This window comes from Candidatus Methanosphaera massiliense (assembly GCF_028890305.1).
GTDB classification, from domain to species: domain Archaea; phylum Methanobacteriota; class Methanobacteria; order Methanobacteriales; family Methanobacteriaceae; genus Methanosphaera; species Methanosphaera massiliense.
On record NZ_JARBXM010000002.1, the window covers coordinates 1 to 57,671 of the forward strand.

The 57,671-nt window shown below is 28.2% G+C and carries 56 protein-coding genes and 1 tRNA gene; 26 read left to right on the plus strand and 31 right to left on the minus strand.

Features of this window, described 5'->3' with window-relative positions:
• Positions 1 to 146 precede the first annotated feature (146 nt).
• Positions 147 to 527 (plus strand): hypothetical protein, encoded by a 381-nt coding sequence (locus OTK55_RS08080; protein ID WP_274871808.1) that lies wholly within the window; start codon positions 147 to 149, stop codon positions 525 to 527.
• Between the two features lie 114 nt (positions 528 to 641).
• On the opposite strand, the gene OTK55_RS08085 is transcribed toward OTK55_RS08080, so the two are convergent.
• Together OTK55_RS08085 and OTK55_RS08090 are read right to left on the minus strand one after the other, a co-directional pair.
• The gene (locus OTK55_RS08085) at positions 642 to 1,208 is read right to left on the minus strand and encodes a hypothetical protein (protein WP_274871810.1); all 567 of its coding nucleotides are present in this window, start codon (positions 1,206 to 1,208) and stop codon (positions 642 to 644) included.
• Between the two features lie 159 nt (positions 1,209 to 1,367).
• Positions 1,368 to 2,834 carry a sodium-dependent transporter gene (locus tag OTK55_RS08090; RefSeq protein WP_274871812.1) on the minus strand — a complete coding sequence of 489 codons (1,467 nt, stop codon included), beginning with the start codon at positions 2,832 to 2,834 and terminating at the stop codon, positions 1,368 to 1,370.
• Between the two features lie 487 nt (positions 2,835 to 3,321).
• Here OTK55_RS08090 and ybaK point away from each other — a divergent pair, with 487 nt between their 5' ends.
• On the plus strand, positions 3,322 to 3,801 hold the full coding sequence (gene ybaK, locus OTK55_RS08095) for a Cys-tRNA(Pro) deacylase (protein WP_274871814.1): 480 nt from the start codon (positions 3,322 to 3,324) through the stop codon (positions 3,799 to 3,801).
• A 143-nt stretch (positions 3,802 to 3,944) separates the two neighbouring features.
• Here the strand turns inward: ybaK and OTK55_RS08100 are convergent, their stop codons facing one another.
• Both OTK55_RS08100 and OTK55_RS08105 read right to left on the minus strand, forming a co-directional pair.
• Entirely contained in the window at positions 3,945 to 4,685 is a 741-nt protein-coding gene (locus OTK55_RS08100; protein ID WP_274871816.1) for an SDR family NAD(P)-dependent oxidoreductase, read from the minus strand.
• Positions 4,686 to 5,367: 682 nt separating this feature from the next.
• On the minus strand, positions 5,368 to 5,970 hold the full coding sequence (locus tag OTK55_RS08105) for a hypothetical protein (protein ID WP_274871817.1): 603 nt from the start codon (positions 5,968 to 5,970) through the stop codon (positions 5,368 to 5,370).
• 1,197 nt (positions 5,971 to 7,167) lie between these two features.
• Here OTK55_RS08105 and OTK55_RS08110 point away from each other — a divergent pair.
• The 4 genes from OTK55_RS08110 to OTK55_RS08125 all read left to right on the plus strand — a co-directional run bounded on the left by OTK55_RS08110 (position 7,168) and on the right by OTK55_RS08125 (position 12,176).
• Complete coding sequence (locus OTK55_RS08110; RefSeq protein ID WP_274871818.1) at positions 7,168 to 8,853, plus strand: nitrogenase component 1; 1,686 nt, start codon at positions 7,168 to 7,170, stop codon at positions 8,851 to 8,853.
• A gap of 18 nt (positions 8,854 to 8,871) precedes the next feature.
• Entirely contained in the window at positions 8,872 to 10,257 is a 1,386-nt protein-coding gene (locus OTK55_RS08115; RefSeq protein ID WP_274871819.1) for a nitrogenase component 1, read from the plus strand.
• Between the two features lie 25 nt (positions 10,258 to 10,282).
• Positions 10,283 to 11,161, plus strand: coding sequence for a nitrogenase iron protein NifH (locus OTK55_RS08120; protein ID WP_274871821.1), 879 nt, complete (start codon positions 10,283 to 10,285; stop codon positions 11,159 to 11,161).
• 148 nt (positions 11,162 to 11,309) lie between these two features.
• A complete protein-coding gene (locus tag OTK55_RS08125; protein ID WP_274871822.1) occupies positions 11,310 to 12,176 on the plus strand; it encodes a radical SAM protein in 867 nt (288 codons plus the stop codon).
• A gap of 114 nt (positions 12,177 to 12,290) precedes the next feature.
• Here OTK55_RS08125 and OTK55_RS08130 read toward each other — a convergent pair whose 3' ends face one another.
• From OTK55_RS08130 to dusB, 4 genes are all read right to left on the minus strand, one after another.
• Positions 12,291 to 12,758, minus strand: coding sequence for a flavodoxin (locus OTK55_RS08130; protein ID WP_274871823.1), 468 nt, complete (start codon positions 12,756 to 12,758; stop codon positions 12,291 to 12,293).
• 57 nt (positions 12,759 to 12,815) lie between these two features.
• Entirely contained in the window at positions 12,816 to 13,394 is a 579-nt protein-coding gene (locus tag OTK55_RS08135; RefSeq protein WP_274871825.1) for a DUF2284 domain-containing protein, read from the minus strand.
• Between the two features lie 1,003 nt (positions 13,395 to 14,397).
• Positions 14,398 to 15,585: an AAA family ATPase gene (locus OTK55_RS08140; RefSeq protein WP_274871827.1), complete on the minus strand. Its 1,188-nt coding sequence runs from the start codon at positions 15,583 to 15,585 to the stop codon at positions 14,398 to 14,400.
• 136 nt (positions 15,586 to 15,721) lie between these two features.
• Positions 15,722 to 16,711, minus strand: coding sequence for a tRNA dihydrouridine synthase DusB (gene dusB, locus OTK55_RS08145; RefSeq protein WP_274871829.1), 990 nt, complete (start codon positions 16,709 to 16,711; stop codon positions 15,722 to 15,724).
• A 612-nt stretch (positions 16,712 to 17,323) separates the two neighbouring features.
• On the opposite strand from dusB, the gene OTK55_RS08150 reads away from it, so the two are divergent.
• From OTK55_RS08150 to OTK55_RS08175, 6 genes are all read left to right on the plus strand, one after another.
• Positions 17,324 to 21,043, plus strand: a complete 3,720-nt coding sequence (locus OTK55_RS08150; protein ID WP_274871831.1) for a chitobiase/beta-hexosaminidase C-terminal domain-containing protein — start codon at positions 17,324 to 17,326, stop codon at positions 21,041 to 21,043.
• 45 nt (positions 21,044 to 21,088) lie between these two features.
• Positions 21,089 to 21,265: a hypothetical protein gene (locus OTK55_RS08155; protein ID WP_274871833.1), complete on the plus strand. Its 177-nt coding sequence runs from the start codon at positions 21,089 to 21,091 to the stop codon at positions 21,263 to 21,265.
• A 206-nt stretch (positions 21,266 to 21,471) separates the two neighbouring features.
• Entirely contained in the window at positions 21,472 to 21,732 is a 261-nt protein-coding gene (locus OTK55_RS08160; protein ID WP_274871835.1) for a hypothetical protein, read from the plus strand.
• Positions 21,725 to 22,429, plus strand: a complete 705-nt coding sequence (locus OTK55_RS08165) for a hypothetical protein (protein WP_274871836.1) — start codon at positions 21,725 to 21,727, stop codon at positions 22,427 to 22,429. The genes OTK55_RS08160 and OTK55_RS08165 overlap by 8 nt, the downstream gene beginning before the upstream one ends.
• Positions 22,430 to 22,881: 452 nt before the next feature.
• Positions 22,882 to 23,370: a helix-turn-helix domain-containing protein gene (locus tag OTK55_RS08170; RefSeq protein ID WP_274870716.1), complete on the plus strand. Its 489-nt coding sequence runs from the start codon at positions 22,882 to 22,884 to the stop codon at positions 23,368 to 23,370.
• Positions 23,371 to 23,546: 176 nt separating this feature from the next.
• Positions 23,547 to 24,197 (plus strand): transposase, encoded by a 651-nt coding sequence (locus OTK55_RS08175; RefSeq protein WP_274870718.1) that lies wholly within the window; start codon positions 23,547 to 23,549, stop codon positions 24,195 to 24,197.
• A gap of 776 nt (positions 24,198 to 24,973) precedes the next feature.
• Here the strand turns inward: OTK55_RS08175 and OTK55_RS08180 are convergent.
• The 5 genes from OTK55_RS08180 to OTK55_RS08200 all read right to left on the minus strand — a co-directional run bounded on the left by OTK55_RS08180 (position 24,974) and on the right by OTK55_RS08200 (position 30,647).
• Entirely contained in the window at positions 24,974 to 25,222 is a 249-nt protein-coding gene (locus OTK55_RS08180) for a DUF5654 family protein (protein WP_274871837.1), read from the minus strand.
• 501 nt (positions 25,223 to 25,723) lie between these two features.
• Positions 25,724 to 26,494 (minus strand): SDR family NAD(P)-dependent oxidoreductase, encoded by a 771-nt coding sequence (locus OTK55_RS08185; RefSeq protein WP_274871838.1) that lies wholly within the window; start codon positions 26,492 to 26,494, stop codon positions 25,724 to 25,726.
• Between the two features lie 691 nt (positions 26,495 to 27,185).
• Complete coding sequence (locus OTK55_RS08190; protein ID WP_274871839.1) at positions 27,186 to 27,929, minus strand: hypothetical protein; 744 nt, start codon at positions 27,927 to 27,929, stop codon at positions 27,186 to 27,188.
• A complete protein-coding gene (locus OTK55_RS08195) occupies positions 27,919 to 28,788 on the minus strand; it encodes a hypothetical protein (protein ID WP_274871840.1) in 870 nt (289 codons plus the stop codon). The genes OTK55_RS08190 and OTK55_RS08195 overlap by 11 nt, the downstream gene beginning before the upstream one ends.
• Positions 28,785 to 30,647 carry a hypothetical protein gene (locus OTK55_RS08200; RefSeq protein WP_274871841.1) on the minus strand — a complete coding sequence of 621 codons (1,863 nt, stop codon included), beginning with the start codon at positions 30,645 to 30,647 and terminating at the stop codon, positions 28,785 to 28,787. Before OTK55_RS08200 ends, OTK55_RS08195 begins: the two co-directional genes overlap by 4 nt.
• A 393-nt stretch (positions 30,648 to 31,040) precedes the next feature.
• On the opposite strand from OTK55_RS08200, the gene OTK55_RS08205 reads away from it, so the two are divergent.
• On the plus strand, positions 31,041 to 31,598 hold the full coding sequence (locus tag OTK55_RS08205; protein WP_274871842.1) for a Bsp6I family type II restriction endonuclease: 558 nt from the start codon (positions 31,041 to 31,043) through the stop codon (positions 31,596 to 31,598).
• A gap of 26 nt (positions 31,599 to 31,624) precedes the next feature.
• On the opposite strand, the gene OTK55_RS08210 is transcribed toward OTK55_RS08205, so the two are convergent.
• The 3 genes from OTK55_RS08210 to OTK55_RS08220 form a co-directional block, all read right to left on the minus strand.
• Positions 31,625 to 32,935: a DNA cytosine methyltransferase gene (locus tag OTK55_RS08210; RefSeq protein ID WP_274871843.1), complete on the minus strand. Its 1,311-nt coding sequence runs from the start codon at positions 32,933 to 32,935 to the stop codon at positions 31,625 to 31,627.
• Positions 32,928 to 33,134, minus strand: coding sequence for a CopG family transcriptional regulator (locus OTK55_RS08215; RefSeq protein WP_326520472.1), 207 nt, complete (start codon positions 33,132 to 33,134; stop codon positions 32,928 to 32,930). The genes OTK55_RS08210 and OTK55_RS08215 overlap by 8 nt, the downstream gene beginning before the upstream one ends.
• Before the next feature lie 326 nt (positions 33,135 to 33,460).
• Complete coding sequence (locus OTK55_RS08220) at positions 33,461 to 33,880, minus strand: very short patch repair endonuclease (protein WP_274871845.1); 420 nt, start codon at positions 33,878 to 33,880, stop codon at positions 33,461 to 33,463.
• A gap of 1,721 nt (positions 33,881 to 35,601) precedes the next feature.
• On the opposite strand from OTK55_RS08220, the gene OTK55_RS08225 reads away from it, so the two are divergent.
• The 4 genes from OTK55_RS08225 (at position 35,602) to OTK55_RS08240 (ending at position 38,346) form a co-directional block, all read left to right on the plus strand.
• Positions 35,602 to 35,784 carry a hypothetical protein gene (locus tag OTK55_RS08225; RefSeq protein WP_274871846.1) on the plus strand — a complete coding sequence of 61 codons (183 nt, stop codon included), beginning with the start codon at positions 35,602 to 35,604 and terminating at the stop codon, positions 35,782 to 35,784.
• Complete coding sequence (locus OTK55_RS08230; RefSeq protein WP_274871847.1) at positions 35,771 to 36,055, plus strand: MarR family winged helix-turn-helix transcriptional regulator; 285 nt, start codon at positions 35,771 to 35,773, stop codon at positions 36,053 to 36,055. The genes OTK55_RS08225 and OTK55_RS08230 overlap by 14 nt, the downstream gene beginning before the upstream one ends.
• A 199-nt stretch (positions 36,056 to 36,254) precedes the next feature.
• Positions 36,255 to 37,145: an aldo/keto reductase gene (locus OTK55_RS08235; RefSeq protein ID WP_274871848.1), complete on the plus strand. Its 891-nt coding sequence runs from the start codon at positions 36,255 to 36,257 to the stop codon at positions 37,143 to 37,145.
• Between the two features lie 334 nt (positions 37,146 to 37,479).
• A complete protein-coding gene (locus OTK55_RS08240) occupies positions 37,480 to 38,346 on the plus strand; it encodes an aldo/keto reductase (RefSeq protein ID WP_274871850.1) in 867 nt (288 codons plus the stop codon).
• 150 nt (positions 38,347 to 38,496) lie between these two features.
• Here OTK55_RS08240 and OTK55_RS08245 read toward each other — a convergent pair whose 3' ends face one another.
• Positions 38,497 to 39,474, minus strand: coding sequence for a transposase (locus tag OTK55_RS08245; RefSeq protein ID WP_274870513.1), 978 nt, complete (start codon positions 39,472 to 39,474; stop codon positions 38,497 to 38,499).
• Between the two features lie 226 nt (positions 39,475 to 39,700).
• Positions 39,701 to 40,354: a hypothetical protein gene (locus OTK55_RS08250; RefSeq protein WP_274871851.1), complete on the minus strand. Its 654-nt coding sequence runs from the start codon at positions 40,352 to 40,354 to the stop codon at positions 39,701 to 39,703.
• 136 nt (positions 40,355 to 40,490) lie between these two features.
• Between OTK55_RS08250 and OTK55_RS08255 the strand changes: the two genes are divergently transcribed.
• Both OTK55_RS08255 and OTK55_RS08260 read left to right on the plus strand, forming a co-directional pair.
• Positions 40,491 to 40,685, plus strand: a complete 195-nt coding sequence (locus OTK55_RS08255) for a hypothetical protein (RefSeq protein ID WP_274871852.1) — start codon at positions 40,491 to 40,493, stop codon at positions 40,683 to 40,685.
• A gap of 28 nt (positions 40,686 to 40,713) precedes the next feature.
• Positions 40,714 to 41,133 (plus strand): DUF3795 domain-containing protein, encoded by a 420-nt coding sequence (locus tag OTK55_RS08260; protein WP_274871853.1) that lies wholly within the window; start codon positions 40,714 to 40,716, stop codon positions 41,131 to 41,133.
• Here OTK55_RS08260 and OTK55_RS08265 read toward each other — a convergent pair.
• The 11 genes from OTK55_RS08265 to OTK55_RS08315 all read right to left on the minus strand — a co-directional run bounded on the left by OTK55_RS08265 (position 41,130) and on the right by OTK55_RS08315 (position 51,422).
• Positions 41,130 to 41,837: a (Fe-S)-binding protein gene (locus OTK55_RS08265; protein WP_274871855.1), complete on the minus strand. Its 708-nt coding sequence runs from the start codon at positions 41,835 to 41,837 to the stop codon at positions 41,130 to 41,132. The two genes, OTK55_RS08260 and OTK55_RS08265, sit on opposite strands and share 4 nt — an antisense overlap.
• Positions 41,838 to 41,865: 28 nt before the next feature.
• The gene (locus OTK55_RS08270) at positions 41,866 to 42,243 is read right to left on the minus strand and encodes a hypothetical protein (protein WP_274871856.1); all 378 of its coding nucleotides are present in this window, start codon (positions 42,241 to 42,243) and stop codon (positions 41,866 to 41,868) included.
• Between the two features lie 161 nt (positions 42,244 to 42,404).
• Entirely contained in the window at positions 42,405 to 44,681 is a 2,277-nt protein-coding gene (locus tag OTK55_RS08275) for an ABC transporter permease (RefSeq protein WP_274871857.1), read from the minus strand.
• Positions 44,641 to 45,387, minus strand: a complete 747-nt coding sequence (locus tag OTK55_RS08280) for an ABC transporter ATP-binding protein (RefSeq protein WP_274871859.1) — start codon at positions 45,385 to 45,387, stop codon at positions 44,641 to 44,643. The genes OTK55_RS08275 and OTK55_RS08280 overlap by 41 nt, the downstream gene beginning before the upstream one ends.
• A 950-nt stretch (positions 45,388 to 46,337) precedes the next feature.
• Positions 46,338 to 47,057, minus strand: a complete 720-nt coding sequence (locus OTK55_RS08285) for a CPBP family intramembrane glutamic endopeptidase (RefSeq protein ID WP_274871860.1) — start codon at positions 47,055 to 47,057, stop codon at positions 46,338 to 46,340.
• Positions 47,058 to 47,220: 163 nt separating this feature from the next.
• On the minus strand, positions 47,221 to 47,607 hold the full coding sequence (locus tag OTK55_RS08290) for a flagellar protein, FliL (protein WP_274871862.1): 387 nt from the start codon (positions 47,605 to 47,607) through the stop codon (positions 47,221 to 47,223).
• A gap of 105 nt (positions 47,608 to 47,712) precedes the next feature.
• A tRNA-Asn gene (locus OTK55_RS08295) sits at positions 47,713 to 47,785 on the minus strand.
• Between the two features lie 114 nt (positions 47,786 to 47,899).
• Positions 47,900 to 49,123 carry a hypothetical protein gene (locus OTK55_RS08300; protein ID WP_274871863.1) on the minus strand — a complete coding sequence of 408 codons (1,224 nt, stop codon included), beginning with the start codon at positions 49,121 to 49,123 and terminating at the stop codon, positions 47,900 to 47,902.
• A 149-nt stretch (positions 49,124 to 49,272) separates the two neighbouring features.
• A complete protein-coding gene (locus OTK55_RS08305) occupies positions 49,273 to 50,175 on the minus strand; it encodes a DUF389 domain-containing protein (RefSeq protein WP_274871864.1) in 903 nt (300 codons plus the stop codon).
• A 173-nt stretch (positions 50,176 to 50,348) separates the two neighbouring features.
• Complete coding sequence (locus tag OTK55_RS08310; protein WP_274871865.1) at positions 50,349 to 50,660, minus strand: heavy metal-binding domain-containing protein; 312 nt, start codon at positions 50,658 to 50,660, stop codon at positions 50,349 to 50,351.
• Between the two features lie 114 nt (positions 50,661 to 50,774).
• Positions 50,775 to 51,422, minus strand: a complete 648-nt coding sequence (locus tag OTK55_RS08315) for an HAD family hydrolase (protein ID WP_274871866.1) — start codon at positions 51,420 to 51,422, stop codon at positions 50,775 to 50,777.
• 119 nt (positions 51,423 to 51,541) lie between these two features.
• Here OTK55_RS08315 and OTK55_RS08320 point away from each other — a divergent pair, with 119 nt between their 5' ends.
• The 5 genes from OTK55_RS08320 to OTK55_RS08340 all read left to right on the plus strand — a co-directional run bounded on the left by OTK55_RS08320 (position 51,542) and on the right by OTK55_RS08340 (position 53,981).
• A complete protein-coding gene (locus OTK55_RS08320; RefSeq protein WP_274871867.1) occupies positions 51,542 to 51,883 on the plus strand; it encodes a hypothetical protein in 342 nt (113 codons plus the stop codon).
• 156 nt (positions 51,884 to 52,039) lie between these two features.
• A complete protein-coding gene (locus OTK55_RS08325) occupies positions 52,040 to 52,276 on the plus strand; it encodes a FeoA family protein (protein WP_274871868.1) in 237 nt (78 codons plus the stop codon).
• A gap of 288 nt (positions 52,277 to 52,564) precedes the next feature.
• Positions 52,565 to 53,182 (plus strand): GNAT family N-acetyltransferase, encoded by a 618-nt coding sequence (locus OTK55_RS08330; RefSeq protein ID WP_274871869.1) that lies wholly within the window; start codon positions 52,565 to 52,567, stop codon positions 53,180 to 53,182.
• Between the two features lie 79 nt (positions 53,183 to 53,261).
• Positions 53,262 to 53,612 carry a hypothetical protein gene (locus tag OTK55_RS08335; RefSeq protein ID WP_274871870.1) on the plus strand — a complete coding sequence of 117 codons (351 nt, stop codon included), beginning with the start codon at positions 53,262 to 53,264 and terminating at the stop codon, positions 53,610 to 53,612.
• Positions 53,613 to 53,816: 204 nt separating this feature from the next.
• Positions 53,817 to 53,981, plus strand: a complete 165-nt coding sequence (locus tag OTK55_RS08340; protein WP_274871871.1) for a hypothetical protein — start codon at positions 53,817 to 53,819, stop codon at positions 53,979 to 53,981.
• 19 nt (positions 53,982 to 54,000) lie between these two features.
• Here the strand turns inward: OTK55_RS08340 and OTK55_RS08345 are convergent, their stop codons facing one another.
• Both OTK55_RS08345 and comB read right to left on the minus strand, forming a co-directional pair.
• A complete protein-coding gene (locus OTK55_RS08345) occupies positions 54,001 to 54,636 on the minus strand; it encodes an HD domain-containing protein (protein WP_274871872.1) in 636 nt (211 codons plus the stop codon).
• 38 nt (positions 54,637 to 54,674) lie between these two features.
• A complete protein-coding gene (comB, locus tag OTK55_RS08350; protein WP_274871874.1) occupies positions 54,675 to 55,376 on the minus strand; it encodes a 2-phosphosulfolactate phosphatase in 702 nt (233 codons plus the stop codon).
• A 259-nt stretch (positions 55,377 to 55,635) separates the two neighbouring features.
• On the opposite strand from comB, the gene OTK55_RS08355 reads away from it, so the two are divergent.
• Positions 55,636 to 56,691, plus strand: a complete 1,056-nt coding sequence (locus OTK55_RS08355) for a stage II sporulation protein M (protein ID WP_274871875.1) — start codon at positions 55,636 to 55,638, stop codon at positions 56,689 to 56,691.
• A gap of 147 nt (positions 56,692 to 56,838) precedes the next feature.
• On the plus strand, positions 56,839 to 57,627 hold the full coding sequence (locus tag OTK55_RS08360) for a TatD family hydrolase (RefSeq protein WP_326520474.1): 789 nt from the start codon (positions 56,839 to 56,841) through the stop codon (positions 57,625 to 57,627).
• The last annotated feature ends 44 nt before the right edge of the window (positions 57,628 to 57,671 follow it).

Sequence of the window (57,671 nt, forward strand, 5' to 3'; positions counted from 1 at the left end):
ATTTTCTATTATAATTTAATTTTAAAAGATCTGATAATGTTTTCATAAAGATTTTTATTATAAAATTATATGTTTTCTACAAAGCCATAAAATTAATAAAAAATAAAAAATAAAACCAACAAATATCAAAATAAAGCTTGAATACTATGGAAAATAAAAATTTGATAATTATCTGTATAACTATTATCATCTGCGTAGTAGCAATATGTGGAACATTAATCTACGTTACAGGAAATCACATAGAAAACCAGACAAACAATACTACAACAAACAACACTACTATAAATACAACAGCAAATAACACAACAGACAACACAACAAACAGTACTACAACAACCACTAAAAAAACAACATCCCAACATAAAAGCTCAAACAGTGGCAGTTCGGATAGACCAGCTGTAGATTCCTCCGGAATTACACGTGAACAAGCAGATTACTTCGGATACAGATATACAACAGCTCATGGAGGACATTACATTGGCTCAAATGACCATTGGGACGAACAGGCACAATGTTACCATGATTAAAAACCAACATGACCCCCTCTTTTTTTTAATAATATTAATACTAGAAATGATATTTTATAAAAATAATTACTGAAAAATTAGAATTAAAAAAAAAAAAGATAATAAAAAGGATTTTTAAGCATATCTGGGAGTACATGTCTGTGAACCAGAATAAGTACCAAGATCATAGTATGATGAGAGTCTGTTACCATCCCCTGGTTCTATTTGTATTTCCGCTACATCAGGATATTTTGGCATAGGTGTGTTATCAGTTATTTTAACTGTACCATCTTGTCCAATAGTTACGGTTTGGAATTCATAACCATCATTTAGTGATTGATCATCTCTAGAATAGAATATTCTTACTTTGATTGTTTTTCCAGCAGCATTAGTTCCAAAGTTTAATGTGGCTGTTTCACCAGTATTTGGATTACCATCCGAATAAAATGTTACTGATGAAGGATATCCTGGACCAATATCAGATGATGAAGTTGACTGTGTACTTGAACTACTGGATGAACTTGCAGAATTACCTCCTGAATTTGAGCTACTATTGTTGTTAGTTACTGTTGCCTGTGTAGTGTTCTGGTTTGTATTATTATTTTCATCATGGTTGTCAAGTACAATAATTGCTGTTGCTGCTATTATTACAGTACAAATAATTATACAGATACATATTATTAACACTGAATTGTCCCTCATTAATTCACCTCCCACTATAAATTATCGTTAATAGTCCAGATTTAATTATAAGTAATTAGACTAGTTATTATCTAATTATTTGTAAAATATAGTAGTTATAATTTTTAATTCTAATCTAAAAAAAAATAGTAGGTGTGGTGGTGAGTTTTCATCTTTTTTTTAGTAATCCTCTGTTTTTGCTGGTAGTTTTGTTATTATTAGTGGTAATATGAATAGTACTCCGAATAGTATTAGTTCTACTGTTGTTGTTAGTGTATCTGATGTTAACATGTTAGATATGATTCCTGTTATCCATATTATAAATACTACTACTGGCAGTATGTATTTTATTAGTGTTATCCATGTTTTTCCTAGTTTTAGGAATGTTGCATTCTTGTTAATATTAGCTAGTATGTCATCAATTCCATATATCCAGGCTATGAGTATTATTTCAATGATTACATTTAGAACTACTCCGAAGTTGTTGGCGAATGTGTCAAATATTCCCAGTAGTGTTGATCCCATGGATGTTCCAAACATTAGTGATATTAGTATTCCTAGTATACATGTTATTGTTACACTTTTTGACCTGTTGAAGTTAAATTTCTCACTTAATGCTAGTGCTATTGGTTCTATTACTGATATATTTGATGTTAATCCTGCAAATAGTAGACATAAGAAGAATAATGGTCCTATTATATATCCGAATATTCCCATTGCATTGAAGATTTGTGGAAATACTATGAATGCTAGTCCTGTTCCCTGTGTCACTAGTTGGTCTAGTGGTATGTTATTTGTTGTACTCATAAATCCTAGTATACTGAATACTCCTATTGCTGTGAATAATTCAAATGAACAATTACTTATTGCTACTATCAGAGCATTTTTTGGTATGTTTGTCTCTTCCGGCAGGTAGCTTGCATATGCTATACTGATACACATTCCCACACTTAATGAGAACAGTATTTGTCCAAATGCAGATAGCCATATGTTTACATTGGTAAGTGTGCTTGGCTGTGGTGTTAGCAGTGTCATTATACCAATACTTGCTCCCGGTAGAGTTACTGCGAATAATACTATAATTATCATCATTACAAACAGTAATGGGATAAATATCTTATTAAATCGTCCTACTCCATCATTTAGGTTACGATGTGATATAAACCACATTATAAACCATATGATTAGCATTGCTATCATTACATAGACTGCTATGTGGAATATTCCTCCCGGATTTGATGCTTCTAGCACTACATTGTTAAAGAATGCATTTGTATCTGTTCCCCAACCCTTAAAGAAGCTTAGAGGTATGTATATTGCATCCCAGGCTACTACTGTACAATAGTAGGATAGTATGAGAAATGTTGATGTTAACATAAACCATCCGAAGTATTCATATTTCTTATTTATTTTTCGAACTATTCTGTTTATTCCTGCCTTGAATGTGTATCCACTTCCATATTCAAAGAATAGTAATGGAATACCCATACATATGATTGAAATTATGTATGGAACTAGGAATGCTCCTCCTCCATTAGTATATGCTACGTAAGGATAACGCCATATATTACCTAATCCTACAGCTGATCCAATCATTGCAAGCAGAAAATTTAGATTACTTGACCATTTTTGTTTATCTGCTGACATAAAAAAATAATAATCTCCCTTTTTTAGTATATTTTATAATAAATCATGAAAAATTTAGAAAAAATATGTGAAAAAATATATTAGTTAATAGTTATATTTTGTTAAAACTAGATAATATAATTATACATGAATCTTCCATATATGAATAACCGAATATGAAACATTGCTGTGATATTGAAGTTATTAAAAGTAAAATATTGAATTATCATATTTAATCAAGATTATTATTAATATTTCTTTTAATGTATCTTTAAAATAATTCACCTATTTTTAATCATTAAATTATTATTAAAGCTGTCACAAACTAGTATTATGGTAATGTTTTCCTGTTTTTTCTTTTTTTTAAAAAAGATAAGTCTGTAGTATTCTTTTTATTAAATCTATTTTTATGGAAATTTTCCAGATAACCTTCTTTAAATATTATATTAAAAAAGGATTAATTGGTAAATATTAATAATAATATAAATTCTATTAGAAGATGATATAATTGAAACACCATGAAGATAAGACAAATGTTATGAGGTTATTAGAGCAGAGAAATATTCCATATAAAAGTCATTATTATAAGGATAGTGGATTAATAAGTGGAGTTGATGTAATTAATTATCTGCATGAAAACCCTAATAGTGCATATAAAACACTAGTAACAAGAAGTAAGACTGATGAAAATTACGTTTTTTTAGTACCTGTGAGTAAAGAATTAGATTTAAAATTAGCAGCAGAGGCTGTTGGTGAAAAGAAGATAAAAATGGTGAAATCAAAGGAATTATTATCATTAACAGGGTATACTCATGGTGGATGTTCTCCAATAGGAATGAAACACACTTATCCAACTATTATAGATGATAGTTCTAAGCAGTTTGAAACAATATATTTTAGTGGTGGAAAGATTGGTTATCAAGTAGAACTTAGATTAGAGGATCTTAGAAAGATTATTAATTTCAAGTTAAAACATATAACTAAATAAAAAAATTTTATCTTATGCTCATTTTGTATTTTGTTTTTTTTTATTCCTTCTTTTATTGTAGGGTATATTTATTGGAATATCTAAAAATTAGTGATAAATATAAATAAAAAAAAGGGAGGTGTTGAAAGAATAATTCTCTATTTTTATTGTAATACAAAACCACCGTTAGGTGAGATTACCTGACCCGTGAGGTAAGGTGCTTGTAAAATATATTCCAGTGCTCCTGCTATATCAGAAACATCACCTATACGACCTATAGGTATTGTTGCTGCAAGTGCATTTAATTCATCCTGGTTTACTCCACGAAGCATGTCAGTCATAATCATTCCAGGTGCAATTGCATTTACACGTACTTTACGTCCTGCAAATTCTAGTGCTAATGCCCGTACTAATCCTATTACTCCTGTTTTTGCTGCACAGTAATCAGCCTGATTTATTACTCCTGTCATACCTCCTACTGATGCTGTACATACTATTGCTGTTTCACGATCTACCATGTATGGTAATGTTAAGTGACACATGTGCATCATACTTACGAGGTTTGTGTTTATTACTCTTTCATAATCTTCTGGTTGTAAATCTATGAAATTACAGTTGTTTGTTATTCCTGCATTGTTAACTAGTGCATCTATTTTATCTCCAAATGTATCTACTACTGTTTCCACTAGTTTTTTACAGTCTTCGAATTTACTTACATCTGCTTGTATTGCTATTCCTTCTACTCCATATTTTGTTTTGATTTCTTCTATTATCTCTTCTGTTTTTTCTTTGGATGAATCACTTCTGTAGTTGATTGCTACATTATAGCCCAGTTCTCCTAATTTGAGAGCCATTGCTTTTCCTATTCCTCTTGATCCACCGGTTATTATTGCATTTTTTGACATTTTTTATTTCCTCTTAAATAGTGTTTTACTACACTTCAATATTTAGTTTTATTGTTATTATACTTTTTGATAATTTATTATGATTAATCATTATAGAAATATCAGAGTATATCTTAAAAAAGATAATTAATAAGATAATAACAGAGAACAGGCCATGAATCAAAAAAAGAAAACACTATAAACAAAAAAGAGAAATAAACTAAAATAAAATTCAATAAATACAAAAAATATAGAGAATAAAAAAAATATAACACCATATTAAAAAAGAATAATATAAAAAAAGTATTATGAATTATTAATTATTTATACAGAAAATAATTAGTCTTTGATTAATTGATTTTTAAGTTTAAGCATACTTTTTTATTTCAAAAAGTCTTTTTAACTTATATTAAAGCATATCATTTCGAAAGTATTACTTAAAATCATTTCATAATACTTAAATCTATTTCTATTTCTATAACCTACTCTTATTAATTTTAAAGTATAAAAGAAGTCTGTCTGAATTTTGCCAGGTGATTCAAGTCATATCTTATCTTTTAATAATAATTCATGATTATGTTTAAGTATGAAATTTACATCATTTTAATAGGGCTATAATTATAGTGTCTATATAAAAAAGATAAAATAGTAAAAAAAGAAGATTATTTTTTAAAAAAATAATAATAATAATAATAGTAAAAAATTATACACTACTATTATTTGTCTCTTCTGGTGGTTGTACTTCGTTAGCAAATGCTCCTCCACTGATTACTCCAGTATATGCATTTATCTCATATTCACCTACTGTTTCACCATGATATACTATTACATATAAATAGCATATATTATCACCAGATCCTATTGTTGAATGGTATACTGCTGTTGCACCATCATAGTCACCGCCACGTAGAGAATTTTCTGCTATTTGTTTTGCTTTTGCTTTAGATATGAGTTTATTATTTGGTGTGCTGTTATTTGCATTGTTTATCACTGGCTTATTTGCATTGTTTTGATTATTAGTGTTTACCGTTGTTGGCTGTGATTGACTGTTAGGATTACTACTAGTTGATACTGCCTGAGCACTGCTACTGTTTGATGATGGATTCTGGGAATTTCCACTAGTTGCAACTGTATCATTAGCTACTCCTTCTTCACCAGATGATAACAGATCTATTGTATTTGTTGAACCATCATTAACTGAAGCTAATGGATTAAATAATTTTCCAGCATCGTTAATATTATATGTTGCAGCTACCACTCCTATTAGTGCTACAATTAATATTGCTAATACTACTTTTTTATCCAATATTTTTCACCCCAATTTATTTTAGTTTGTATAGTATACTTTTAATCTCTTTACATATATATTTTATTGAATAACAGATTCAGAAACGAAAAATCAAGATTATTAGAATTTTTATAAAGTTAAATCTATCATAGTAACTTATATGCTGTTATCTTTTAGTGTTAGTTACAGTTTATATTCCTCTGATTAATTTATGTATTTCTTATTTTATGATTCTACTATACAATAAGTACACTTCTTATATGATAATATTAATCCATAATTATGTAGTTTTTTCATTATATAATTATTATTATATAACTAATTTCTTTTTTGTATATAAAACTATACTGTATACTCAAAAATAACTTAAAATATGAAACTAAATATAATAAGTTAAAAGTAATACAATAAGAAGAGGTATTTATTTAATGAGTAATAATAACAATAGAAAAATTAAAAGGGTCAACAAAAATTACAGAGCAGATTAAGACTAAAAACAATACATCAGTACACAAGAATTCCGAAATTTTTTCATTACTATAGACACCTAACCTTTAAATAGTAGGTAATACTAACATTGTAGTAAGATAACTTTGTTATGTTTGTTATCTTTTAAAAAAAATGTAGGATGAAATATATTTAACTCGTCAAAATTAGTTACATAGCTAAGTAATATCTTAGCTATATAAGTACTAGTAACACTTCTTGTCCTCAACAAGAATAATAATCTTTGAGAATACTATTTTTTGACAGCCTTTGACTAATTAAAATTATATCTTACGATGATAATCTTTACAGTTAAATGCTGTAAATTATTTAATTTGAATGGGATACTTTGTATGTATTATGAAAGATTCATGGTATATGCGTTGTATTTTTTGATTCTGATTTGACATGATACTTTCATCGTGTTTAATAAAAAGTATAACTTTTTAGCAGTATCATGTATTATTGGATAATGTTTGTAGTTTAAGTTAAATAATTTGTATTTATTAGAAATTTAGGTAGGAATGTTTTATTAAATTATATTCTTACTTAACATTGTTAATTAAATTTAATCAAACCATTATTAATATACCATATTCATAAAATATTAAACAATATTTAATATAACATTGTTAACTTAAATAATATACCAAATACAACAACAATTTAATAAAAAAAAGATTATGATCAAAAAAACATAAACACAATATCAATAAGGAGATTGAATATATGAGTCCAAAAGGAGATCATAAAAAAAATCACCCACATAAAACAGAACAAGGAACCTACAAAATAGGAAAATGTAAAAGAAGAAAAATAAAAGAAATACTAGGAATCGACCTAGAAAACAAACCGGAAGTACAGGACATAAACCTCAACACAATAACAAGCCCCAACAGAGAACAAAGAGCACACGGAACCAACATATACTATGGAAAAGCATCAAAACTACTGGATGACGCTGTAAACTCAAACATACAGATACAAGAAAGAAAATTCCAACAATCAGGAGGATGTGTACTAAACTTCTATCTAGCAGTGAGAATAAGCACAATAAGAGATGCAGTAGTAATATACAACGCACCAGTAGGATGTTCCGCCTCAGCACTAGGATACAGAGAACTATTCAGAGGAGTACCAGAAGAATTAGGAAGACCCCACAGCTACAAACTAAACTGGATGACAACAAACCTTCAACAAAATGATGTAATCTACGGAGCAGGAGAAAAACTAAGAAAAACAATACTTGAAGCAGAGGAAAGATACCATCCGAAAGCAATATTCATACTAACCTCATGTACAACAGGAATCATAGGAGAAGACATAGAAGGTACAGTAGAAGACGTACAACCAGAAGTAGAAGCTACAATAGTACCAGTACACTGTGAAGGAGTAAGAAGCAGACTGGTACAAACAGGATACGATGCATTCTGGCACGCAGTACTAAAATACCTAGTAAAAAAACCAGAGAAAAAACAAAAAGACCTGGTAAACGTGGCAAGTATGCTATCATATACATGGCAAGACAGACTAGAAATAAAAAGACTACTAGGAAAACTAGGATTAAGAGTAAACTTCATACCAGAATTTGCAACAGTAGAACAATTCGAAAGACTAGGAGAAGCAGCTGTAACAGCACCAATATGTCCGACATACACAGACTACCTTTCACGAGGATTAGAACAAAAATTCGGAGTACCATACTTTTTATATCCAGTGCCAACAGGATTTAAAAACACTGATGAATGGCTAAGACAAATAGGAAAATACACAGACAAAGAAGAAGAAGAAGTAGAAGAACTAATCAAAGAAGAACATGCAAAATGGGAACCAAAACTAAATGCAATCAAACAACAATTCATAAAAATATCCAATGAACGTAAAAATGGAGAAAAAATAAAAGTACTAGGAGCACTAGGACAAGGAAGACTAGTATCACAAATGCCATATTTCGATGAATTAGGCCTGGAAGCACCAGCAGCAATGGCACAGGACTTTGATGAACTACTAATAGATGAATTAGCAGATATCATTGAAAGAAAAGGTGACTTTGACATAATGGTTAATACATTCCAAGCAGCAGAGCAAGCAAATGTAACATCAAATATAAAACCAGATTTAACATTAACTTGTCCATTCCAAGGAGGAAGCTGGAAAAGAGATACACAAGTAACAAGAATTCACTCATTACGAGGAGATCCGGCACCAGAAAGTGCTCAGTCAGCATATTCCGGAGCAGTAGCATATGGAGAATTTTTATTACGTGCATTTATCAATAAAGCATATCAGAAAACATTATCTGAAAAAACAGAGCCAGCATATAAAGACTGGTGGTATGAACAAGAAGATCCATTATACTTTGTTGAAAACAGAGATAATACTAAAAACAATGAAGAAGAAGTATATGGTAAATAAGCAAGAGGAGCTGTTAAATTGGCAAAAAATTCAGAAGAAATCAAGAAGGAAATTAATCAGAGTAAATACCACTTAGATCCTAAAACAACTGACATTGAAAGAGAATCCGTAGAAGCTCCAAGGTACGGCTGTGCATTATCTGGAGTATATGCAACAACTCTCGGCTTAAACAATGCTATTCCTATCCTACACTCAGGAGCAGGATGTGGTGTAGCACATCTATTTGGAACACTATATCCTGGAGGACAATCCTGTGGACAAAATAAGGGAGGAACAGCAACTCCATGTTCATGTCTAGTAGAAGAACATGTGATTCTTGGTGGAGAAGAAAAATTAGATAACCTCATAGATTCCACAATAAAAATATCTAACTCTAACTTCTACGTTGTAATCTCAGGATGTGTACCATCACTAATAGGAGATGATGTAGATAGTGTAGTTGAGAATTACCAGTTCAATCATGATATTATACATGTAAATGCACCTGGATTTAAAGCACACTCCTTCGAGGGATATAATCTATTCTGGGATTCTCTTATTGAAAGTGATATATTACAGAAACAGGAAGTTGAAAAGAATACTATTAACATATTAGGAGTGCTACCTTATAATAATGTTTTCTGGAAAGGAGATTTATATGAAATAAAACAATTATTCGCAGCACTTGGTGTTAATGCAAATGTTATTTTCGGATATGGTGATGGATTAACAAATCTTAAAAATGTGCCAAAAGCAGCACTTAATGTGGTTGTAAACCCATGGTTAGGTGTAAGAGCAGCAAAAAAACTTAAAGAAAAATTTGGAACTCCTTACATAACTTTTCCAGGTATACCTATAGGTGCTAAACAAACATCATCATTTATTGATAGAGTAGGTAGAACTTTAAATATTGATGAAGTAAAATTATCTAATTTCATAAAATCAAAAGAAAAAAATTATTACCACATATTTGAAGCACCAGGGGATGCTATAATATTAAGTCGTCCTAACCAGTACTTTGCAGTTGTTGCAGATAGTGCATATGCAATTGGATATACGAAGTTTTTAACTAATGAATTAGGATATCTTCCGGATATTGTGCAGATAACAGATAATCCGCCAGTAGAGGTAAGAGAGAAGATTATTAAGGAAATCAATAATTCATTAGAATCCACAATTACTCCTGATGTAATATTTGAAGCAGATACTTATCGTATTCGAGAAAATTTAAAGGATAGACCATTTACATTCCTACTTAGTAGTTCATTAGAAGCTCCGACAGCTTCAGAGGATTTTGGTGCATGTCATGTAAGTGCAGCATTCCCTATATTAAGTAGTGCTGTTCTTGTAAATCATTATGGTGGATATTATGGTGGATTAACATTATTCGAAGATCTGGTTTCAACATTTGTAGGACCATTATAGGAAAAATAATAAGGAAGGTGATTAAATGACAAAAAGAAAACAAATAGCAATATACGGAAAAGGTGGAATAGGAAAATCAACAACAACATCAAACCTATCTGCAGCATTATCAGACCTAGGATACAGTGTAATGCAAGTAGGATGTGACCCAAAAAATGATTCAACCACAACACTCAGAGGTGGAAAAACCATACCCACAGTACTAGACACCATACGAGAAAGAAAAAACAACCTAGACAACATAGTATATGACGGATACAATGGAATATACTGTGTAGAAGCAGGAGGACCTGAACCAGGAGTAGGATGTGCAGGTCGAGGAATCATAGCAGCAATAGAATTACTAGATTCAAATGGAATAATAGAAGACTATGATCCAGACATAATCATTTATGACGTACTAGGAGACGTAGTATGTGGAGGATTTGCAATGCCGATTCGTAAAGGAGTAGCAGAACAAGTATACACTGTAACATCCTCTGACTACATGGCAATATATGCTGTAAACAACCTATTTAAAGGAATACTTAAATATGCAAACAAGGGAGGAGCTTTAGTTGGTGGAATTATTGGAAACTCCATAAAAAACTCCACACAGGAAGCAATGATAGAGGACTTCAGTAACCATACTGGAACAAATGTAATAAACTATGTGCCAAGGTCATCAACAGTAACAAGATGTGAATTAGATGGAGTTACAACAATAGAAGGAGCACCGGATTCAGAACAAGCAGAAGTATATAGAAATCTAGCAAGAAATGTTATAGAAAATAAGGATAAAATAAAACCAAAACCATTCTATGGAGACGATTTATCAGAATGGGGATCCACATGGATAACAGAACTACTCCAAGCAGAAAAAGTTGAAAGAGATAATATTCAATCAGAAGGTTCAGGAATATAATAGTGATAATTTACCCCAATAATCATGAAATTTCCCCATAAAATCCTAAACCTTCTTTTTTTTAAAAACAAAGCATATCCTCAATATTTCTCCACTAAAAAAATAGAATGTAAAACGTTAACATAATCATAAAAAGGAGTGAAAAACCATGAGTAAAGAAGATACAAGCTTTTCACATATAACAAAAGTACATCCCTGCTTTAATGAAAAGATACATGATAAAGTAGGAAGAATACACATACCAATAGCACCAAAATGTAACATACAATGTGGATTCTGTACAAGATCAATAAACAAAACAGAAAACAGGCCAGGAGTATCCTCAGAAATAATGACCGTGAATAAAGCAATAGAACACATAAGAAAAGTAACAAGTACAGACCAGCCCATAAATGTAGTAGGAGTAGCAGGTCCTGGAGACTCATTATACAATGAGAACACACTTAAATTATTCAAGAAAATAGGAGAAGAATTTCCAGAAATGATTCTATGTATGAGTACAAACGGATTACTAGTACCTGATTATGCAGAGGAAATACAAACAGCAGGAGTAAAAACCGTGACAATAACAATCAACGCCATAGACCCAGAAATAGGTGTTCAAATATATGATAACATACACTACCACGGAAAAACATACCATGGAAGAGAAGGATTTGAATTACTCCTGAAAAATCAATTAAAGGGAATAGAACTACTATCACAGAAAGGAATAATAGTAAAAGTAAATAGTGTACTAATACCAGGACTCAACGATGAACATATAATTGACATAGCACGAGAAGTGAAATTCCGTGGAGCATCAATAATGAATATAATACCATTAATACCTTTAAATAAATTCAAAGGATATTCACGTCCTGGTTGTGGCGAATTAAGTAAAGTACGAGATGAAGTAGAACAAATAATACCAGTATTTAGAGCATGTACGCAATGCAGAGCTGATGCCTTCGGAATACCTGGAAAACAAGATCAAGACTTCGCATTAGGCTTAACCCCTGCTAGTCACTACTAATTCCAAATATATAAATCACACTACTACTACTTTTTTTTATTTTAATATACAACAGGTATTATTCTTCTCAAAAAAAGAATAATAATAAAAATGTGGAGGGGATTGTGTTAGAATTTATTGGTTAATAAATTCCTTTAATTCTTCCTGTGATTCACTGTCTGTTAATCTTTTTCCTTGTTTCCAGCTGATTTCAGGGTATGCTTTTTCTAAGTCATTAACTGGTCCTGTTACTCCTGTTCCACCAGATGTTACGAATGTGATTATTGATTTATCACTGAAATCCGTGCTTTCTAGGAATGTGCTTATTATGTTTGGATATGTATACCACCATACTGGGAATCCCAGTACTATTGTATCATATTCTGATACATCTATCGTGTTTTTTATTGCTGGTCTTATTGATTTATCCTCTTTTTCATTTGTTGTTCTGCTGTTCTGGTCCTGCCAGTCTAGATCAGCATCTGTATATGCTGTCTCGGGCGTTATTTCAAACAGGTCATCATCATCTATTTTTGACAGTTTTTCAGCAGCGTTCTTTGTTACTCCGCTAGCTGAGAAGTATGCTATTAATTTTTTTGTCATATTTTATCAACTCTTATACTATATTATATAATATAGATATAGATATATTTAACTATATCAATACAGTAGTGCTGTCAGCAGTGTAAGATACTCAGGAAACCTGCCATTTTCAAAGTCTATGCTTTCTAATTCAAAGCCGAAGACATCGGTAAGCGTTTTATTAACCAGTGTGCCTATGGATTCTATTGAATGTCTGACCTTGTCAGGGAATCTGCATGGTTCATCATTTATTCTGCTGCATTCCTCACAGATATCACAGAAACCGGCAGATAATACCAGACCATCAGCTTCAGCCTCTTTAGCCATTAACTCTGACAGTATCCTACTTTTTTCCTTGAAAAGTGTCATGTCAACAATATCAATTATCTCATCAATATTGAAGCTTTTCTGTCTAAATTCATCAGTGAAATTTAATTTCAGAGCTATTAACTTTATATTGTCATACCTTGTCCAGTATTCACTGACATCCTCCCTGAATTCAGGACATCCCCAATTGTTATTGTACATGTTACATTCCCTGCATAATTTTCCAGTGTATTCCAGGTCCACAAAGTTCTCATAGAATTCACTGGTGGGAACTGTTTTCACAATACGTTCCACTGTATACACGTCATCTAGATTAAGATTATCAATCATTGTTATCACCACAGCCTTAATAATCATTATCTGTCTTTAAGTATAAATCATTATAGGTATAAAAATACAACCTTACTAAAACATGGAATATAGATGAAGTGATATAGGGTTCGTAGTGTATTTATGGTATTCTCTTGATGTTCAATATTGAAGGGTAAACAAATTTATTTAAACATGGATAATCATATAAGTTTATAAGAAAAAAATAGTAGTAAGACATAAGATATTGTCACCTATAAAATATAATAGATATTACCCATATTAAACAGGACAAAACCAATAGGATAATAGACATGACTATCAACATAGGATTGGGTTGGCTAGTAATTGGCAGTACTGCTAGTTTTTTTATGATATTACCAGTTTCTCTTTTAATTCGTAAGTTTCTCTTAAGTGATTATTTCTATAATAAGACAGGTTATAAAACGTATTATGTTAATGATAATGGTTCACGGAATTTCATAGACCCTGTAAATTATTCAGTTTGTTTTATTTTTTTGTGCTTGTTGGTTGGATGACTTATTCAATATCTTTCTTTACAGAAAATTATTTCTTCTTTCATCTCGGATTAGTTTTATGTGGTTTACTTACATACTGTTCTGTTATCACATTTCTTCGTAAGAAAATCTTTTATTATGATGGAGACAAATACGCAAGTGAGAAAAGATATTTTGGAACTTACCCGTCATGCAGTTTAGCCTGGGAATATCTCATATCATGTTTAACACATTAATTCTATCAATGTATCTGGTATCCCATAAAACATCCATCATCTACGGTTTAATAATACTATTAGTAATATTACATGTATTCTTATTGCCTGATTATATGAATAAAGTGTTACCCTGGGAAGTCAGAACAGAAAAAGGGGTTTTTGTGGAGAGTGTCATTATAATACAGGTAGTCTTCTATACAGTTTTATATCTAACATTCGTTTATTAAAGAGATACAAATGATAATATCTCCTCTTCTCCTCTTTTTCTTTTATTGTTAAAACATGATTTTATGGTGTTCTGTAAGGATAAACCTGGTATTTATCATAATAATCTTCTAGCCAGAGCTTTAATATCGGATCTGCAATCATGTACTCTTTATTGTCTAATTCTATTAGGATGAGATTCTGAAGTTTTTTAAGGGGTTTGCTTATTGACCCTGATGTGACATTTAATTTCTCAGCCAGGTCTTTTCTTTTCAGAGGTTTTTTTATCAGGGATGTTATGATTTTCTGTTCCTGATTGGTTAGTTCATACCATAGGTTAATGTAATGCATTGCTAGAAGAGGAAGGATATGTTTAAATTCTTCCTTTAATGTATCCTTATCAAGTAACTTATCAGGGGGCAGGCACTTTGCAAATGTGTTGATATATGTCGGAATACCTCGGGTATAGGTATAGAATTGTTTTAAGCCGTCTTCAGTGAATGTCAAGTGGTCTGCTTTTTCCTTAAGATAGGACCTGGTAGTTTCATATGAAAACGGCTTTATTTCAAGGGTAAGTATTCTGCCGCCGAATGCTCCGTTACTTCCGGCAACCTGTTCTATGAATTCATCTTTTAAACTCATACTGCCAGTCAACACGTAAGCCACATTTTTCTGGTCCTGTATGCTGCTTCTCAGAAACCATAAAAAGCTGTCCAGTTGCTGATTCAGTTCTTTCAGTAATTGGAATTCATCAAAGAATATGAAGACTCCTTTTATTTCCTTTTCATATTCATGGTAGATTTCCTGTGGAAGGTTTATTACAAAGTTGGCCAGCTTGGTGTAGTTTTCATTTATTTCAGGTACTGGTATTGGTAGATTGTTGTAGTTAATGATTTTATCAATGCTTATATCATTGGTTTTGAATATTTTTTTAATTTTCTTGTCAAATGTCTTTAATCCTTTTTTCTCGCATTCCTTTATTATGCAGTCATATAATAACCTGATTACAGATTCCCTGTCGAATCTATTGTCCTGGTATGCGTCTGACTTGGATAGGTCTGCATAGATTACCAGAAATTCCTCATCGAATTGCCGTTTTATTTTTCTGATAAGTGCTGTTTTTCCAACACCTCTGATGCCTGTGAGAAATAGTGTGGGTGTGGAGCCCTGTGTGCTGCTGTATAGCAGATTGCTTATCATGTTAATGTCATCTACTCTGTTATAGAATTGTGAGTCTGTTAATTCGTTATCTGTACCCCATGCTATTGTCATAATTAATACACCTTATTGTTTTTTTACAATATATAATGTATTTTGCAATACATATAAATGTTATTGTTATTTACAATACATAATGTGTTCAGCAATATAAACTATACTTATTGTAATCTGCAATACATCCAGAGTTTCAGCTGTTATCTATTATATACTCCTTATAATATTCATCGAGAAGATTAAACAGTTCATCCCTTGTACTGACTCTGAAAATTTTTTCTTTGATTACATGATTTCTGGGAAAATACTTAACATAATATGAGAGAGGGTTTCTAATTTTTTTAAAAGTCCTTTTTTCATCATTATCCTCCAGAAACAAATCCACATGCCTCTTTATCAGATTAATTCTCTCCTCGATAGTTATTTCTCCGGGTCTGATTCCATAATCAAGGTAATCAACACATTCCTTAATCAGCCATGGATTTCCGAGCACTCCCCTTCCGATCATCACAGCTTCGCAGCCTGTCTCATCTATCATTCTCTCGGCATCAAAACATGAATTGATATCACCATTACCTATGACCGGTACGGATGCCTGTTCCTTGACTTCTCTGATAATGGACCAGTCTGCCTTGCCGGAGTATCCCTGGGTTTTAGTACGTGGATGAACAGTAATTCCCGATGCACCCGCATCTTCAACAACTCCAGCAATCTCAACGGCATTAACACTTTTTTTATCCCATCCACTTCTGATTTTAACTGTTACAGGAATTTTGACAGTGTCTGTGACTGCTTCTACAATACTATATGCCCTTTCCGGGTCCTTTAGTAAAGAACTACCTGCATTGGAGTGTACAGCCACCTTCTTTACAGGGCAGCCCATGTTTATATCTATAATATCGGGCCTTACTTTGTCATATACATATCTTGATGCTATCCTGAATGAATCGGAATCCTGTCCGAACAATTGTACTGATATAGGTCTTTCAGAGTCAGTCATGCGGAGCATTTTATCTGTTTTCTTACTTCCATATTTGACTGCATTGGTGGATATCATTTCACTGGAGACAAGGCCGCAGCCCATTGATTTGACAATAGTCCTGAAAGATGAATCACATACTCCTGACATTGGGGCTAATATGACCTGGTTATCTATCTTTACATCTTTAATTTTCCATTTCATAAAATCATGCGCTGAATTTTTTTATTATTTGGTTTTGTATAAGATCTATATTTGTATAATAAAATTCATTAAAAAAATATTAAATCATTCCAAAATCTTGAAACTTTAATATACTACCATGAAATTCAATATTACACTTAACTTAAAAAATCAAGGAATAGTGGTAAGTTAAATAGTGATATAAGAATAATAAATATCTATTTAAATATTAGGAATAGGTATGAGTATATTAATAAAAGAAATCTGTTCTACAAATAATTATCTGAAATCCGGACAAATTAAACTTTCCGATTTTAGAATTTAAACACCAGAAAAACATGATTTATAAAGTTATTAAAAAAATAGAAAAAGTAATTTAACATTTTATTCTGTTTTTGTATTGTTTGGTGTAGGGTTTGTGATGTATTCTTGGATATTTTATGGATATTTATATTAAACTGAAAAATAATTCATTATTTTAGTAAAAAAAAAGGTAAATACATACTTAAATAGAAATCAGACCCATAAAATTTATATAATTTATTAAATATATATAGTAATAATTAGTTTATAAATATACTAATTATTATAAATTATTTTAATAAAAAATAAAGGAGTGAAAATAGACAAATTATGAAAATAAAGTACAAAATATTAATACTACTTACAATAATATTACTCTCTGTTTCCGTAGTTAATGCAGCAAATATAGAAAATAACTATACAAATCAAACCAATCAAAAAACATATACATATGAACATTCAATAGTACAACAAAACACTACACATAGCAATAAATATACAAAATATCAAGACAATAATAAAAACAACAGTAAACTAGATGATAATATTAAAAATAAAACAATAAAAAAGAAACAAATTAATTTTAACAAAAATAAAACATTACTACGTTCAACCACAGTAAACAGCTATTCTTATAATGGTATACTTAGTGGAGCTAATAGAACAACCAATTTTATTAATAATAACCATAGATTACCTGCTGTTGTTGGTATTGATGGTAAAAATGTTAATATGAATGATTTTTTATACTTATTATGTAAATCACTTAATAGCACATCATCAACAACGCTGACAAATTATTCACATGTATCCAGTACTACAGGAACAAACTGTAACAATGTGAAAATATATAAAAAAGATTATCTAACCCTCTCAAATGAAATAATAAAATGTTACGATATTAATAAACGTAATCCTAAAGACATCTCATTATACAGTAATACTATCAGTTATGATGATGCAATCTACTTTTATGCAAGAGCAGTAGCATGGAAATACAACCATAAAGGAACGTTACCCAATTATGGGACAGTAATCGCACTTTACAATAATGACTATTCGACAGAAGAGGATGCACTGATAATAAATACAACCACACCATTCACAATAAACTCTACAACAAAACAATTAAGTAACGGAAAATACAATCTGACACTGAAATCCTCTGAAAACTGTACAATTTATTATACAACTGATGGAACCACGCCAACGAACAACAGTACGAAATATGCCCGTACGCTGACAATATCAAATGATACAGTAATAAAATATTATGGAATCAATAAAAACAAACAAAAAACACCAGTGCTTACCTATGGAATATATCAACCATCAACACCATATATAACAAACAAACCACAGTTAGAACAAAATGGATATGAAAATAAGGTAAACATAGCAACATCACAGAAAAGCACAATATACTACACAATAAATGGAACCAAACCAACAACTCAAAGCACAATATACACACAACCCTTAACAATACATAATAATACATTATTACAATACTTCACCATAACAGAAAAAGGAAAGAAAAGTCCAACCTATTACTACAAACTACAAAATCCCACACCCTATGTAACAATCTTAAACAACACAGAAGTAGACCATAACTACCAAAATATTAAAATAATAGCAAACAAACCTGGAACAATATACTACACCCGAAATGGAACATTACCGACCAACAAAAGCAATAAATATAATGCTAGCAGCCAACTAAACATATCAATAAAAACACAGATAAACGCGATACTCCAAGACAAACAAGCAAAAAAATCAGAAAACAAATTCTACCAGGCGCCACAAATAATAACACTACCAATAGTAACAGTAAATGTATATTCTTACCATTATCAAATTAGTAAAACACAGCGAATATATTTCAGAATGGATGAAAACCAGGAAACATATTATACAACAGATAATACCAATCCTAAAAACAGTAGCACGAGAAAAATAATGAAATATTCACCAAAAATACAAAATATGTGTTTCAACATTACAAATAACACAATAGTCAAATATTATACAAAAGATACAAAATTAAATATCACTTCAAACATATATACATATAAACCTTTGAAAAATCAAAGCGAAGAAATAACCATAACAATATTAAACACAACTCCACTATACACAAAAGGAGCAATAAACACAAAAAAAGAAGAAAAAGTGAAAATAGCAGTGAATGGATTAAATTTTCTAGTTAATGTCGCACAAGATGATACTGATAATTGGAACAGTTTATACGATAAAGAAGAGTATACATTAAATAATACAAGTAAAATAATAATAGAAACTCCATATATGACAAAAATAAAAGAATATACTTTAAAAAATGGACTAAGAACAAGAATGAACTACACATACACAATGAAAATACCATATCAAAAAATAAAATTCACAATAAATAATACTACAATATTAAATCTAAATAATAAAACAATGGAAAACAAAATAAAAAATGGAAGTTATCTATTATACGATTATAGTACTAAAACATGCAAAACAACATCCTCTGGAAATCTAACAAAACAGGGAATTCTAATTAATATAGCTAACAATACCATTATCATAAAAACATATGACTATACTTATGGTGATGTAAATCAAGTAAGTATAACAAAAGAATGGGTGAACTACAATACCATAAAAGTATCCTCTATAAATAATGGCATGAAAAAAGAAATAGGAACATTATACATGCCCTCCCTAGATTATATTGATTGTTATTTTATAAGTAATAATTTTTATAAATCAGATTATATTCATGATTATTTAAGTTCAACAAAAATAAATAATAATCGAACATTAGAATCCGTTGAAACGTATATTTTAACAAATCAGAAAATAACATATGACACCTTGAAAAACTGGACACAAAAATATTCATTATATAATAAAAGTGTTTATAAATCATGTTATGGAACATTCTTAACAGGATTAACACATTTATTTTTACATAATGCTATGATGACTGTTATTGATCATGAACTTAACATAACATCCAAAGCATTCTACAATACACAAATGCGTGTAGCTATAACATGTAGTGGTCATACAAGTGTAGATATAGACGATGGATCTCATGGAACTATTATAAATAGTAATAATGAATCAAATTTCAAAATTCATAACTTCCTAAATGGTTATGTATGTTCCTATTTAGAAGATTTGGTTTTATATATGGCAGGGGATAACAATAGTGGGTCTGCTTATACATACTTTGTAAATGACGTTTTTAATTATAAAACTATTAATTTTACTTATGATAATAATACAGGTCAAATGAAAATACATACACAAGGTAATAATGACTATTATATTATAATATACGCTGATGGTTCAACAGAATGGGCAATATCTAATCATAGAGATGAAATCAAAACATTAAAAATGACATCTCGTTACAATAAGTCTACAGATAATGATACGTTTATAGATAATGAATTAAATGGAGGTAGTGGAACACCAGGTTATGGTTATAATTATGAATCAACTGCAACAGATATACTTTCTGAATCCATTTCTAGTTTAGATAATATATTAAGTTGGGGATCAAAAAATTTAAATTTATCCGATGCTCAATGGGAAACTTTTAATTTTGCTGAGGACCAAGCTGGTTCAATATTGATTGGTACTGGTATTTGTTTGATTTGTGCAAGTGGCGTTGGAGCAATACCTATAGCACTCATAGCTGGCGGATGTGCATTATGTTATTTTTCAACAGGCGTTAATGAAGTAGATGATTTTTTTAATCCCTACTATTATATTAAAGGAGCGTGGAGTATTTCTGCAGCAGTTGTTACTGGGTGTGTGGGTGGTCCCGTTACAGAAGAATTTGCAAAAATAACCGCTACTACTATAACAAAAGAAATAGATAAAGAAATAATAACAGCATCAATTCGTGAAGCATTAGCTAGAAATAATTTAAACGATACTGAGAAAATTCCTAGATTTTGTATGGATGCTATTGAAGATAAATTTCAGGATTGGGGAATAGATTATGTTTTAAATAATACCGAACGAATTGTTCCATCATAATATTCGGAAAAGAATATATAAAAGATTTAATAAGGAGGGAAAGTAATGGAAATAGAAAATATATCTTATAAAAGATTGAAAATATTATTAATAATAGGACTTATTATTTTAATATTAGGAATAATTATAAATGAAAGACATATCTTAGGAATAGGTATTGGATTTACTTTAATGGATATTATTTTATTAATTTATAAAAGGAAGGATAAAAAAGAAAATTAATCCTCTTTTTATCTTTTTATCCTTGAATAAAGAGAAGATATTACTTAAATAAATTAAATGTTAAAAAATAGAAATGAAAGGAGCTAATTTTAATGGTTGATTTGAAATATAAATTAATGTTTTTAGTTGGACTCATATTTTTTGTAATTGGCTTATTTAACTTAAATAATGAATATCATGTTATTCTATGGTTAGGTTGTATTATTATGGCACTATCTTTTATTTCATATAACGGGTCTACTGATGAGATGAAAAGGATTAGTGAAAATTATGCAAGAAATGTAAGAAAATCTACATGGAGTAAAGCTTATATTGTAGCTAAATTAATATTATGTATAGTTATGTGCATATGTGCTGTATTATTTTCTGATAAGCATAGGTGGTTGGGTATAATTGGTCTTTTATTGAGTATTTATGTTATTCCTGACACTTATATAACTTATGTTAAAAGACGTGAAGATGACTAAACCTTATTTAAGTAGTATATTTTTTGGTGATATTGTGTATGAACTTATAGTTTCTGTGTTTTCTATATTTATAGGCTTTTTTATCAGTATTATCTGGAGTTATTATGTTTTACGTCCTTATTATGTTTATTTAAGTAGTAAAATGGATGAACCTTTTTATGATGGTGTTTCTATGGTTACTTCAGCTGAAACATTTCGTGGAAAATATTTCCTTTTTAATGGTTTATTAATATTTGCTCCTTTTGTATTTGTAGCTTCAGTAGTTCCTGATCTTTTGTTTCATAATATTTTTTATTATATGAGTTCTGTTATTTTTTGTAGTATTATCCTGGTTGGATTTATTATAGATTTAAGGGAGGATATTTTTGTTCATCCACGATTTGTGAAGCATGGTGAAATCAGTATTTTAGAACATTTTAGTCCTGATGGGTATTGTTACACTGCTTATTATATGTTATGTATGATTATTATTGTTATGTTAGTCATTTTTGGAGTATTTTATTATTTATTTATTCCTAATACGGATAGTATTATCATGATAATTATCGGTTTTATTTCTTTGGTTTTTACAGTATTTCCTGATCTAATTGACAAAGTTACGCCTTTTGATATGAAGACAAGTACGGGATTTATTATATATGCTATATTTATTATTATATTATTATTTATAATATCATTAAATGTATTAGTGATGTAGTATTGTCCTTTAATGTGATATTTATAGAATAAATGGTAATTTATTCTATTGAATATTGATAATAATATTTTTTTTTATATTCTTTTTTTTTAGTTAGGTTTTTTGTCTGTTTTTTGATTGTTTGATGTAGGGTTCGTGGTATATTTTCGGGTATTCTGGCATAGTTGATTAGGTGTGTTTATGTAGATCTGTTTTTTATAATTAGTGTTCTCTTTTTTGTATGATTTGAATATTTTTTTTTGTTCATGTATTGAATTTCAGCTATTTTTTTTTATTTCAGTATAGACATAAATCTTCCACCAGAACTGAGAAAAAAAGCAAGAAGGTCACGATAAAAAATCAATATTCACAGGCTAGAAAAAGAATTAATAGACGGAATATAAATAAAAAGAAGTTACATATTATAGTTTTTTACTAAAAGTTTATACCTAATGGATTATAAATGTATATTCATGGAAAAATTTAATAATAAAATTGAAAAACATTTAGAACTTTCAGAAATTTCAGACATGCTGAAAGAGTACAAGGAATATTACACTGTTTATAGGCGTCTTTTGTTAATTAACATGGTTGCAAATGGTGAAAGTATTGCTAAAGCCTCAAAAAACATTAATATTTCAAGAAAAACAGGCGAACGTTGGGTCAAACAATATAATGAAAATGGCGTTGATGGTTTATTTTCAAATTATTCCAATTGTGGAAGAAAATCATATTTAACTGATCAACAATTAAAAGAATTGAATGAAATCATAACTGGAAATGAAGAGAAATATAATTTAAAAGATGTACGAAACTTAATTAAAGAAAAATATGGTATAACATATAGTGAGAAGCAAGTATGGGTTATTACAAGACAAAAATTAAATTTAAACTATGGAAAACCATTCATTAAATACAACACACGTCCTAAGAATCCTGAAGAAGATCTTAAAAAAAACTAAAGACAACAGACATACAAACAGAATATTTTGCTTTTTTAGATGAAACATCTTGTCAAAATGTTCCAAATGTTACAAGAATATTATATGCTCCTGGAGAAAAAAATATACAAACAAAACATCCAGTAAAATTTGGAATAAATGTAACTGGATTTCAAGGAATCAATTGCAACTCATATATGGAGGTAAATACAAAAAACAATGCATTTCACTTTGTAATTACCTTATGCCATTACCGTATTGAAAACATGACTAATAGATTAGGTAAACAATTAATCAAAGATGCAATAAACAATGAAAACTTATCTGATGAAAAAATAAAAAAATATCTATCCTCTAAATCACTAAATGAAATGGATTTGATAAATAAAATCAATGATGAACTATATAATGACAATTCCAAACAAATTTCCATAGAAAAAATTCAAAAGATTTGCAGGAAAGAAGACAACAACAATTCAAGAAAAATAGGGTATGAAAAAAGATTAAGATTACTGAATAACCTATCAAATCCAAAAATAATGGAAATAAACTCAAAAGAAAAAAGAATAAATATTATTTTAGATAACGCAAGAATACATCATGCTAAAATTGTTGAAAAAGCCTGTGAAATATTGAACATAAATTTAATCTTTTTAAAACCATATTGCCCTGATTTAAATCCAATTGAAGATGTATGGCGTAAAATTAAATCTAAAATATATAAATCAATGTATGAAAATTTAAACAAATTAATAGAAATATTTGAACGTGAATTCTATAAAATAGTTGATTTAACATCATTTTACACAAATTGGGTTAATGAATATTTAGGTATAAACATTTGGTAAAATACTATAATTTCAATGTAAAAACAATATTTTTTTTTCTGTATGATTATCTGTATTTTTTTTATTTTGGATTCTTTTTATTACAAGAGTTCCATTACAGATAATTCATAAAATGATAAATAATTATCCCTTATATCAATTTTCTGAACATTTTAAGTAAACATCAAATGAATAACGGAATATGTCCTAAAAAGATATAAACTCTCTGCTCTTATATTGACAGAGAAACCATTTAAGTGTCTTAAAGACAATCTTCAATAGATTCATAGTGGTATGTAAAGATCATCTCTAAAAATAATTCATCATAAGATCAATTATCTTTTTTTTATCACCATGTATAATGTTTTTTTACCTTTTTATATCCTCATAAAAAAATATCAAGCTTAACAAAGTTAAATGTTATTATTTGGTTTATCAATTCAAGTATATATAATTACCTGATTTCATTTGTTTACTGAAAGTGGTGCATTTTGATCATATGTTCATATTTTTTTAGTGTAATATAATGTGTAATTCATATTACCCTTTTTTTTAGTTATTCATATAAATCACGTTGTAATTGGATATGTAATTTAATTCTAAATAAAATATATTCTAAAAACATATACTTAAAATAAAAATTATAGTATAATTGTAATGTTTTCTTATTAAATTGTAATAAGAATTAAATAAAAATAACTATTAAATTTGTTTAATCCAAAAAAAATCTTAATAAATCATGAAAAATATTGTAAAATTAAGTAATTAAATTTAAAAAAAATAAAATGATGAAAAAGTTATTCATCTTCAATGTCAATTCCTACTTTACCCATTAATCTACCAATGAATAATGTTACAATAACAGCAATAATAGTTACAACAACAGCATAAATTAACATACCTATTAATGCTGATCCTTGTTCTAAAAATTCATTTAATAATGCTTGGATAGCCTCATTCCATGCTGAACCTGCTACAAATGCGAAAGCTGTTGTCATAAGGATGGAAATAGTTTTTAACATTTCTTTTTGGATATTATCTGCCATAAAATACACCTCCTACTTAAATAATCATGTATTATACATACTTGTTAATAATATTATAATTATTATAATATTTAAAATTAAGTTAGATGTTTTAGAAGAATATTTTCAGAAAAGAGTAGTTTTTTATTTTTAATATTTTACCTTATTATATTATTAATTAAACAGCTTGTAGAAAACCTATCTTTTTATAACAAAATTTCATAGGAAACCTCGTTAAATCTTTTAAAAGTAATTTATTATAAAAAATTAATAGTAGAATCAAAAATTTACTTAAAACAAATTTAAATTTTAAAAACAAAGAATAATGATAAGTTAAAAAGTAATACTATAATAAGAAATATTCCTTTGAAGATAAAATATGTTAAAAAAAATTGATTTTTACATGAAAAAAGAAGTAATATGCATTTCGTTCCATATAATATTTAATAGAAATAACAAAGAACAGGTATATTGAAAAATAGAATATATAATTTATTTAAAAAAAAGGTGATTAAGTTGGACTTATATTGCTGTCCATCCACCATCAATACATATTAATTGACCAGTACAATAACTAGATGCATCACTTGCTAGGTAAATTACTATACCATCTAATTCTCCTTCTTTTCCAAGACGACCCATTGGACAATATGCTTTAATTAAATCCATAAAACCTTCCATTTCCACTGTATTATGAGTTAATTCTGTATCAAATACTGCTGGACCTATTGCATTACATGTTATATTATATTTAGCCCATTCTACTGCTAGATTTTTTGTTAAGTTCATTACTGCTCCTTTTGCTGAGGAATATGCACTTATTCCTCCACCAGGGAAGATTACTCTGGAGTGTATTGAACCAATATTAATTATTTTACCATAGTTTTGTTTAATCATTATTTTTCCTACTTCTTTACAACAGTAGTATACTCCACTAAGATCTACTTTTATGTGTTGATCCCATTCTTCTGTTGGTTGGTCCATCACTGGTTTATTGTTTCCCATACCTGCTGCGTTGATTAGTATATCTATTCTTCCATAATGATCCACTACTTTTTTCACAGATTCTTGAATGTTAGGTACATTAGTTACATCTGTTACTGCATACATTACCTCAGTACCGAACTCATCCTCAATATTTTTCTTGTTCTCCTGTAATCTTTCCTCTCTTCTAGCAAATAATGCTAATTTTACACCCTGACTTGCTAATGCTTTAGCCATTTGTAAACCTAATCCTGAAGAAGCTCCTGTTACTACGGCTACTTTATCTTTTATATCAAAATAATTTTTCATAATGATTTCCTCCAATAATTTCTAATAATGAGCTATTATACATCATCAATAGAATAATTTAAAGTTTTTTAACTCTTATTTTTTAATTTATAATGATTAATATATATAGTTATCTACTATTTATCATGATTAATTATTAAGAATTTATTCGACATAAAGACACATATATCCCCAAAAAGACATAAAAGAAAAAATACAACCCCAAAAAAATAATACAAAAACAATGAAAACACAACAAACAATAAAAACACCCAAAAATAAAAGCAAAAAAACAACAAAACCCCAAAAACAAAACTACAAAAAAAACAACCCCTAAAACACGAAAATAAAAATCAACAAAAATTAAATAAAAAAATAATAACAATCCACGCATAAACAACAAAAACAAAAACAAAAAACCAGTATCTCAGCTTTTTAAAGATGCAAATAAAAAAAAAGAAAAAAAAAACATATAACAGTACACCAAAACCTACCAAAATTATAGGAAATTTAGAAAACATGTCGACATCAACTTAGGATACTCGAGTCAATATCAAACATGCTAAAAAATGATATCAGAACATAAAACATAAATTCAAGAAACTCATATGATAAAAACTAATAATTTATAATACCTTCATATTAAAGTTAACAATGAGAATATATCCATTATTTGTAATTCTTTTCAATAAAATAATATTTTTACAGGGAACTAAGAATATTCCTCAATAAAATCTACTACACATGTTTTAAGTGTATCCTTATCCATTAGGGGATATAATTTAATAGGATAATTTTGTCTAAACTCATATAACATAGCAGTAGCTATTTCTTTTTCTCTACCATTATGATAGATCCTCTCAGTCATTGCTAAATTTTCTTCATCAATTATATCTAACATATTTATGATAAAGTTCTTATTTCTTAATATAGGATAAGTTAACATAGTAGTATACGTAAATCCATTATTTGCAATCAGACGATAATATCTATCTTGTTCTTTTATTTTTTCTTTTTCATCTTCTATATCCTGTGTTTTTGTTTCAACTGCTTGAACTCCTAAGACATATTTATAAACATAATTTTCTCTATTAAATGCTTTAACTACTATATTTTTAAAACTATTATGACTATCCATTATTTGAGGATAGTTTTCTATTATAAAGTTTACCTTTTTCGTACAGAACAAGGAGTGCCAAAATGATTCTCTAAACCATGTTTCTTTTGGTAATTCTCTCATGTAACTTTTTGATAATGTGTAAAAAGCTTCTAGAAATTCTGACTCTCGTTCTTTTTTCTTTTGTGTTTTTATATATATTGGAAAGTCTGGTGCTTGATCCAGGTAAATATAGTCTTCTCCGAAATAATCATTATTTTCCTTAATTTTATCTTCTAAAAAATCATAATAGAATTGTTTATTAGTTTTATATCCATTCTTTAATAACTTAATTTTCATATGTACACACATCCCTTACAGCTTTTGAGTAATCTTTCAACATGTTATGAGTAATTAATGTAATTACATAATCTATATTGTCAAAATTTAATAAATTAACTCCATTTTTTTTCATCAGATGATGTAGTTTTACATCTAATTTATCATCAGGAACTTCCATTTCCTGTATATATACTTCTTCTGTATCTTCTTTAGAGTATGTGTTTATAAATCGTAGAAGTGCTTTTTGAAGTCCTGCATAATAATAAACATTATTCAAGTTTTCATCACCTAAATCATTGAACAACATTTCTTTATATTTACTTGAAATAACTATTTTTTCAGAACTTAATACATACTGAATACTGCTTTTTTGTGTATTATCCAATCTTTTTTCAAATAGTTGTTCAGGATCCGTATCAAATCCATCAAAACGAATTACGTTAGAATATCCCAATAACGTATATCTTGGAAGAATTATGTTTTTCTTGTATGAATTATAAAAGAAATCTAAATCATTATTGTTTTCAAAAGAAATAATATCATTAGATACTATAAATAGTTGAAATTGACTTTTATCAACTAAACTTATTTTATCCTTATGAATTAATATCTCTTTTTGAGAAGGATAATTTAAAGTTATGTTTTCATCATCTTTTGTGTGTATTATACATGTTAAAAATGCTTTATTTATCTTTAATAATTTCTTAAGATATTCTGAAGGAATTTTATATGTTATTAAAAAGTTATAATATTCTCCATCTTCTTTAATTTCATCTTTTATGTCTAGAATATCAAATATAAAATCATTATCTTTATAACTTTCAGACTTACGTGTTAATACAGGATAAGGAAAATGTGCGTCACTATCATAAATCATTGTTTTACCTCTAAGTAATATAATAATTTCATTGAATGATTGTATTCTTCTTTAAGATTAATATTTAATAGAGCTATTCTATTTTTAACTGTTATATCTTTAATTTTATTGTTTATAATTTTACATTTATTTTTAGATAATTCATCAGTAACTATTGAATAATTATTATCTATATTAAAGTCAATATCCTCCTCTTCACCATTTCCTATTTGAATTTTTATGCTTAAATCTACTTTTTTAATGTTTTTTAATTCGGGCATGTTTGAAAAATCAAATAGAACATGTTCATGGTCGCGAATAATTTGACGTTTAACCTGTGTGGGATTTGCATAAAAATTCTCAATTTCTATATTTTCTGAATCATCTTCTTTTAATGATTCTTTTCTAGATGTATTATTATTGTTATCACCATCTACGTTATTCTGACGTGTTTTCTTTTTATGAATTCTGGGAGTAGTAGTTTTTTTCTCTGTTCCTTCAGTTTTCACTAGATTAAGTAATGTCTTTCTACTTTTTTCGTCTAATTGCCTACTAAGATGTACATTATATGAGAATATATGACTACTTGTATCTATATCTCCCTCTGTAGGGTTTTTCTGTTCTTCTATTTTATCCATTATTTTCTTAATTACATTAGAAATATTGTTAATGAATTTTTTTCCTGATGGTTGTAATGAGTCATCCAATTCTGCTTCATTGATTTCCGTGTGTGCTATGTTTTCAAGGGATTTTAATCTAGCATCGCCTTCTGATGTTTGAGGAAGTAATATACCGTTAAAGGGTTTGAAGCTATGATTAGTTATTGTTTTATCCTCTATTTTCATACCTATTGTTCTTATTATTGCTATTCTTGCTTTTTTTATTTTTTTATCATATTTTAAATACAGATTAAATGGATATTCCTGTTCAAGATCTTTTATAATTATTTCCCGTGGTTTTTCATCTTGGTATGTTTGATAATATAATGGTGTGAATTCTTTTCTGATTTCTGTAGGATTTTGTGTATAATACTTTGAATCTAGTATGTATTTTTTAATATTCTTCTTATTAATTTCTATTTCATCTACAAATACAATTAACTCATTTCTAATAATTGCTAAGAAAAAACTATCACAAATACTTTTAATAATTTCTTTAGTATTAGCATATCCTTTTCTAAGGAAAGGAATTATTATTTTTAATCCGGGAGTATCTTTCATAAATAATCCGTCATATGTATTTTCATATGGAATAAAATCATGAGGTATCTTTTTAGCAAAATACCCCGTACTTTTATAGAACTTTGACTTATATTCATGTTCAATAAGATGTACAGTACCCCCTAATTGTTTATTACCTTTAAGATCACAATTAGCAAAATACATTATATGAAGAGAGGAGGATGCATTAGATGCTATTTTACCTACACCATGTGAACCGCCTCTTTGCTTCTCAAATTCACGGTCAGTATCCTTAGTATGTCCCCCCATTGTAAAAGCATAATCAGAATATCTCTCTTTTGAAAGACCTCTTGTATTACAATCTTCAAATGATATATAGTCTACTATTTCCTGCTGGATATCTTTTTGCATAGTCTTAATAGTTTTAAGAGTATAATCACTGATATTTGGAGGAGTGTGTAAACAATTAATTCTTTCTTTAAATTCTTCATTAATTCCAGGTAAATCTTTAGTGTTTATTTGTCCAGTTTTTATTCTGACTATTACTGGCTTATCCTCTTTTTGTGTACTTGCATCTAGAGAATTCTGTATGTTTTCTCTTACAAGTCCACTAATTCCATTTTTATAAAAATCTTTCAAATGGCCATTGAATTCAAGAGTATCTAAATAATCTTCTTCAGAAAAACTCCACTTATTCATATAATACCTCAAATATTATTTTTTTGTAAATTCTCGTCTCCATGTTTAACTTCCATTAAAGATAAGCAATAGAAAAAGTAACATAAAAAAATCATATTATATTCATTAATAAAATATAAATCTCTGAATATATCAAATAAATTTTAATATAATTACTTATTTTTATTTATTTTGATATAATTTAGTTTATTATTAATTATATTTAAAATTTATCATCTATTTTACTTTATTATTCACAAATAAACTTGTAAATATTACTTTATTTTTAAAAATATTAATTATTAAATATGTAAAAGGGAATTTAAGAGTAAAAAATAACTTTAAAATAAAACATTTTGATAAAACTAGAAAATAAATATATCTTTAAATATAATTTCAAAAATATAGTTACATATGTTGCATGAAGAAAGAACATTAATTATTGAAGATAAAGAATATACATCTACTGTAGATATAGTTGAAGCCAAAGACAAAGATATTATCATTGATATTTACAATCAATGGAGAGACGTTTCTAGTAAACTATCCTATTTAGGCTGTAGACGATTAAATTTCCCCGAAATAAGCGAATTAATTTTTTGCAAATTATTTGATTGCTGGAGGACTAACAATATAGACATAAATCATAGTTCTTTTGACTGTTACAATCCCAAAACAAATAAAAGAATACAAATTAAAGCAGCAAGTTCAAAAAACGAATTGACAAGTTTTGGACCAAAATCAGTGTGGGATGAGCTATATTATATGGAATTTTATAAAGATGAAACATATGACGGTACATTTGATATTTATTTAATACCTAATGAACTAATATACAATAATAAACAAAATGAAAACGAAACATTTGTAGATCAACAAAAAGATGGAAAAAGACCACGTCTCCATATAAGAGAACTAATCAAAGATAATAATATAAAACCAATTGGAACATACAATATCAATGACATATGATTAAATTTTAAAAAAAAAGTAAGAAGTTATAGATTATCATCTATTAACTTCAATATATCAGTCACCACTTTTTCTATCCAATAACTAGCAAGTGGAGGTACTGCTTCACCTATTTGTGCACGGACTTCCGCTGTATTTCCATTAAACAAATAATTATCAGGAAACGTCTGTATTCTTGCTCTTTCTCTATTTGTTAATGCTTGTCTATCATATTCATAATGATAACCACCAGTTCCACCACCACCGTATGCTATTATAGTAGGTGATGGTTTTAATGGATGTAATCTTCTATAAATATTACTCATTAATCCTTTAACTTTCCAAGGAGTATTCTCAACAGCTTTAAAGTTATAGAATGGTGGAATATGATGTAATCTTTCAGTTACTTTACGATTTTTTCTAGGAAATTTATTAGAATTATCTAAGTATTGTTGTTCAGATATTTTTTTATTATAATATCCTAATATTTTAAGAATTTTTTCATGTTCTAACATTGCTTTATTAATCTCTTCAGAGTTATTAAAAGATATATTGTTATTTGATAAATAATCATCAACTATATTAAGTTTTAAAGATTTGTATTCAGATTTCCAACGATTAGCTTCATCGTTGTCTATATCATCCATACATCCATTATATTTTTTTATAATATCCAAGTAGGTATCGTTTAATTCTGATAAAGGTTTACCTTCAAAAATTTCTAAAGGTGTTAATGGATATTTTCCTAGTAGCTCATTTGACAAGTATTTAGATAAAATATGATTTATCGCTACATCTTGATTTTTTATTAAACTCTTTTTAACACCAATTATTATCAATCGTTTTCTTGCTTGAGGTACGCCAAGAGTACTGAAATTAATAATATCATTAAACACCAATTTATATCCAGCATCAATAAAATCCTGTTGAATCAATTCATAAGCTAATCCTTTATTTGCAGAAGTCATTCCAACTACATTTTCAAATACAAATACTTTAGGTTGAGCTTTTTTCAAAATTCTTAGATATTGTTCATATAATTTCCCACGTTTAACTTTTAATCCAGCTCTTTTCTCACTTCCTCTGAGTACACTAAAATCTTGACAAGGAGGTCCGCCTAAAATAACATCTGCTTCATAAGAGATGTCTAGTTCATGAATATCACCACAGATCCCCACTTCTTTCTCATCAGTATAATCATTTAATTTAATAAAAGATAATTTATTATTTTGAGTATATGTTTTTAGATGAGCTTCAAGTAATTCATTAGAAGCTATTAAATCATAGTTTCCACTATTATGAAATCCCCAATCTAAACCACCTGCACCCGTAAATAAACTAATTATTTGCCTAGTCATGTTCTTCTCCAAATATCTTTTGTTTTAATGTTGTTGATATAAAAGAGTTTTCTGTTAGCCATGCCATTGTTATATTTTTTACAACTTCGGAATCACTATTACCTAATTCTCCTTTAAGTTTCTGAAGTAATTCATACTGTTCCTTGGTGAAGTTCACCTGTATTCTTTTAACATCTTTTGTCATGATTTCACTAGTCATAATATATTTATTATATTAATGTTTATAATAAATATTATATAAATATTACTCATAATTGAGTAATATCTGTGTTTTATTTAAGTATAATAGTGTTAAAGTAATGAAATAAATCCGTAACTCTATTCACATACTATATAAAAAAAATATTAGATATAAAAAGAACAAAATAAAAAAAAATTCATTTAAAAATCAGATGAAAAGAAAAAAAAAATATAAATTTAATGAGAGATTGTACCATTAATTATTGATTGAATTGGAGCCATGTTGTTAGAAGCCCATACTTGTTATATTGACCAGAATATCTATCAGAACTATTAGCTATTAATTTATTTCTCAGACGTGATTTTAATGTATAAATTTTCAAGTGTCTTTTCTTTTTTGTCCTTTTTTAACTGGCATTCCCATACAGTGATGACATTCCATCCCATTGATTTCAATAGTTTTATATTAGCTTCATCACGCTCTTTGTTTCTATATAATTTCTTCTTCCAATAATCAACATTAGATTTTGGCATCTTAGCATATTTACATCCCTCGTGTAAATGCCAAAAACAACCATTAATAAAAACAATTGTATTATATTTAGGCAGTACAATGTCCGGAGTTCCAGGATATCGTTTATCATTCTTTCTGAAGCGAAGGCCTTTTGAAAATAAATAGCTACGAACAATTATTTCTGGTTTTGTATCTTTACATTTAATCTGTGACATATTATAACTGCGAGTCTCTTTACTAACTTTGTCCATAATACTACCAACTCTGGTTTAAATTCTATAATAGATAATTATTCTTTTAATTTTTGTTATGCATATTTTTTTCCATTATTTTTTTTAGAGGTCTAATATAATCTTAATGAAAATATTATTACAAATTCATAAATTCAAAAAAAATAAAATAAAATAAAATTGTTAAAAAAAATCTATGAAATTAACAGAGGAAAAAAAATAATTAAAATATATGATACCAAAGGGAAGTAAAATTTTTTTAATTTTCATGTTTTTCCGAGTAAGTTTTATATAATTCCGGTGTGTAATATAGTATTATAAAAATATTGGCTGATACGGCTTCATGTGTCTTTTCAGGTATGTATCAAGACATCTCGTTTGTTTTCCGGATTTTCTGTTTTAGTTCGTTATAGTTACCTATAACGAAGTAAAAATTTGGCACGATAAAAAAATTATAAAAAAAGTCAATAATACAAAAAGAATAACAATTAAAAAAAATAATTAAAATAAATACACCCTTTTTACATTATATCCTAAAAAATCCAACATCACTAAAATACTAAAAATACACCACGAACCCTATATCAAGAATGTAAAAATATAATAAAAAACATGATTAAAAAAGAATACCCGAAAAAATAAAAATAAAAAAAATATTTTTAAACTATTTTATTATTATCTAGTAGAACAATGTTATGTACAAAACTATATAATAGACTATACTTATTATAACAGTAGTTTCAATATAAAACCCTCTTTCTGTTCTAACATCCCATGGTAACACTTTATTCATATAATCTGGGAATAATAAAACATGTATGGTTATTAATAATATAATTAAACTATACATAATAACAGGCCTATGGAGTGAAAAATACGCTGCTATAATTAATGTACTAAACATAGATGTGTATAATGTCCAAGCCCCACTATATAATGGATAAGTTGTATAATATCTTTTTTCACTTGCAAACTTATCTCCCTCATAATAGAAAAACTTCATACGAAGAAATATTATAATATCACAATAGGTAAATAGACCACATAAAATTAATCCTAGATGAAAGAAGAAATAATTTTCTGCAAAGATAGAGAATACATAAGTAGGCAAACAAGCTAAACAACACATATATGATGTATTCACTATTAAATTTACTGAATCTATCCACGCTCGTGACCCATTTTCTCTAATGTAATATAGTTTACGTCCTGTTTTATTATAAAAATAATCACTTAAGAGAATTTTACGAATTAAGAAAAAAAGGGATGGTGGGAGAATCAAACTAGCAAGTAATAACCAACCAGGAAAAATATCTATAATTATGTCCATCCTCCTATTGGTTTAGTTGTAGTTGCTGGTAGTGTATGATTTGATTTTATACTCGCAGATACATTACTCATACAAAAAATAGTAGTAATTAATAGCATGATTAAAAAAATAATATATTTGTTAATGTATAAAAACCTCCATATATTTTTTCATATAATATTATTTGATAATTATAGTATTAATAATACACGATATAATAAAATAATTTTGTATTAATTTATATAATATTTGATTTATGGTTTATGAGAACGTTCACCTTTTTTTATCTAAAATTTCAATACGCCCTTATATAAAAATGTTAATGTTTTTTTAGATAACAGTTATTTTAAGAAAACTTATATATTATTTCTTATTAAACAATATTATAGATTAAAATCTATTTTCATTGACTTTATTTAGAAAGAGGAATATTATGACACTTTCAGAACAGTTTAAAGAGGAAAATATTGAAAACATTAGAATTTATCATTATGTTGAAGAATTGGTTTATAGTTACAGAACATATGAGAGAGAATTATTAAAGGATACTGATATTTCTATTGTTGAAGCACCTTTTTTATTAAGAATAAGATTTTCAGATAATGCTAGTCAATGAATTATCTAAATTATTTAAAGTTAGTAAAGGTTATACTGCTAAGTTGCTTAGAAAGTTTGAAGATAATTCATGGGTTACTAGAAAGGAAGATCCTGATAATCATCGTAAGAAGATTGTTAAACTTACACCAGAGGGTTTTGAAAAAACAGAGGAACTTTTGGTTATTATGGATTCATGGGAAAATAAGATTACACAGAATTTATCACATGTTGAAGTAAGTATTTTGAAAAAGCTTCTTTTTCAGCTTGTTAAAGAATCAGGAGATAATTAATTAATTGTCAGATTAGGATGTAGTTGTTTCAAGGTTTGTTTTTTGGAATAGGTATTTTGGATTTATTATAAATTAATAGTTTTATTAGGAAACATTTTTATAAGATAACTGTATATTAATTAATAACAAGATGTAGAATAATAAAAAAATCAAATTAATATCCAAAAAAAGAATATCAATAAAAAAAAAGGTGAAAAATATGGAATACGTAACATTAAACAATGGAGTAAAAATGCCAATTTTAGGATTTGGAGTATACCAAATACCTCAAGAAGAAACAAAACAAGCAGTACTAGACGCTATAAGTGTAGGATACAGATCAATTGATACTGCACAAAGTTACTTCAACGAAGAACAAGTAGGAGAAGCAATAAAGGAAACAGACGTACCACGTGAAGAATTATTCATTACAACAAAAGTATGGATAGATAACTATGGATACGATAAATGTAAAAAATCAGTAGAAGAATCTCTAGAAAAACTAGGAGTAGACTACATTGATTTAGTACTATTACACCAGCCATTTTCAGATTACTACGAAGCATACAGAGCACTGGAAGACTTATACAAAGAAGGCAAAATAAGAGCTATAGGAGTATCCAACTTTTATCCAGATAGAATAACAGATATTTGCTTATTTGGACGTGAAGTAATTCCAGCAGTAAACCAAGTAGAAACAAACCCAATGAACGCACAATACGAAGCACAAGAAAACATGGAAAGCCTAAATGTACAAATGGCTGCATGGGCTCCTTTCGGTGAAGGAATGCAAGGAATGTTCACAAATGAAACTCTAGTAAATATTGGTAAAAAATATAACAAGTCAGCAGCACAAGTAATACTAAGATGGTTAATCCAAAGAAAAGTAGTAGTTGCATGTAAATCAACACACCTAGAAAGAATAAAAGAAAATTTTGATATATTTGACTTTGAATTATCTGATGAAGACATGGAAGAAATAAAAACATTAGACAACAAAGATAGTTTGTTCTTTGATCATGCAGACCCAGAAATAGTTAAATGGTTCGATGAAATGACTGTAGTGAGACGTACACAGCACAGAGCATCAGAAGAACAGAAAAAATGGTAATACTGCCCGAAAACTCTTAAGATAAAAAATGAAGTATTAATTAAATAATCTCTAACCCCCTTAAATCCTCTTTTTTATTTTCAAATTATATGGACATAATTCATCAAATAATTCTAATTTTTAACAAAAAATTCAAACCCCATAAAATATAAAATATCAACCATGACATCTATATCATATGATATAAAAATGGTATAAAAATAAAACTTAAAAATTCAAAAAAAAATATAGTCAGAATCATCACCATATTTTAATCATAAAAGCGGTAATACAAAAAAATTTTTTAATAAAATAAGATATAAAAAAATTATAGTAAAATTTAAAGATGAATATTATGATTACAGAGAAACATATTTTAAATAACAACGTAGAAATTCCGTCCATTGGCCTTGGTACCTGGAATTTAGATAATAACATTGTAGTAGATGCAATAAGTGATGCTGCAAGTATTGGTTATAGACTTTTTGATACAGCAGAATCCTATGGTAATGAAGTAGGAGTAGGTAGAGGAATAAAAGAATGTGGCACTCAACGTGAAGATATATTTCTTACAACTAAACTAGCAGCAGAGTACAAGGATTATGATACAGCATGTAAGGCAATTGACAATTCACTTGAAAGATTAGATGAGGATTATGTTGATTTAATGATTATTCATTCTCCTGAGCCATGGGATGACTTTAGAAATGAAAATCACTACTTTGAAGGTAATGTTGAAGCGTATAATGCATTAGAGGATGCTTATCATGATGGAAAAATAAGGTCTATTGGCTTATCAAACTTTCTAAGCGTAGATATTCAGAATATAATTAATAATTGTAGTGTTATACCACAGGTAAATCAGATACTATGTCATATTGGAACACCATCACTAGACTTGATTGATTTCTGTCAGGAACGAAATATTACAGTTGAGGCTTATAGTCCTATAGCTCATGGCGTTATATTAGATAATAGTGATGTTGGCCGAATAGCTGATAAATATAATGTTTCAATACCAGCACTCTGTGTACGTTATACTATGGAATTAGGATGTATACCATTACCTAAGAGTAGTACCTTAGAGCATATGCAGGATAATATTAATGTAGATTTCAAGATAAGTAATGAGGACATGAATTATCTTAAATCATTAGTTATAAATGATTATGGTGATGCTAATGATTTACATATTTATTCTAGTAAAAATCTAACTGGCTAAAAAAAGGGGTAATATATTTTAGAAATAGTTTATTTTAGGAGTAGTTATAAGAATCGAGGTACACGGCTCATTGGTGATTCTTATAACTACTCCTATATTATTTGTTTTATATTTTATAAAATATTTATATTTTAGGGCTTTGTAGAAATCCTATTTTTGCAAAATTTGAATAGATCTATAAATATTATAAAACACATTTTTTAATTTTGTTTCTTTTATTTGTAATTTCGTAGATCTACTATTGTTTATTCCATTAAATCTTCTTTTTTGAATACTATTCACACATTCTACTTGATTTCTGAAGTTATATACTGGTTTTAAGAAGATAGTTCTACATTTACTCCTATATTTTCCTGATTTTTGTCTAGTTTTCACAGGTATTTGTGGTAATGCTGTTGTTTCTTCTACTATTGTTTTTTTAATTATTTCTGAGTCATATGCTCTATCTGCTAATATATACCGTGGTTTGTACTTCTTTATTGCTCTAATTGCACTTATTGCAAATACTGTATCGAATTTTGGTCCTTTTAAAGCATTGTAATGTCTTATTAACATATATTTTGAATCGATTGTGATATGGTTTTTTATGTATTGTCGTCTTGTTTTATTTGTTCTATTGTTGTAATAGATGTCTGAATAGGAATTAGTGTATCCTGTTCCATCTAAACTGAAATAACACTCTTTCACAGGGAAATATTGTAATAATAGTCTGTTAATATTGTTTATTTGTTTTGTTTCTATTCTTTTGAAGAATTTCTGAATTGTTGTGTGATGTGGTATCGTTTTTAGTCTTAAAGCTTTCTGTAATTTAGTTGATACGTTTAGATTATCAATTGTTGTTCTGTAATCGTATTTATTGTATATTTTATAAGCTATTATTGCAAATAATTGTGGTTGTGTGTATTTTTTCTTTGAATAGTGTGATGAATATTTGTTAAAAGTTAATTTAGCATAATTATATGCTGTTAATACGAAATCTAACATCATATTGTGTGTTAAATTTATTTTTTCATTTTTGGATATTTCTGATAAATAATTATTATTTTGTCTTTGAATTCCAAAATCGAAAAGTTTAAGTTGTTTAGAATTCAAATACTTATTTGTAGAATAGATATTTTCGTTTAGCATATTTATATCTATTCTACTCTTTAAATAAATACTTATTCTTATTGTATTACTTTTAAACTTATTATTATTCTTTGATTTTATAATTTAGATTAATTTCAAGTGTAATTTTTTTATTTAATTATCTATTTTCTATTATAATTTAATTTTAAAAGATCTGATAATGTTTTCATAAAGATTTTTATTATAAAATTATATGTTTTCTACAAAGCCTATTTTAGTTAAAATATTAGTAGAGTTTATCTCCACTGTACAGGTTTTCCTCTGTGTATATTCTGATAATTGTGTCAAGGTTATCATCATACATTAATCTGTAGCCTATAGCTCCACCATCTACTGTTTTTACATTGTTTAATTTATGGTTACTGCCTTTGCTACTGTTATTTATTATGTACCACATGCCGTGTGGTGTGTATATGAATAGTTCTCCATTTCCTTCTTTTCTTCCATCTTTATAACTATCATCTGGGTCGTATATCTTTGTTGAGTGTATTACTAGTCTGCTTAAATCTTGTTGTGGTTGGGTTCCTCCTTTTGTAAATAGTGCTTGTATCCATGTTAATGTTTTGTCTTTTAATTTTTGTTTTTCGATTGGGTTTTGGAATGCTTTTTCTATTTTTTGTCTTCTTTTTTCTAGTGTATTTGTTATGTGTAGTATTTCTTCCACCTTTGGAACATCTTTCTCTAGGCATCTGTATCCTTCTGGTCTTCCTGTTACTTTTATTATTCCATCTGAAAAGTCTTTTCTTCTATAATTTTTCATGTATGGTTTTACTTTCTCAAATTCTTCATCAGGTATTTTCTGGTTTAATCCATATAAGTATCCGTATTCTATTGCATCGTAGCATTTTGTTTCTAATCTTAATTCTTTTTCTTCTGTCATTCTATGTGCCCCATTGTGTTTTCTACTATACATTTTATATATCAATATATATAAATATATTGAATTAATTACTTTTATCACCAAAACTTCTATAAAAAAAATCAACCAAAAATAAATATAAAGAGTACTGATTCAAATGAACAACGAACAAAAACTAGGATTAACAATAATAATAATCCTCCTAATACTAGGCTCAATCATCATAATCACAGAACAACACACTAACAACAATACCACAAAAAACACTACTCAAAACAATACAGCATACCCTAAATCAATAGTAAATATACAATCATACCAAGACTATGGAAGAGAAAACTACTACCGCTGAAAAATACAATAAAGGAGGAAAAAAGTATATGAAAATGCCAGAAACTATAGATACAAACATGTTTGCACCATGCGGAATGAACTGCCAAGTATGTATCAAACACATAACAGGAAACAATCCCTGCCCAGGATGTCAAATAGACAGTCCAAACAAGACAAAAAACGCGTTAAAATGTAAGATAAGAGCATGCCTACCCAAAAAAAGAGTAAAATACTGTGGTAGATGCAGTGAATTCCCATGTAAACTAATAAAAAAACAAGATAAAAATAATAAAAAAAGATACAATTATTCATCACTAGAAAATGCTAAAAAAATAAAAAACACTGGAATAAAAAAGATAATGACCTTAAACAGGCAAGAGTGGACCTGTCCTGACTGTGGAGGAATAATAAGTATCCAGGAAAGAAAATGCACCGATTGCGGAAAAGAAAAAAAAATTAATGACTAACTTAAATGTTCATCCATTAATTCATAGAAGTCAACACATTTATCCTCATCAATCTTACTTAATGTATGATAACATGCAGGACAATATGTTATAACTCTATCACCACTAACAGTCCTAGTAGCCATCTTCTTAGTAAGCTCTGAGCTACCAGCTCTTACACCTGCACCAAATCCACAGCAGGAATTAGCTCTTTTTTCAGGTACATTTTTTATTATAGACCTTGCTAAATCCTTCTTATCAAGAGCATGACATGGATCCATTACAACATGGCCTGTACCATCTATTTCTTCATCACTGACTAAGTCCATAGCAAATACTACTTCTATATCAAATCCGGGAAGTCTTGTATATTGTTTTGTGAATGTTTCATAACAGCCCGGACAAAGCGTGATAATCTTCTTAACACCATGCCTGTTAAACTTTTCTATATTAGCCTTTGCTACTTTATCACCGGTTTCATCATCACCTAAATAGTACAGCATTAATCCACAGCATGTTTCATCAGATAATACTGTAAAATCAATTCCTTTCTTGTTTAATAAATTAATAACTGCATTTGAAATGTGTTCTTCTCTAAAGTGTGTTGTGCATCCCCTATGTAATATAACTCCATGGATTTCCCCATCATCTACTATGTCCATGTCTTCTCCATAACTATTGCCTTTTTCTAGTATATTTTCTCTTATTCTTTCTAGATAACCCATGATAAATCAGCCCTTTATAATATATTTCTTAGAAGTATTTTTTTCTTTTCTGCATTGCTTGTATTCTTTTCTTCTCAACCTTTTTATAACTATCTGATTTGTACTTGTTTTTTTGTCTATTTGTCTTTCCAAGGGGCATGATAGTAACTAAGTCTATCCTATTTCCTTTACATGCTATAACAACTTTTAATTCTGAATAATCCTTGTTAGATGGTGCAGGGTATACTACTTCATACATGTCTTTACCACTAGGCTCGTATCTTAATGGTTCTTCATTAAAAATAGTATCAACAATATATTCCCTGGTGATTCTGTTATCATCTAGTCTTTTTACGAAGTGCCTGTTTTCAAAACACCATTCAATATCTCCCACATCACCAATAATAAATTTATCAAATGCATCCATATTATCATACTCTAAATAATTTTTTTTAATAATTAATATGTATGTTAAAACACTTATTATATTTTATATTATTATATAAAATTTAGTATTATTAATTAAAGACTAAGTAAAAAAGTTTTTAATAAAAAAAGGGGTTGATAAGTAATTTATTGTAGAGAATATTATTCTCTACCTTTTTTAAGAGATTCAACCATGTTAATCTTCTTAATTTTACGTGACAATAGATAATTAACTAGTAATGATACTAATATCACAAGTATAAATGAATATAGTACAGCTGTCCACGAATAGTTAATTGGATAATAGAAATCTTCTCCGGAACTTTCCATCAGGAGTCTTAGAACATAAAATCCTACAGGTACTCCTAGAATAAATCCGACAATCGATAGGAATAAATTCTTTGTTATGAATAACTTCTGAATAGCTCTGGATTTGAATCCAATGACTTTTAATGTTGCAAAATCCCTTAATGATTCTGTGAATGATAACACATTAAGACTATATAATATTATCACTGATAGAACTACCGATAATACTAATAATAATGCAATCATTGAATAAAATACTTCTACCATTTGATCCCAACTACCTTTAAGTTCAGAGATAGTATTTACACTATTTATACCATCCAAGTTTTTATCAACATCACTCCTACTAGTTACAATTGTAGTTGGCGTGAAATTAAGGCCTATACTATCAAGTTTAGCTGGTGTCATGACAATTCCCTGTGTTGATGGATTTGCACATATACCTGTAATTGTTGTATTAACCCATTTATCTTCACCATAAATATGCCATTCTATAGTATCTCCTACTTTAATATCTAATAGTTGTGCTGTTTTTTCGGTTACATAGATACCATTATCATCATAGGATATATTCTTCTTATACTTATCAGTTGGCGTTATAAGATTTGATCTATTATATACACTTAATGGAGCTGATTTTTCAATACCATTATGTTTAATCTCAACATTAGTTGTCATTACTTGTAATCCCTTATATTTATCTACAAGATTACTAATTTCTTCACCCGTAGCATTATCTTCTAAGACAATCTGAGAGTTGTAATGACTAATTCCACCATACTGCCATTCTCCTAAGTCATACATCGCATCATTCATACCAAAGGATGCTACTAATAGCATTGTACAGCCTAACATTCCTAGTATTGTAACAAAGGATCTTACCTTACTTCTATTCATGTCCCTGATATTCCATTTAATATTAAATGAGAGATTTCTCCAAAACTTGGTTTTATCAATGAATCTTGCCTTTGAAATTTTTGGTGATTTAGGTTCTAATGTATCTGCTGGTGATTCTTTTGAGATATTACGCACTGCTAGATAAGTAAATAATATTGATAATATTACTATTATAGCTGGAACTAATATAAAACTTATATTAAATCCTGGTGTCCACACAGGTATTGTATAAAATTCAGACATTGTCGGATAGAATAATGGTGGAACACAAATTATTCCTATTATATACCCAGCTATACTTCCTGTTATTGTCAGTACTACAGGATATGTTAAGTAATGCAGTATTATTGTCTTATTAGAGAATCCTAATGATTTTAGTACGCCTATTATTGTTCTTTGATTAGATACTATTCGTGTCATTGTTGTAAGCAGTGTTAATAGAGCTACTACTACAAAGACTATTGGGAACATTGCCCCCATCATGATATGTTGCTGTATTTCAGATTCTATAACTTTATGGCTATTATGATTTTCTAAGCTTAAGTATGTTGTATATTTATCCATCACATTATCTAACTGTTGATGATATTCTGTGGTATTACTATCTGTTTTTATTAGTAGCGTATTGTAACTTATGTTATCTGCTGATGGAAATGCTTTATATGATAGGTATGCGAATCCCTGTAATTTAGGGTCGGGAATTATCGATTTTTTCGGTGTTTCATACACATATTCTGGTGAATATCCGAGTCCTTTAACTGTTTTGTTTATTGTAGTTCCATTAAAGTCAAAACTAATCTTATCCCCTACTGATAATTGATGAGCATCAGCATATTTTTTATCTAACCATACTCCATCTGTATCATCAATATTTAAATCTGATCCCGTGACTGGATAATACTTGGATAATGTATTATTTTCTACAAAATGCAGGTCTACCTCTGGATTATTTGTCTGATTCTCTATTGTTGATATTACTAGCTGTCTTTCTAACTGTTTTGTAGCTGACATATTCTGTATTTTCTCTGTGGCAATGTTATCAAAGTTATCATTGTATAACCATACATTTGCCATGTTAGTTTGATCATAATACTTGTTTAACTGTTCTTCTACACCGTACCCCTCAGATCCAATACCTACAAAGGTACCTACTGCTAGAAATATCATTAGAAATATGGCAATGAATTGTAATTTATGGTCTGATAAATCTCTTATCATTTTCTTGTATAACATTTTCATCACCAATTAAATTATCTATATTTGCTGGCGTTTTTGTTTCTATTTCTTCTATTTTACCATTTCTTAGGTGTATTATTTTATCTGCGATTAGTGCTATGTCTTCGTTGTGTGTTACTACTACTATTGTTGTCTTATTTTTTTTGCAAAGGTCGTATAATAGTTTGATTATCATGTTTCCTGTGTCTGTATCTAATGCACCTGTTGGTTCATCACATAGTAGCATTTCCGGTTTTTTTACTATTGCTCTTGCTATGGATACTCTTTGCTGTTCTCCTCCTGATAATTCTGATGGAAAATGGTGGTAATGATTCGAGAGGTTTACCTGGTTTAGTGCTTCTTCTGCATTGATTTCTTTATTTATAACGTCTTCTATTAATTCTATATTTTCTAGTGCTGTTAGGTTGGGTATTAGGTTGTAAAATTGAAATATGAATCCGATTTTTTCTGCCCTGTATTCTGTCAGTTGATTGTCGTTGTATTTTGTTATATCATTATTGTCAAATATTATGTTTCCTGTTGTTGTGCTATCTAATCCTCCTAGCAGGTTTAGTAGTGTTGATTTTCCAGATCCTGATGGACCTAGTATTACTATGAATTCTCCTTTGTCTATTGTGAAGTTCAGGTTGTTTACTGCTTTTAATTTTGTTTCCCCATTTAAATATTCTTTTGTTACGTTTTTAAATTCTATAAATGGTTTCATGTGTTTTTTTCACCTCTATTGATTTTGTTATTGATTATTAGTTTATTCATAATAGTATATAAATTTAGGTTAACCTAATAATAAACACTTTTCACCAAAATAAGACAAAAAAGAAAAAATAATCAAGAAATAAATTACAGGATTACTTCAGTTTTTAGTATAACCTGAAATAAAAAAATTAATAAAAAAATATTTAGGTAAACCAAAACCTTTATATAGTATCGAGTACAATATTTAATTGACTAAGAATTTAGGTAAAACTAAAAACTTAGTTGGAGGTAACAAACAAAAAATAAATACCCGAATAAAAGAAATCAACAACCTATATCCTACACAAGAAAGATTAAACTAACATAATAAATTATAAATCACCTATATAATTTATACAGATTTCTTTTAGAAAAAAATAAAATTAAAAAAAAAGATTATATAATAAAATATTTTCAAAAAAAACTTTTCATAAAAAAAATAAAGTATAAATAAACATCCTACAATAAAAAAAAATATTTATTTATACATGAAAAAATCCCCGATATTGAAAAATAAATTATTATATAAAACTCCTTATTAATGTAAAGTAAATCAATGAGATAAAAACCCCCATTGTGCAAAAAAATAATAATAGGAAAACATACTATTTTATTTTTTTTTAAATAAAAACTATAATAATCTTCAAACAAAAAATACATAAAATATAATCTCTTTAATGATAAGAATAAGTTATTAATAATAAAGAAACTAAACCAAAGATTAGACTAAAAATCTACCATATTGTCTAATCATCTATTTCATTATACCTCCGTTTATATATTTTTAAACACCACTCAATCTACTTATTCTAAATAATAGATCCAATTTCTAATTCTAAAAAAAATAAATAAAATAATAGATTAAACTAGCTAAAAACTAACTGAAAAAAAGAAAATAAGTATTAATAAAATAATACCCTCCTATAATAAGAATAATAATGATATTGGTATATTTAACTCCTGTAAAATCATCACAAGACTCAATATAACTAAATCAATGATTGCATGAACAGTATATGATACCCATATATTTTTAGTTCTAATATATGCTAATGTAACAAACATTGATGAAAGACCAACATTCAACACAGAAAATAACAGATTACTATATGCTCCAACATGTATTAATCCAAATAATCCTGAACTGACAATTAATCCAATGACAATACCAAGCATACGATTCTTTGAAAACCTGTAAACTAATGCTAACACTAATATAAAGGGCACTAACCGGATTATTTCCTCACCAACAATTTGAATAACAGTCATAACTAATGTAACATAAGTAACATTATACATTACAGGATTCTGTGTATGACTAACACCATTAGATAATAAAGTAAAGCCTACAATAAATGATGTTAAATAATAACCAATAACACAGAAGATAATAATACCAATATCATCCTCATGGAATTTCTTAAAAAATAAACTTAAATCCCATCTACAAGCATAAGCTAATGTTATGACATTTATTATAGAAAATAAAGTAGAACCAAGAACCCGTATTGGTACTATAGCCAGTACAAGAAATGATACAATAATTCCCAGTATTAATATAATAACATCTCTTGCTCTTAATTTAGGATTGTTATTATAAAATGGAAAATCCCGTCCATACTTATCTAACTTAAAATTCATGAAAAATATCAACTCATTTTAAAATATATTAATAAAAGAATTTCTATTTGGATTTTTTTATAATATAGTATTTATAAATAGTAATACTTATTATTAAAGTTTAAAAAAATAGTGGAATATTATTATCCTAAAAAAAGGAAGTGGATAATAATTATTTTGGTAACTACTCCATACTTGGTAAGTATTTCTGATCACTATCATATGAACTACCAATTAGTTTACCGTTGTAATCATACTGTCTGAAGTTACCGTCAGAATATTCAACCTGTTTGTAATGACTACCATCACCAGCTTGATAATTTTCTTCATCATGTGTACTAACTACTGATGGTCCATTATTTGAGTTAGAACTTGAGGAATCACTAGAACTTGATGATGGTGTATCATTACTAGTGGTATTATTAGTAATGTTAGTAGTATTGTTTGTAATATTAACTGTTGTATTATTAGTAGTGTTGTTTTCTGGTTGATATAATGAAAAAGCAGATACTGCTCCAATAATTACAATAATAACAATCACTAAGAGTAATAAGACTGGTTTATCACGCATCAATATACCTCCTAATTTATTTAATTAAATACTATTAATATAAAAACTAAATAGTTTGTATTTAATATTTTTAAAAATTAATGAAAAATAAGTAAAAAAATGTAGCGCCGTCGACAGGACTTGAACCTGTGACCAATCGGTTAACAGCCGAACGCTCTACCTACTGAGCCACGACGGCATATAAATATAATCTATTATAGTTTAGTACAAATAATAATTATGAAAATTATCATATATAAATATTTCCATTAAAGGAAATTATGAAAAAAATAAATACAAATTAAATTTTTATTTATAATTCAATTTGCTTTGAAAATGCTATTGTTTTTAATCTTGGATTACCTTGAAGAATTATTTTAACCTTTAATACTCCATCATAAATCTCAACATTATGCCTACATGAATATTCATTTTGAACATGTTTAGTATCAATAACCTGTGAGTTTATAAGTAAAATACAATCACAATCAACAGGCATATGATGAATATCTTCGAAATGAGCATCTACCTTTAAATAGTTGTCTTCAACAGAGCATCTAGTAAATTTACCTATAACTTGTATTGGCATAATAGACTGCTCATCAACAATAGGACATAATGGGTTATCTAGGAATCTTTCTGTTCTTAGTTCTATTATATCATTAGGTTTAAACCATTCTACTAAATCTTTATTAAAGTACCAGTGATCCCAGTAAGAAAATACCTCTCTGTAATATGTTAAACATGCTGGAATAATTCTATGACCAGAGGAGTCATTTAAAAGCAATAATTTCTTATTGGTATAACTATTTTCATTCTTACAATAGACAGAAGCACGATTAGAAAACCATTTAAACTCATCAGGAATAGATTCAGAAGCATTGACAATATTATCCGTAATTTTAACCTTTTCAGTAGGAACCTTAAGATATTTCTCTTTTAATTCACCTTCACCATAAGACCAGTTACGAGTTGACAATAAATCACCCTTATAATCATCAACTGACACTATATCTAACTTACTCATAAGTAATCTTAAATATTCCTCATATGAACGATTTTCATGTAAATCAGATAAAATATATGCAGCTACATTAACACCAGATTTTCGATTAATATGAGTATCATTAATATCATAATCATCAGAGTCAATGACAACAGATAAATCAGATACAACATCTCCTAAATTATCCACATGTCTTACAGGCTTATCTGTATCGAATGGTAATTGATCTTGTAGAGTTACACTTTTATCTGGAATAGCATATAAACCATAAGCCATGTCTCTTCTTTTAAAGAATTTTTTCTTAGATTGTATACTTTTTCTAAATAAGTCATAATCTACACGTCCCTCATATGTAGAATCATAGTGTTGTCTAATTTCATTATTATTATCATTAACTAAAAATAATGTATCTTTACCAACAAGTGTATGTTTCAAATCCTTGAATAGTTCAATGAAATCTAAGGGTTCATCATCAATATCCTTTTCTTCATTCCTATGAAATAAATTTTTTAATTTACTTAAAATACTCATATTATCAATTTCTCTATATTTTATCTCTAATATAGTAATGTATGATAATAAAAATAAATATATTTTTTTAAAATTTAAATAAATTAAAAACTAAATTAATATTTTAATGAAAATTAAATAAAAAAAGAAGAAGTTTAGAATTATGCATATTAAACTAAACTCGCCGAAATCAAATTATTATATTCATAACTTATAAATGAATTAGAAAAGTAATTTAACACTTTAATATGTGATTTCTCATCTATTGATTTCTGAATACCATTACCTGTATCCATCTTTATACTAGAAGAATCATTAGCACTATACATAGTATTAGCATTACCCTCTTCTACATGTTCCATATAAACTGAAAAACTCATGATAGCTGCAGGTATAAATATGATTATAGCTAATATTATGAAATTTCTTGTAACTTTTCTATGCTGCTCTGGTGTTAAACCCTTAACTGTAGGTAATTTTAGTAATCTGACCATTATTGTTGCTGAACCACCAATACAAAATGCATTAATAAAGAATAAATAAAATGCCATTAATGATACGTGCCATTGGGCAGTTGCAAGACCATAACCTACAGTACATAATGGTGGCATAATAGCAGTAGCAATGGCTACACCTGGTATAACAACAGTACCACTATCTTCCCTCGTTAATGCAAGTATTCCTGCAAGTCCACCACACACGGCAATCAACACATCAGTTAGTGTAGGTTCTGTACGTGCTAATAATTGTTCTGTTGGAATGGTTGTAGTTATCAATGAAAATCTAAAATATAACGTGGAAATTATTATTGCAACTACAACTTGAAAAGCTACCTTAACAAGTGCATTTCTAGTCATTTTATAATTATTAGTTCCTGCACCATAACCAGCTGCGGTTATACCACCCATAAGTGGTGATATTAACATTGCTCCTATAATCACAGCAACTGAATTAGAATTTAGCCCTGCTGAGGCAATAAATATTGATAGTATCAATAATACAGCATTTGTACCTTTTACTCTTGTACCACCGATAACTCTTTCATAGATTACATCTGGTTGAGCAGTGTCCATGCTTAAATCAAAAACTTCCCTAAATATCGATTTTAATTTCTCAAACATGATATCACTAGTTTCAATAATGATTAAATTTCTAGATTTTTTAATATTTATAGTTTTTATAGAAAAGTAGGATATTTTTAGAAATAATACGAAAAAAAGAAGAAGAGGAAGTTATTAATTGTTTTTTAGATAAATTTAACTGCCGTACCATAACAATGTACTTCTGAAGAATTTTCAACTATTGAACTAGTGTTAAATCTAACCATTACTATTGCATCAGCGTTTAATTTCTTTGCTTGTTCTATCATTCGTTCTTCTGCTGTGTTTCTTGATTCCATCATCATTTCTGTGTAAGCGTGTAGTTCTCCACCCGTGATGTTTTTTATTCCCTGTGTGAAATCTCTGAAGATATTTTTTGATTGGATGTTGTTTCCATTTACTAATCCTAGAATTTCATATTCTTTTCCAGGTATGTTTTCAGTTGTTGTGATTATCATATAAGTAATCTCCTTTTTTTTATTAAATCTATTTATTACTCTTTTATATCTTGATAAAGTTACTAATAAGTTTTTTTTATTTAATGTGAAGAGCATAAATAGCTTTATATTTATTTATTCTATGAAGCTATATAAATCTTCTGGTTTATCTATAACACCCATTATATGATTTTTATTCATGTTTTTCTCATTTCCTTGTCCCCATTTAACTATTACGCAATCTACTCCTGCATTTTGTGATGTTTCTACATCTACATTTGTATCTCCCACATATAAAGCTTCTTCTTTTTTTATGTTGGATTTTTTAAGGATATTCAGTAGATTGGTTGGATCTGGTTTAGGTAGAATATTAGGGTTATTTCCTCTTATATAATTAAATGTTATGTCATTTAAGAATTTTGATGTATAATATTTTATTGATTCTGTTTTTCTGTTAGAGTTTATTGCTAAATTTATGTTATTTTCTTGTAATGTTTGTAATAGTTGATGTATTCCATCATAAAGTGTTGTTAATTCATTAGGATTGTTTAGGTATATTTTTTGGTAGGTTGTTTTTACTTTTTCGATGTTTTCTGGTGTATTATTTTCTTTTAATACATTTGATATTACTTGTGTTATATCTCCTCCAACTGCATTTTCATATTCGTTGTATGTTAGTTGGGGGAAATTATGTTTTTTTAATGCTATGTCAAGACAATTTGCTACATCAGGCATTGTGTTGAATAATGTTCCATCAAAATCAAATATAATTAATTTTTTCATATTTTCCACTTTAATTATTTTATGATAAATGATTATATGTTGTTTTTTTCTAATAGATTATATATTATACTATTAAGTTTATAGTTTATAATAATAGAAGATTATCTTAGGTGATTTTTATGTTAAGTGAAGGTTACAAGGAAACTGAGAATACTAGAATTGAGAAGGATAAGGAGAATGAAAATGAAATAAGCATGCTGTATGATTTTGGTGTTATTATTTTTGAGCATGTTATTCTTGAATCTGATAAGTATTATTATAGTATTTGCTGGTTTAATCCTAAGAAGGTTTATGATGTTTTAGTTGAAGATAAAGAAAGATGTGTCGTTGATAGTTTTGATACTTTTAAGGAATTGCCACCTAAGTTATCTAAGCTTTATTCTATGATAAAAGGTGAGTCTGTTTGTTTAGATGATGAAGTTATTAAGTGTAATAGTCATTGTGTTGAGTATAGTTTATAATCATTTATCTTCTTTTTATTATTTTATAATGTATTTTTTATTTATTCTTAAATTTAATGGATTTACTTGAATTTTTTATTGTAATGTTTATATAGTATGTAGTTTATATTATTATATACCCCTAGGGGTAGTGGTATAATAAGGAGTTGACAAAAAATGACTAGAACAGTAAATGATTTAAAAGAAGGAGAAACTGGAGTAATAAAAAAACCAAAAATAACAGGATCTCTTGGTAAACATCTACGTGAAATGGGATTTGTTAAAGGAACACCCATAACATTTCAAAGAAAAGCACCACTAGGATACCCAATAGAAGTAAGAATTCAAGGATTTTCACTAGCTTTACGTGAAGAAGAAGCAGAATCAATAGAAATAGAAGATAACTCTATTTAATCATTTTAACCCTTAATCACCAAAAACAATATTTCCAAACATAATTATTTTTTTTAAATTCTATTTTTAATCAATTACAATTTAGAAAAAACCATCTTATTCTAAGAATAATCTCTATTTGTTTTATTATTATTAATCTGATAAGGACATGTTCATTAAAAATAATATATTCATTTTCATATATATCAAAAAATTTATATATAATCACTATAATAAAAATACATTAAGTAATTAAAATACGAATAATGCTCAACATGTTATCAAACAAAAGATTAATGAGGCAAAAACATGCAAAAGGAAATAAATAAAGAAAGTATAGTAACTATAAAAATTGCAACCCCAGATGATGCAGAAGAACTACAAAAAATATACAAAAAATACGTTAAAAACACTGCGATAACATTTGAAGTAGCTGTACCATCAGTAAAAGAATTCCGAGATCGTATAACCAACACCCTCAAAACATACCCCTACCTAAAAGCAGTATACAATGATAAAATTATAGGATACTGTTATGCAAGTAAATTTATAACACGAGCAGCATGTAACTGGTCAGTAGAAACATCAATATACGTAGATGAAGATTACAAACAATTAGGAGTAGGGTCCAAGTTATACGATTCTTTAGAAAAAATACTAAAAGAACAAAACATTACTAATCTTAATGCATGTATAAGCTACCCTAAAATTGAAGATGAATACCTAACAAAAAACAGCGAAAATTTCCATGAACACATGGGATTCAAAAGAGTAGGAGAATTTCACAACTGTGCATATAAATTCAACAACTGGTACAATATGATATACATGGAAAAAATAATAGGAGACCATGAAAACAATAAAGAACCCATAAAAACATTTGATGAAGTACGAGAAATAGTAAAAGAAAAATACAACATATGTTGACAGCAATTAACATAAAAAAAGAAAACCAGATACAATAATATACAACTAAAAATATAATCATTTAAGGAATAACGAAAAAATGAACACAAAAAATCTAACACTAAACGATTTAGGAATAAAAGACGAATTAATATTCATAAAAGGTTACCATAAATATCTACTAGAATACTGTATAGAAAACAACATTCCCTACGATGGCAAAATAGCACTAAAAATCATGGAATTAAACGAAGATATAGACAGAATAACAGCTAACCCTGATGATATAATAAAACCCGAAGACATGAAACTATTAATAAGAATTGCTGAAGGAAGAGTATTTCTAGAAACAACAAAACTATCCGAAATATACAACACAAAAAACACACATGACATATTAAGAGTACCAAGATACAAAATGTACCACGTCCTAGAACATCATGGATACTAAATAAAATAAATACTTATTTATATTTTTTTTAACTTAAGTTTAATATAATAAATGTCTATTTAGAAAAGACAGATAACAATAAGTAATATAACACTGTAAATTAATCAAAAAAAACGAGGTATATTTTTGGAATATAAAAAAGAACTTAAGAAAATATTTTGGAACCCTATAGCTTTTTTTATAAGCTTCTTCATGAGCTTATTAATGCCACTCATTTTTGCCACGCCAATGGGCATGCCCATAGAAATGTGCTTATTATACTGGCCTATTCGATGGCTAGTAGCATATCTTATAGTAACACTATTTGTAAACAAGATAGCATTCAGATTAGCACAAAAAATATTTGGATTTAAACCAGGAGTCCAGTAAAAACTCCTTTACATATTTTTCATATATTATTCCACTCCCGATAAAATTCTTCAAGAAAATCTCTCATAAACTGATCTCTTTTTATTGCAATATTATAACCCGTCTCTGTATTCATCATATCTTTTAATAGTAACAGTTTCTCATAGAAATGATTGATAGTAGTCGTTTTATTCTTAACATACTCGTCACTATTCATGTTAAGATTAGGCTTACTATTTGGATTATAAATCATATTGCCTCTGCTACCACCATAAGCAAATGCTCTGGCAATACCTATTGCCCCTAATGCATCTAATCTATCAGCATCCTGTACAACCTGACCCTCAAGTGAAGAAGGAATTTCCGTGTCATTTGCCTTGAAAGAAACTGTTTTTATAATATCTGTTACTTGTAGTTGTACCTGTTTATCAATATTATACTTATTCATAAGTTTACATGCATTTTCAACTGAATCCATATTTCTTCCTGTTATCTTATAATCATCAACATCATGAAGTAATGACGCAAGTTCCACTATTTCTGTATTTGCTCCTTCTATTTTAGCTATGTATTTTGCTATTCTCATGACACGCAGTGTGTGAAAAAAATCATGTCCTCCATAATCATTCTCAAATATCTCTTCAACATCATCCATTAATTCCCTAGAAAATACCATTTAAATCTACCACTTTTTTAAATAAATATTAATGAAGATTATAAATTAATTATTTTACCATCCTTATATAGAGGAACTATGTCAAGTTTACTGATTTCATGACAAACTACTATGTCATCTTTAAAACCATGTTTTGTTAATCGTTCTGCTGCAAGAGAGGTATCTATTAATTCTCTAGCTCTATCATGATTACTTGATAATAACTTTGAAATCAATGCAGATTCTTCAACATCTAAGTCAATAGATCTTTCATTAGCAATATTTACTATTTCTTCAACTATTAACCCAGCACCTATACAATCTTCTGTACTGAAAAGTCCATGCCATCCAGCCATGATTAATTCTATTTCATCGGTAGCTAATGATAATGCTTTATCTGCAACAGCACGTGCATTAATTGCAGATCCTATTAATATCTTAATATTCTTATTTCTGTTATATATGTTTTCTAATACACGTGTTCCATTAGTAGTTTTTAATACTAGTGTGTCAGCAGTATAATCTTTAATTTTATGTGGAGAATTTGATAAATCAAATCCTTCGATTGGTTTTAAATCCTTTTCTCCAGCTAGTATTGTATTATTATCCTGTAAATCTAATGCTTTATCCGTACTGTTAACAGGAATTACTTTATTGAAATTATTTAATGCCACTGTTATTGTTGTACTTGCTCTTAATAAATCAATGACAATTGTTAAATCATCAGTAGTAGAATTAAACTGAGATACTCTTATTTTCATAGTTTTCACTCATTAATTTTTTTTAATTACTTATTATTTCTAATTTTATTAATATATTAAATAAGTGATGTACAATAAATATACTCAAAAAATTTTTATATACTATCAAAAATAAATATAATTACAACAAATGTACAAAAATTGTACATATTTAGAAATATTAATAATAAGTATTGCTACAAAAAAAATGTGGATTATATTACTATATTAAAACAAAATATAAAAATATAGACAATACTCCACATGGAGGATAAGATATATGAAAGATGATAAAATCATATATATAACAAATGAAGAGGTAAACAAACCCAATCCAAACACGTCACAGGAAATACCTCAAGAAGAACAAAAAAACATAAAACAACCAGAAAAGAAAAAATCGTTATATAAATACCTGACAACAATACTATTAGCTATATTAATTTATGTTCTATGTGCATGGTCTTCACAGGTACCCATGGCAGAAATAATAGACGTAGAACTACCTACAATAGTATTTGCATCACTAATAATTACATGTCTAGTAGAAAACAACTATGAAAAAATAGCATACATTGGATATCTTATAGTAATATGTGTAATTTATCTAATACAGCCAAGTTATGCATTTCTCATATTATCAGCACTAATAGCACAAGCATGTACATCAATAACATACAAGATATTCTACAATGTTTATGATTACAATATTAATAACACAGAAGTAGTAAATAAAAAACAAAGTAGAATAATCCAATATTATCATAGAATGAAATATCACATAGCCCTATCTATAGTCATCTTTATTGCATTTACATTACTATCATACTATTACCCATCAGTATTCCAGCAATTAGTAATGCCAGCTCTTCAAGGAATGAATGAAGGAGTAAACAATGGAACAGTACAACTATCAACAGTACCATTATTTACCAATAACTTCACAGTAGCAATAAACATGTTCTTAGGCGGAGCATATTTCAGTATAGTAACACTATACCTACTAATATACAATGCATTAGTAATTGGATTTACAGGATCAACACTACCAATAGTATACTACCTTACATTCACATTACCACATGGAATAGTAGAACTCACAGCTATAATACTATCAGGAGCTGCAGGATTTAGATTAACACAGGCAATAATAACAATACTTAGTGGAATTCCAAATGATGACGCACCATTTACTGATTATGTGATTGTTGGTGGACGAATGATAGTTGATAGCTTAATATTACTAGTAATTTTCACAATACTATTAATAATCGCAGCATTCATAGAAGCTAACTTAACAATACCTCTTGGAACAACAATATTAGGACTTATATAAAAAAAATAATATCTCCTCTCTTCTTTTTCTTTTAATGACTGTTTAAGATACACTCTTTTTTTTATTATATAATCAGCATTATTTAAAAAAAATAATAAATGAACATTTCTAAATATTAATGTAAGGAATAAAATTTGGAGTTTTAATATTATGGAACTTATTGATATTGGTCTTAATTTAATGCATAAATCTTATAAAAATGATAGAAAAAAAGTTATGGATGATGCCACCGAAAATGGTGTGACAAAAGCTATTATTACCGGAAGCAGTGTACCTTCAAGTATTAGTGCTGCTAATTATGCTACCAACTATCCTGGAGTATTATATTCTACCTGTGGTGTTCATCCTCATGACGCAAAGACTTGTGATGAAAATACTATACCTACTCTTAGAAAACTTGCCTCAAAAGATTGTGTAGTTGCTATCGGTGAATGTGGATTAGATTATAACCGTAATTATTCTCCACAGAATGTTCAGAGAAAATGGTTTGAAGAACAGATTAAACTAGCTGAAGAACTTGACATGCCCCTATTTTTACATGACAGAGAATCTTATGATGATTTTGCTAAAATCCTTAGAAAACATAAAAATGTTACAGACCGCTCTGTAGTTCATTGTTTTACAGGAACTAAATATGAAGCTGAGGATTATCTTGACCTTGGATGTTATATTGGTGTTACCGGATGGATATGTGATGAAAGACGTAACCAAGATTTATTAAAGGCTATTAAAATAATTCCACCAGAAAAATTAATGATTGAAACAGATGCACCATTTTTAATGCCACGTGATTTTGAGAAGAAGCCTAAGAAAAATAGAAATGAACCAAAATATCTTCCACATATATTAAAAAGAATTGCAAAGGAAATGAACATACCATATGAAAAATTAGGAGAAATAGTAACTAATAATACTAAAGAATTCTTTAGAATTTAATCCTTCTCTAACATCCTTCTTTTATATTTTATTACACTTTCTAT

Excerpts from the sequence above, each read along its gene's own strand:
- OTK55_RS08140 (WP_274871827.1), bottom strand. The coding sequence starts at position 15,585 with ATGACAATAGCATGGGGTACAGATAACGAATTAACAGACTCACAATTC.
- OTK55_RS08270 (WP_274871856.1), bottom strand. The coding sequence starts at position 42,243 with ATGGATGCATTTGATAAATTTATTATTGGTGATGTGGGAGATATTGAA.
- dusB (WP_274871829.1), bottom strand. The coding sequence starts at position 16,711 with ATGAAATGGAAAATTAAAGATGTAAAGATAGATAACCAGGTCATATTA.
- OTK55_RS08085 (WP_274871810.1), bottom strand. The coding sequence starts at position 1,208 with ATGAGGGACAATTCAGTGTTAATAATATGTATCTGTATAATTATTTGT.
- OTK55_RS08165 (WP_274871836.1), top strand. The coding sequence starts at position 21,725 with ATGACTAAACCTTATTTAAGTAGTATATTTTTTGGTGATATTGTGTAT.
- OTK55_RS08320 (WP_274871867.1), top strand. The coding sequence starts at position 51,542 with ATGTTAAGTGAAGGTTACAAGGAAACTGAGAATACTAGAATTGAGAAG.
- OTK55_RS08180 (WP_274871837.1), bottom strand. The coding sequence starts at position 25,222 with ATGGCAGATAATATCCAAAAAGAAATGTTAAAAACTATTTCCATCCTT.
- OTK55_RS08255 (WP_274871852.1), top strand. The coding sequence starts at position 40,491 with ATGAACAACGAACAAAAACTAGGATTAACAATAATAATAATCCTCCTA.
- OTK55_RS08110 (WP_274871818.1), top strand. The coding sequence starts at position 7,168 with ATGAGTCCAAAAGGAGATCATAAAAAAAATCACCCACATAAAACAGAA.
- OTK55_RS08150 (WP_274871831.1), top strand. The coding sequence starts at position 17,324 with ATGAAAATAAAGTACAAAATATTAATACTACTTACAATAATATTACTC.
- OTK55_RS08185 (WP_274871838.1), bottom strand. The coding sequence starts at position 26,494 with ATGAAAAATTATTTTGATATAAAAGATAAAGTAGCCGTAGTAACAGGA.
- OTK55_RS08125 (WP_274871822.1), top strand. The coding sequence starts at position 11,310 with ATGAGTAAAGAAGATACAAGCTTTTCACATATAACAAAAGTACATCCC.
- OTK55_RS08175 (WP_274870718.1), top strand. The coding sequence starts at position 23,547 with ATGGAGGTAAATACAAAAAACAATGCATTTCACTTTGTAATTACCTTA.
- OTK55_RS08090 (WP_274871812.1), bottom strand. The coding sequence starts at position 2,834 with ATGTCAGCAGATAAACAAAAATGGTCAAGTAATCTAAATTTTCTGCTT.
- OTK55_RS08120 (WP_274871821.1), top strand. The coding sequence starts at position 10,283 with ATGACAAAAAGAAAACAAATAGCAATATACGGAAAAGGTGGAATAGGA.
- OTK55_RS08170 (WP_274870716.1), top strand. The coding sequence starts at position 22,882 with ATGGAAAAATTTAATAATAAAATTGAAAAACATTTAGAACTTTCAGAA.
- OTK55_RS08190 (WP_274871839.1), bottom strand. The coding sequence starts at position 27,929 with ATGAAAATTAAGTTATTAAAGAATGGATATAAAACTAATAAACAATTC.
- OTK55_RS08330 (WP_274871869.1), top strand. The coding sequence starts at position 52,565 with ATGCAAAAGGAAATAAATAAAGAAAGTATAGTAACTATAAAAATTGCA.
- OTK55_RS08215 (WP_326520472.1), bottom strand. The coding sequence starts at position 33,134 with ATGACTAGTGAAATCATGACAAAAGATGTTAAAAGAATACAGGTGAAC.
- OTK55_RS08335 (WP_274871870.1), top strand. The coding sequence starts at position 53,262 with ATGAACACAAAAAATCTAACACTAAACGATTTAGGAATAAAAGACGAA.
- OTK55_RS08200 (WP_274871841.1), bottom strand. The coding sequence starts at position 30,647 with ATGAATAAGTGGAGTTTTTCTGAAGAAGATTATTTAGATACTCTTGAA.
- OTK55_RS08135 (WP_274871825.1), bottom strand. The coding sequence starts at position 13,394 with ATGATTGATAATCTTAATCTAGATGACGTGTATACAGTGGAACGTATT.
- OTK55_RS08345 (WP_274871872.1), bottom strand. The coding sequence starts at position 54,636 with ATGGTATTTTCTAGGGAATTAATGGATGATGTTGAAGAGATATTTGAG.
- OTK55_RS08100 (WP_274871816.1), bottom strand. The coding sequence starts at position 4,685 with ATGTCAAAAAATGCAATAATAACCGGTGGATCAAGAGGAATAGGAAAA.
- OTK55_RS08240 (WP_274871850.1), top strand. The coding sequence starts at position 37,480 with ATGATTACAGAGAAACATATTTTAAATAACAACGTAGAAATTCCGTCC.
- OTK55_RS08155 (WP_274871833.1), top strand. The coding sequence starts at position 21,089 with ATGGAAATAGAAAATATATCTTATAAAAGATTGAAAATATTATTAATA.
- OTK55_RS08315 (WP_274871866.1), bottom strand. The coding sequence starts at position 51,422 with ATGAAAAAATTAATTATATTTGATTTTGATGGAACATTATTCAACACA.
- OTK55_RS08160 (WP_274871835.1), top strand. The coding sequence starts at position 21,472 with ATGGCACTATCTTTTATTTCATATAACGGGTCTACTGATGAGATGAAA.
- OTK55_RS08250 (WP_274871851.1), bottom strand. The coding sequence starts at position 40,354 with ATGACAGAAGAAAAAGAATTAAGATTAGAAACAAAATGCTACGATGCA.
- OTK55_RS08340 (WP_274871871.1), top strand. The coding sequence starts at position 53,817 with ATGCCACTCATTTTTGCCACGCCAATGGGCATGCCCATAGAAATGTGC.
- OTK55_RS08275 (WP_274871857.1), bottom strand. The coding sequence starts at position 44,681 with ATGTTATACAAGAAAATGATAAGAGATTTATCAGACCATAAATTACAA.
- OTK55_RS08220 (WP_274871845.1), bottom strand. The coding sequence starts at position 33,880 with ATGGACAAAGTTAGTAAAGAGACTCGCAGTTATAATATGTCACAGATT.
- OTK55_RS08355 (WP_274871875.1), top strand. The coding sequence starts at position 55,636 with ATGAAAGATGATAAAATCATATATATAACAAATGAAGAGGTAAACAAA.
- OTK55_RS08260 (WP_274871853.1), top strand. The coding sequence starts at position 40,714 with ATGAAAATGCCAGAAACTATAGATACAAACATGTTTGCACCATGCGGA.
- OTK55_RS08225 (WP_274871846.1), top strand. The coding sequence starts at position 35,602 with ATGACACTTTCAGAACAGTTTAAAGAGGAAAATATTGAAAACATTAGA.
- OTK55_RS08305 (WP_274871864.1), bottom strand. The coding sequence starts at position 50,175 with ATGGACACTGCTCAACCAGATGTAATCTATGAAAGAGTTATCGGTGGT.
- OTK55_RS08080 (WP_274871808.1), top strand. The coding sequence starts at position 147 with ATGGAAAATAAAAATTTGATAATTATCTGTATAACTATTATCATCTGC.
- OTK55_RS08265 (WP_274871855.1), bottom strand. The coding sequence starts at position 41,837 with ATGGGTTATCTAGAAAGAATAAGAGAAAATATACTAGAAAAAGGCAAT.
- OTK55_RS08130 (WP_274871823.1), bottom strand. The coding sequence starts at position 12,758 with ATGACAAAAAAATTAATAGCATACTTCTCAGCTAGCGGAGTAACAAAG.
- comB (WP_274871874.1), bottom strand. The coding sequence starts at position 55,376 with ATGAAAATAAGAGTATCTCAGTTTAATTCTACTACTGATGATTTAACA.
- OTK55_RS08290 (WP_274871862.1), bottom strand. The coding sequence starts at position 47,607 with ATGCGTGATAAACCAGTCTTATTACTCTTAGTGATTGTTATTATTGTA.
- OTK55_RS08195 (WP_274871840.1), bottom strand. The coding sequence starts at position 28,788 with ATGATTTATGATAGTGACGCACATTTTCCTTATCCTGTATTAACACGT.
- OTK55_RS08325 (WP_274871868.1), top strand. The coding sequence starts at position 52,040 with ATGACTAGAACAGTAAATGATTTAAAAGAAGGAGAAACTGGAGTAATA.
- OTK55_RS08285 (WP_274871860.1), bottom strand. The coding sequence starts at position 47,057 with ATGAATTTTAAGTTAGATAAGTATGGACGGGATTTTCCATTTTATAAT.
- OTK55_RS08280 (WP_274871859.1), bottom strand. The coding sequence starts at position 45,387 with ATGAAACCATTTATAGAATTTAAAAACGTAACAAAAGAATATTTAAAT.
- OTK55_RS08230 (WP_274871847.1), top strand. The coding sequence starts at position 35,771 with ATGCTAGTCAATGAATTATCTAAATTATTTAAAGTTAGTAAAGGTTAT.
- OTK55_RS08245 (WP_274870513.1), bottom strand. The coding sequence starts at position 39,474 with ATGCTAAACGAAAATATCTATTCTACAAATAAGTATTTGAATTCTAAA.
- OTK55_RS08210 (WP_274871843.1), bottom strand. The coding sequence starts at position 32,935 with ATGACTAGGCAAATAATTAGTTTATTTACGGGTGCAGGTGGTTTAGAT.
- OTK55_RS08300 (WP_274871863.1), bottom strand. The coding sequence starts at position 49,123 with ATGAGTATTTTAAGTAAATTAAAAAATTTATTTCATAGGAATGAAGAA.
- OTK55_RS08310 (WP_274871865.1), bottom strand. The coding sequence starts at position 50,660 with ATGATAATCACAACAACTGAAAACATACCTGGAAAAGAATATGAAATT.
- OTK55_RS08205 (WP_274871842.1), top strand. The coding sequence starts at position 31,041 with ATGTTGCATGAAGAAAGAACATTAATTATTGAAGATAAAGAATATACA.
- OTK55_RS08235 (WP_274871848.1), top strand. The coding sequence starts at position 36,255 with ATGGAATACGTAACATTAAACAATGGAGTAAAAATGCCAATTTTAGGA.